Here is a 52,557-nt window from a genome sequence, read left to right on the forward strand (position 1 = left end):
ACAGTAGTTAAGCTCTCCAGCGCCTATGGTAGTTGGGGCCTTGCCCCTGCGAGAGTTGGACGTTGCCAGGCAATTATAAAGGACTTATCTTAGTTAGCATACTAGGGTAGGTCTTTTTTCTTGTTTAGGAAAATGAAAAATCGCTTGATATGGTTATACAATAACAGCTTACCAAATGTGTATAGATGGACCGAGTGAGACATAATCATTACTGAAACTGAGGTCAATCTGTAAGGTCTCACTGTTTCTATATAATACAAACATTACTATCAATAAAAAAATAATAGAAAAGAAGAATATATTTTTATAGATTGGTAATAATGAAGGTAGGAGGTGTTAGAAATGGGGAGAAATCAAACAAAAGCGAAATGTGGTATTTGTGAACAAGTTAAAGAAGATGGATACTATATTTATCATATGTATATCTGTGCAACATGTGAACAAGCGATTATTCATACTGATCCGACAGATGAATCCTATCATTTGTATGTTGATAAATTAAAAGCAATTAATCATTCACTTAATGTATGACGATATATAGATGGAAATAAATAATACGATGTACATGTGTCACTTTTATAGTGATTATTTTTTTGCCATTACCTTATAGTGATAAACATAGGTATCTTTTTTCAGATGAACATAGATAGTATATAATGAATGTGAACAAGTTTCTTTGTTTTTTAACAAAATGTTTCACGTGAAAAAAGTGTTTTTGTCGAATGGGAGTGTTTCTTTGGAGATAAATCAGGACAGATTACCATTATATGAGAAATTAATAGAACATACAAATAAAAATCCAATTTCACTTCATGTTCCAGGGCATAAAAATGGCGGGATCAAAACAATAAAGGGACATACTATCTTCGGAGAATTAATGAAATTAGATCAAACAGAGATTACAGGATTAGATGATTTACATGCTGCTGATGGAGTAATTAAGGAAGCGCAGCATTTAGCAGCAGAATGGTTTGGTGCAAAGGAAACATTTTTTTTAGTGAATGGCAGCACTGTAGGTAACTTAGCAATGATTCTTGCAACATGTAAAGAAGATGATTATGTATTAGTGCAAAGAAACTGCCATAAATCCATTATCAATGGATTGGAATTAGCAGGTGCGAAACCTATTTTTCTAGCTCCGAATTATAATAAAGCCGTAAATCGATTGGTAGAACCAACTATTGAAACTGTTCAATATGCTTGTAAGAAGTATAGCAAAGCAAAAGCCCTCATTCTGACCTATCCAGACTATTTTGGTCACACATATCATTTGAAAGACTATATTACGATTGCACATCAGTATGATATCCCAGTCCTTGTGGATGAAGCACATGGTTGCCATTATTCGATTCCTTATTTTAATAAACCATCTGCAATATCGCTAGGTGCAGATATGGTTGTTCAATCTGCACACAAAATGACACCAGCTTTAACAATGAGTGCATTTTTACATATTGGAAAAGGGAGTAGAATCAATGAGGAGGAAGTGAAGTATTACCTACAAATGCTTCAATCTAGTAGCCCGTCCTATTTAATGATGGCGAGTTTGGATATTGCGAGACATTATTTAGCGTTGTATACATATGAGAAATATAAAGACGTAACTAAATACATTCATCAAGTGAAACAACTTTTTCAAGAAATAGAGAATTGGCTAGTAGAAATAAGTGATGATCCGTTAAAAATCATACTAAAGCCTAATCATACCTCAACTAAATTGATTGCACAATTATTGGAAGAGGAACAGTTGTATCCAGAGTTGATAACAAACCAAGATATTCTACTTATATTCGGATTGGAAGAAACAGTAGCAATAAGTGAATTAGAAAAGCGATTAGATAGAATAAAACAAAAATTAAAGAGGATCAAGCGAGCGGAACAACCGCATGAGCAAATTCAAGGTCATTTGCTATATCAAACACAAGAATTGGTATTATCTTATAAAGAGATGCGTACAAAGCAAATGACGTGGGTAGATTTAGATGCTAGTATAGGGTGTGTTGCAGCTGAAGCAATCATACCATATCCACCTGGTATCCCAATTATATTAAAAGGTGAAAGAATTCATTCGATACATATAGAACAAATTAATTATTTACAAAATAATCACATCACATTTCAGCCATATAAACATATTAAAGGGTTAAATGTATTTAAAGGAGAATAAATGATGCAAGGTGCTTTTATCACATTTGAAGGTGGCGAAGGAGCAGGTAAATCTACTATTATTGAAAATATAGCTACACGTTTAATAGCAGATAATTATGATGTTATAGTAACAAGAGAACCTGGCGGAATTCCGATATCAGAAGAAATTAGAGAAATCATACTAGATAAAAAAAATACAATGATGGATGCAAGAACAGAAGCGTTATTATATGCTGCTGCAAGAAGACAACATTTAGTAGAAAAAGTAATTCCAGCATTACAAAAAGGCAAAGTGGTCTTATGTGATAGATTTATTGATAGTAGTCTTGCATATCAAGGTGTAGCAAGAGGACTTGGGATGGATCAAGTGTATCAAATCAATCAATTTGCAATAGAAGAGTATATGCCTCATTTAACATTATTACTTGATATTACTCCTGAACAAGGGTTAGCTAGAATTAAAGCAAATGGATTACGTGAAGTAAATCGGTTGGATGTAGAAGAAATGTCCTTTCATCAAAATGTGTATGAAGCATATCATCATTTATTAAAAAAGTTTCCTGAAAGAATAAAGAAGATTGATGCTAGTTCTGCTATAATAAAGGTAGAAGAACAAACATATCATGTTATTACTAACTATTTAAAAGATACAAACTAATATTTCAAGTGTCTATAGAAAAAAGGAGGCGAATATAGTGAAATTAATTTTGGCAGTGATTCAAGATAAAGATAGTAATCGGTTGATTGATGCATTAGGTGAGAGGAATTTTAAGACGACCAAATTATCTTCAACTGGGGGATTTTTGAAAGAAGGAAACACAACACTTATGATTGGGTGTGAAGATCAAGAAGTAGATGATGCGCTTCAAGTAATCCAAGATAATTGCAGTCAACGTAAACAAATGGTTTCACCTGTCTCCCCACTGGGAGGGAATGCAGATTCATATATCCCTCGGCCAATTAATGTAGAAGTTGGTGGTGCTACAGTCTTTGTTGTACCTGTAGATGCTTTCCATCAATTTTAGCATATGAGGAGGCATGTTGAATGAAAATTAGCCAAGATATGCGAACACAGTTAGAGGCTATGAAAAGAAATGAAGGCCAAAGGAAATCATCCAATCAACAATTTCAACAAATGGTTCGCTCACAAGCAAGCCAATTAAATGAAGCTGAATTGGGTAGGCTCATGTCTGAAATCACGGTACAAGGGAAGAAGATTGCAAGATTTCGTTCCTTTAAAGACCTAGCAGCATATAAACGCTTGGTTAAGCGATTCTTAAAAGAAACAGTCGATTATGGATTAGAGATAAAACAATCGCATAGTTTTCTATTGGATAGTGACCACAGGCAATTAAGTGTAGTAGAAGAAATAGATGCAAAATTAGTTGAGTTAACAGAAACCGTATTAGACCGTGAAAAAAACTCTATACAAATTCTAGACTTAATTGGTGAGATTAAAGGATTACTGATTAATTTATATACGTAAGTAGAAATAGTTTGTACAGAAAGAGGATAGATTAGCAATATGAATCTATCCTTTTTCCAACATGTATGAAGAAAGTAGGACTAATCATGAATACTAGTTGGGAAGAGATGGAACAAAGCCAACCTGTTGTTACGAAAATGGTAACAAATAGTATTGTAAAAAACAGAATATCACATGCGTATATTTGCTTTGGTGATTATGGTACACCAAAAAGAGAATTTGCCATATTATTAGCAAAAAGTATTTTTTGTAAACAAAGGATAGGAGTCGAACCATGTCAATCATGTACGGATTGCAAAAGAATTGATAGTGGAAATCACCCTGACATACATGTTATTATCCCAGATGGTGCTTCTATCAAAACAGACCAAATCGCACATTTAAAAAAAGAATTCAACTACACAGGGTTAGAATCAAATAAAAAAGTATATATAATTGAACAAGCAGATCAAATGACAGTAAATGCTGCGAATCGTTTATTAAAATTCTTAGAAGAACCTAGTCAACAAACGACTGCCATATTGTTAACAGAGAATAGCCAATCCATCATCCCTACTATTCGCTCACGTTGCCAATTACTAGCATTCCAGCCACTTAATCAAGAACAACTAGAAAATAAACTAAAGGATGCAGGTATAACAGAAGCAAATGCAAGGATCTTAGCAACATTCTCACAAAATTTTGATGAAGCAATAGAAAGAAGTAAAGATACTTGGTTTGCACAGGCAAGAAAATTAGTGGTACAATTAGTTGAACTACTTCAAAATAACAAAGACGAAGTGCCGATATTTGTGCATACACAGTGGATGCCACATTTTAAAGAAAGGAAGCAGTTACAAGAAGGATTAGATTTATTACTTGTGCTGTTCCGAGATATGGTACATTTCCAAATTGATGCGAAAGCTTCTATTGTATTTAGCCACCAATTAGATAAAATAGAACAAGCAACAATGAATTGGTCGATGGAAGATATAACGAATGATCTTACATTGATTATGGAAGCGAAAAGAAAGCTCGAACAAAATGTACATCCACAGTTAGTTATAGAACAATTAACACTTCAAATATAGAGGTGAATAGAAATGATAGAAGTAATTGGAGTTCGCTTTAAAAAAGCGGGTAAAATATATTACTTCGATCCAGGAGAGTGGAATTTTACTACAGAAGATTATGTAATTGTAGAAACTGTCCGTGGGGTCGAATTTGGTAAGGTAGTTGTTGCGAATAAATGTATAGATGAAGAAGATATTGTTCTACCATTAAAGCAAGTTATTCGTATGGCTGATGATAAAGATAAGCATATTGTGCTAGAAAATAAGGAAGTTGCCGATGAGGCTTATCAAACATGTCAAGATAAGATAAGAGAACATGAATTGGATATGAATCTAGTTGATGTGGAATATACATTTGATCGCAATAAAGTAATTTTTTATTTTACTGCAGATGGACGTGTTGATTTCCGTAATTTAGTAAAAGATTTAGCATCTGTTTTTAAGACTCGAATCGAATTAAGACAAATTGGTGTAAGAGATGAAGCGAAGTTGCTTGGAGGAATAGGGCCTTGTGGTAGAATGTTATGTTGTTCTACATTTTTAGGGGATTTTGAACCTGTGTCTATTAAAATGGCAAAAGATCAGAACTTATCCTTAAATCCATCAAAAATTTCAGGGCTATGTGGTCGACTGATGTGTTGTCTAAAATACGAAAATGATGATTACGAGACAGCAAAAAAAGAATTGCCAGATTTAGGCGAGCACATTACCACATCATACGGCAAAGGAAAAGTAGTAGGACTGAATATTTTAGAGCGTGTGATACAAGTAGAAATTCCATCTAAAGAACGTGTAATCGAATATACTTTAGATGAGTTAATAGAAGAAGGAATTATTAAAACCCAGGTTGTAGAATGATGGGGTGAATAATAAGTGAATAAAAAGGAATTATTTGAACAAGTATCAGATATGGAAGAACAAATCGGTCAATTGTATCAACAATTAGGAGATTTGAAACAACAATTACGAGACATTCTAGAAGAGAATCATCGCTTAGAAATGGAAAACCATCATTTAAGAAAACGGATGGATAATGAAGAGAGTAATGATCAAAAAGATGCGAATCAAGCAGAAACAGATATGACCGTTGGAGAAGGCTATGATAATTTAGCACGTCTATATGAAGAAGGTTTTCATATTTGTAATGTGCATTTTGGAAGTCCAAGACAAGACGGAGATTGTTTATTCTGCTTACTATTTCTTAATAAAACGAAATAAATGCTTGATAGAGGAGGCTGACGCAATTGTGTCAGCCTTTTCTAAAACACGGAAGGGAAGAAAGTTTGTGAAAGTGTGTTTGAAAGATGATGAGCGTATCGATGATTTGCTAGCAAATGAATCCATGAAGATCATTCAAAGTCCTTCTGCATTTGCTTTCTCGTTAGATGCAGTACTGCTCGCAAATTTCGCTAATATTCCTAGAAAAAAGGGGAAAATTATTGATTTATGTACAGGAAATGGTGTGATTCCACTTCTTTTATCTAAACATACGAGTGTCCCTATTGCAGGAGTGGAAATTCAAGAACGTTTATATGATATGGCATCTCGAAATGTTGCCTTAAATAACTTAGAAAATCAAATTGAAATGCTACATAAAGATATCAAGGATATGCCATCTGTTATCCAAAACAATAAATATGATTATGTGACAGTAAATCCACCATATTTTCAAACAGAGCATAAAGACCATCTGAACAAAAATGATTACCTTACGATTGCTCGACATGAAATTTATTGTACATTAGAAGATGTGGTAAGTGTGTGTAGCCATATCGTGAAATCTGGCGGAAAAGTAGCAATGGTACATAGACCTGGGCGCATTGTAGATATCCTAACATTGTTCAGAAAATATAAATTAGAACCAAAACGTCTCCAGTTCGTTTATCCGAAGTATGGAAAAGAAGCAAATATTGTATTAATTGAAGCAATTCGCGATGGAAAAAGTGATTTAAAGTTACTCGAACCATTATATGCCTTTACAGAGGATGGAAATTACACAACAGAATTAGAAGGGATATTGTATGGCAGAAAGTAAACATTATGTCTACATATTGCGATGTAAGGATGCAACTTTATACACTGGCTACACAACTAATGTCGAACGAAGAGTTAAGATGCATCAAAATGGGAATGGGGCAAAATATACAAGGGGACGTGGCCCTTTCACCGTTGTATTTCAAAAGGAATGTGAGTCAAAGTCAGAAGCATTACAATTAGAGGCAAGGATTAAGAAATTAACAAGATATCACAAAATGAAGCTCATTTTAGAAAATGAGAAAGAAAGGTTTGTCATGAATGAGAATTCAAAAGAGCTTTCAGAAGGATGATCAAAAAGGAACTTTATATATTGTACCAACACCAATTGGTAATCTAGAAGATATAACGATGAGAGCATTACGCATATTAAAAGAAGTCGAATTCATTTTAGCAGAAGATACAAGAAATACAGGGAAATTACTTCACTATTTTGAAATAAAGAAAACGATGATATCTTACCATGAACACAACAAACTATCAAGAGAAGAACAAATTATTGATAAATTGTCGAATGGTTCAGATATTGCGCTTGTAAGTGATGCTGGTATGCCTGGTATATCTGATCCTGGCTATGAGATTATACAAGCAGCAATAGAAGCAGATATTACGATTGTCGTATTACCAGGTGCAAGTGCAGCTATATGTGCATTAGTCGGGTCAGGCTTACCGACAGACCATTTTTATTTTTATGGATTTTTACCAAGAAAAAATAAAGAGCGGAAACAAGCATTATCTTATTTGCAACAACTAGAAACCACTTTTATTTTATATGAGTCACCACATCGCTTAAAAGATACATTAATGGATTTAAGAGACACGCTCGGTAATTGTAAAATAAGTATAGCAAGAGAGCTAACAAAGAAATTCGAGGAGTTTATTCGTGGGGATTTAGAGGAAATTGCACAATGGGCAAGTGACCAAACATTTAAAGGTGAACTGTGCCTCGTTATTGAAGGGAAAAAAGTAGATAAAGTCAATTGGTGGGAAGAATTATCGATTGAAGAACATATTACACTCGTTATGAAGGAAAATGAAGTTTCTAGTAAAGAGGCAATTAAACAAGTTGCAAAAGACAGAGACCTTCCAAAGCGAGAAGTATACCAAATATATCATCGATGAACCAAAAGCGAAAGCGCCCGATAAGAAACGTAGAGACTGGAACGCAACAACAGAAATAAAGGAATCACGATGAGGGACGAATCGATGATGACTTATTGATAGTTGATGCGTGAAGTCACCAAGTTTCTGGGCGATTGAGCTGGATGAACCAAAAGCGAAAGCGCCCGATAAGAAACGTAGAGACTGGAACGCAACAACAGAAATAAAGGAATCACGATGAGGGACGAATCGATGATGACTTATTGATAGTTGATGCGTGAAGTCACCAAGTTTCTGGGCGATTGAGCTGGATGAACCAAAAGCGAAAGCGCCCGATAAGAAACGTAGAGACTGGAACGAATCAACGTTAAAATTAGTCTACAAGTATTCATTTTATAAATTCCTAGCTCATAACAAAAAGCTTCAGCAGTCCACAAACTAGACGCTGAAGCTTTAAATATTACTCAAAATTGTATTATTTGTTTAATTTCTTTTGGATTTCTTCAATTAGCATATTTGCACCTTCTGGGCTTAATACTAATTTTCCATCTGCTAATGTTAAGTTATTATCAGAGATGTCACCAGTAATATGACAAGTCATATTTGCTTTATATTTTTGTAAAACGATTCTTTCATCGTCTACATAAATTTCTAAAGCGTCTTTCTCATTAATTCCTAATGTACGACGAAGTTCGATTGGAATAACTACACGACCTAACTCGTCCACCTTACGTACGATACCTGTTGATTTCATATTTATTCTCCCCTTTTAACATTTGTAATAAAATAAATTCGTCATTATTCGACACCTATAGCGTAATAATACCATTAGTTGCCATTAATGTCAAACTGAAATGTACTTATTTTTCAATTATTTATAAAAAAATGTAAGTTACGTAAAATGGGTGTATGTATTGGGGAGAATTTAGTTATATTGAGGAAAAAAGCACAATAATAATGGAAAATTACTTTAAAAATCGCTACAATAAAAAATAGACTGATTGATAGCGAAATGATTGGAAGAAATGTAAGCAGAATGAAGGAGGAAAGAAAATGTCGAATAATAATAAGAAAACATTTTATATTACGACACCTATTTATTACCCAAGTGGCAATCTACATATTGGTCATGCATACAGTACAGTGGCTGGAGATGCAATGGCGAGATATAAACGTTTACGAGGCTTTGATGTAAGGTATTTAACAGGTACAGATGAACACGGTCAAAAAATCCAGAAAAAAGCAGATGAAGCAGGTGTGACACCACAGGAATATGTCGACAATATTGTGAGTGGAATTAAAGGCTTGTGGAAGAAACTTGATATTTCTTATAGCGATTTTATTCGTACAACAGAAGAAAGACACAAAAAAGTTGTCGAAAAGATTTTTGCTCAATTATTAGAACAAGGGGATATTTATCTAGATCAGTATGAAGGAAGCTATTGTACATCATGTGAATCATTCTTTACAGAAAGACAATTAGACAATGGTCGCTGTCCAGATTGTGGAGGACCTGTCGACAATGTAAAGGAAGAATCTTATTTCTTCAAAATGAGTAAATATGTTGATCGATTATTAGCATTTTATGAAGAAAATCCAGAATTTATTTCTCCAGAGAGTCGAAAAAATGAAATGATTAACAACTTCATCAAACCAGGACTAGAGGATTTAGCTGTTTCTCGTACTACATTTGATTGGGGAATCAAAGTACCTGGTGATCCAAAACATGTAATCTATGTATGGATTGATGCTTTATCTAACTATATTACTGCATTAGGCTACGGGACAGATGATGATCATCTTTATCAGAAATATTGGCCAGCAGATGTGCATTTAATGAGTAAGGAAATTGTGCGATTCCATACTATTTATTGGCCAATTATGTTAATGGCATTAGATTTACCTTTACCGAAAAAAGTATTTGCACATGGTTGGATTTTAATGAAAGATGGAAAAATGTCTAAATCTAAAGGAAATGTTGTCAATCCAATTGATTTAACAGATCGTTATGGATTAGATGCACTACGTTACTATTTATTACGAGAAGTGCCATTTGGCTCTGATGGTGTATTTACACCAGAGGGATTTGTTGATCGTACGAATTATGACTTAGCAAATGATTTAGGGAATTTATTAAATCGAACTGTAGCTATGATTGACAAATATTTTGATGGGGTAATTCCACCATTTAAACAAGAAGAAGATACATTTGACGTAGAATTAGAACAATTAGCTAGAGAAACGATAACAGAAGTAGAAAAGGCACTAGATGAGATGAGCTTTTCTGTTGCATTAACACATATATGGAAATATATAAGCCGTACAAATAAATATATTGATCAAACAGAACCATGGGTACTTGCTAAAGATGAAAGTAAGAAAGAACGTCTTGGCAATGTTATGGCACACCTTGTTGATAGTCTACGTAGAACGGCAGTATTATTACAACCATTTTTAACAGAGACACCTGAGCGAATTTTTGAACAAATCGGTGTAACAGATTCTGCTACTAAGACATGGGATAGTTTGTCTCAATTTGGGGTAATAAGTGATGGAGCTTCTGTTGTGAAAAAGAATCCAATCTTCCCACGTTTAGATGTAGAAAAAGAAGTACAAGAAATTAAAGATTTAATGAAAGCTCCAACACCTGAGAAGAAAGAGAAAGAAACAGAAACAGAGCAAAAAGAAGAAATCACGTACGATGATTTTATGAAATTAGATTTACGAGTAGCAGAAGTGATTCAGGCAGAGAAAATGAAGAAGGCAGATAAGCTCTTGCGTATTCAATTAGATTTAGGTACAGAGAAACGTCAAGTTGTATCAGGAATTGCCAAATTCTATACACCAGAAGAGCTTGTAGGAAAAAAAGTAATCTGTGTGACGAATTTGAAACCTGTGAAGTTACGCGGAGAATTATCACAAGGGATGATTTTGTCAGGTGAAGACAGTGAAGGGAACTTATCATTAGCAACAGTCGCGTCTGATTTACCGAATGGCTCTGTTGTAAAATAAGAAAACAGTACAACGCTTATCTGAATGAGATAGGCGTTTTCCTTACTGTTTATAAATTTGTTAATGTGAGTAAAAGTAATACTATAGGAGGATGTATATGTTATTTGATACACATGTCCATTTGAATGTACATCAATTTGATGAAGATCGGAAAGAAGTCATTACACGAGCAAAAGAAGCTGGGGTTACACATATGGTAGTTGTTGGATTTGATCATGAGACAATTCCAAAAGCAATAGAACTAGCAGAGGAAAATGAGCATATGTATGCAGCAATCGGATGGCACCCAGTTGATGCAATAGATTTAACGGAGAAAGAATTAGCATGGATAGAGGAATTAGCTGAACACCCAAAAGTGGTTGCGATTGGAGAAATGGGATTAGACTATCATTGGGATAAGTCACCAAAGGATATTCAAAAAGAAGTATTTAGAAAACAAATCGCTCTAGCAAAAAGAGTAAAGTTACCGATTATTATTCACAATCGTGAGGCAACAGAGGATATTATTCGTATATTAGAAGAAGAGAATGCACATGAAGTTGGTGGCATTATGCATTGTTACAACGATTCCGTTACTTATGTCGAGAAGTGCTTGGCGATGAATTTTTATATTTCATTAGGTGGACCTGTAACATTTAAAAATGCTACATTGCCTAAAGAAGTAGCAAAAATCGTTCCTGCTGATAAGTTATTAATTGAAACAGATTGTCCCTTCTTAGCACCACACCCAAATCGTGGCAAGAGAAATGAACCGGCATATGTCTCCTTAGTAGCAGAAAAAATTGCCGAATTAAGAAATGTAAGTTATGACGAATTATGCCAACAAACTACAGAAAATGCCAAACGACTTTTCCAAATTAATGGATAGAAAAACAAGTTGTCACTATTGTTACGTGAATGTAAAGAAACTGAAATATTTCTTAAAAAAGAACAGAGAAACCATTGATACACATAGGTTTCTCTGTTCTTTTTTACCAAAAGGGTATGTTGACAGTTCAGAAAGGTCTTTATATAATACAACGGCGAGAAGAAGGAGGGGTGATTCGTTCATGAGACGAGTATTTAATTTGCAAAAACTCTTGAATAACAAGGACTTCATCTATGCATTAACTTTAATTATAGTAATTGGCACTATTAGTTTTTTATTTTATGAATTGACAAAGGTAGAAGTTACTGTTGTCCAAGAAGATGAGCAAATGGCAATCCGCACACATGCAAAGACTGTCGAAGACGTACTGAATGAACTAGCTATTGATGTACACCAATATGATGATCTTTCTCACGAATTAGATGAATTAGTGACACGAGATATGAAAATAGAACATACTATTGCTAAAAAAGTCATTGTAATGGAAGATGAACAAGAGACGACATATTATACAACAGCAGAAACAGTAGCAGATTTTTTAGAAAAAGAAGCTATTGCATTATCTGAACATGACAGTATTTCACATAATAAAGAAGAAGCAATCAAAGACAATCTAAACATACATATTGATAAAGCATTCGAAGTGACAATTAATGATGCAGGCAAGAAAGAGACAATATGGACAACTGGTGGTACGATTGCGGAATTATTAGCAAACAATGATGTGGAATTAACAGAATTAGACCGTGTGGAACCAAGTAAGGATAAGGAAGTATCTGAGTCATTAGAAATTGACGTTACAAGAGTAGAGAAGGTAACAGATATTGTAGAAGAAGAGGTTGATTTTGCTATTGTCAAAAAGAGTGATGCATCGATAAAAAAAGGAACGGAAGAAGTTGTAACAAAAGGGGAAAAGGGCACGATTGAGAAGCATTATGAAGTCGTGTTGGAAAATGGAAAAGAAGTATCCCGTGAATTGCTAAAAGAAGAAACCGTAAAAGCAGCAAAAGAGCAAGTGGTTGCAGTAGGAACGAAGGAAGAGTCAAAACCAGTTGTGACAACTACCGTTGCTAAAGCAGCAACAACGACAGAAGATGTTCAAACACTAGCATCAAGAGGGACAGAAGAAGATGGTGTGACGACGCTATATATGCATGCTACAGCATATAATTGGGATTGTGCTTCCTGTGATGGGAGAGGACTAACATCAACCGGTTATGATTTAAAAGCAAATCCGAATGGCGTAGTATCTGTTGACCCAAATGTAATCCCGCTAGGCACGAAAGTATGGATTGAAGGGTATGGCTATGCAATTGCAAGAGATACAGGTGGAAACATTAAGGGAAATCGTATTGATGTACATTTACCAACAATTCAACAAGCTCGTGATTATGGTAGTAAAACAGTCAAAGTGAAAATATATAAATAAGATGTGGAACTGATGAGGATACTCCTTATCAGTTTTTTTCTTTACAAATTCAACCTATGCTATAATAATGTAAAATCGTTCCTAGACTGGAATGGGGGATAATAGGTGAAAATAAAAGAAGTAATCGTTGTGGAAGGAAAAGACGACACAGCAAAAATTAAACAAGCATTAGATGCAGATACAATTGAAACGAATGGCTCTGCAATTAATAAAGAGATACTACAACAAATTAGCCATGCTAAAGAGAAGCGTGGTGTCATTATATTTACAGATCCAGATTATCCAGGCCAACGAATAAGACAAATTATTGAAGAACACGTTCCAGGATGTAAGCATGCATTTTTGGCAAAAGAAGAAGCACTGGCAAAGGGAAAAAGAGGTCTTGGGATAGAACACGCATCGGTCTTTGCAATACAATCGGCCCTATCTAAAGTGTATGAATTAGCGAACCCTTTAGAAAGTGACATAACAAAAAGTGACCTCATTGCATATGGATTAATTGGGTCCGCTAAGTCTAAATCAAGAAGAATCGAACTTGCTAAGCATCTACAAATTGGTTATGTAAATGGGAAGCAATTATTAAAGAGGTTGCAAATGTTCCAAATTGAAAAGAAAGAATTAGATCGCGTAATGGAAATAGTCATACAGGAGGAAATGAAATGACACAACAAAAGGCAATTGCTACACCAAAGCGTACAAAGGAAATACTAGATAAGTATGGATTTTCCTTCAAAAAAAGTTTAGGTCAAAATTTTATTATAGATGTGAATATTCTAAAAAACATGATGCAAGTTGCAGGCATTACAAAAGATGTGCATACAATTGAAATTGGACCAGGTATAGGTGCATTAACAGAGCAGTTAGCGGTTCATTCTGACAGTGTATTGGCTTTTGAGATTGATCAAAGACTATTGCCAATCCTTGAGGATACATTACAGGAGTACTCAAATATAGAAGTAATCAATCAAGATATTCTAAAAGCAGATGTGAAAAAAATCTGCCAAGACAAATGGCAAAATCAGAAAGAAATCAAAGTGGTTGCCAATTTACCTTATTACATTACTACGCCGATTTTAATGCAACTACTACTAGCTAAATTACCGATATCAAGCATTACAGTAATGATTCAAAAAGAAGTGGCTGAACGTATGGCAGCAGTTTCGAATACAAAAGAATATGGCTCCCTATCTATTGCAATACAATATTATACGAAAGCAAAAATTGGGATGATTGTACCTAAGACCGTTTTTATGCCACAACCACGTGTGGATTCTAGCGTCCTTCATTTAGAGATGAGAGAAGAGCCGCCAGTATCTGTAATCAATGAAGACTTTTTCTTTACGTTTGTACAAGCTTGTTTCCAACAACGTCGAAAAACATTACGGAATAATGTATCAAGACATTTTAAGGAATCAATGACGAAAGAAGCAATCGAACAAGTACTTGTAGATTGTCATATTGATGGTACAAGACGTGCGGAGGCACTAGTAATGGAGGAATTCGCCATGCTTGCTAACCGCTTTTATCAATGTATGCAAGAAGAAAGGTAATACTATCCGTCTATATGTTTAGATAAGGTTTAATTGGAATCTATCTACCATAAGAAATAGATCATTTACATATTTTTTGTAATTATAGCCATACTACCATTGAATTGAGCGGTGAATGAAACAGTATACTCACAATTCGAATCAAAAAATCTGATTTTTTAATTGACAGAGGTTAAATATTATTGTTATAATATTTCATTTGACTATTGGACAAGAGTGTAGTATACTAGATGTAGTGAGGTGGAGTGTATTGGCTAAAACATTGGTTGAAATCAAACAGGGTCTAGATGGAAATGTTGGTAAACGTTTAAAAATTAGAGCTAATGGTGGTAGAAAGAAGACAATCGAGCGTTACGGTACACTAGCGGAAACTTATCCTTCTGTGTTTATCGTTGAGTTAGATCAGGAGGAAAATGCATTTGATCGAGTTTCTTATAGCTATGCGGATGTTCTAACTGAAACAGTTGAACTTAACTTTATGGATGAATTAGAAGCAGTTGTAAGTGAGCAGTAAACAAACATCATTGTTTACTGTTTTTTCTTTGTCTAAAAAAGAGAGATATCTTTTCCCCATCTATATCTGTACGGTAGATATTAGCTGTATAGGCTTGTTTTGCATAGAATAGGACATGCAATCAAGGTAAAACTATAGATGTCGTAACAAGACGACAGAAAGGAAGTATCTTCTATGAGCAGAAGGCGTAGTATAATGTCTGAACAGTTTAAGGAAGAGCTTGCGAAAGAGTTAGGATTTTACGACAAAGTGAAACAACATGGTTGGGGCGAAATAACGGCAAATGAAGCAGGTAGCATGGTAAAAAGGGCTGTACAAATGGCAGAAGAGAGTCTAAGAAATCGGGACAAAACCTAAGTAAGGTTTTGTCCCTTTACATTATTTATGGTATCTTTACATAAAGAAAATGTTTGTAAGTGAATTAAAGTAGGTGACAAGAAATGTATACAGCAGAAAAAGCGCCAGCTAAAATCAATTTAACACTAGATGTGTTGTATAAACGACCTGATCAATATCATGAAATAGAAATGATTATGACAACAATTGATCTTGCTGACAGAATTGAATTATATGTGTTAAGTGATGGGAAAATAAAAGTAGAATCAGAAAGTAGATTTATTCCGAATGATGAACGTAATTTAGCATATCGTGCTGCAAAATTGCTTAAAAAGCGTTTTTTGGTAACAGATGGTGTACGTATCAAAATCGACAAACAGATACCAGTAGCAGCAGGTCTCGCAGGCGGAAGTAGTGATGCTGCAGCAACATTAAGAGGACTTAATCGGTTGTGGAAATTAAACTTATCAACAGAGCAATTAGCAGAATTAGGAGCTGAAATTGGATCGGATGTCTCCTTCTGTGTATACAACTCTACTGCATTAGCAAAAGGTAGGGGAGAAATCATTACAGAATTGCCTGCACCTCCTCCATGTTGGGTAGTGTTAGCCAAACCGGCTCAAGGTGTTTCTACACAATCAGTCTATCAATCATTAAATTTGGACAAGATTACTCATCCAGATACGAATGGTATGTTAAAAGCAATTGAAAATAGCGATTATAAAAATATATGTGCGAATCTAGGTAATGTACTAGAGACAGTAACACTACCAAAGAACCCAGAAGTAATGCAAATAAAACAACAAATGTTAAAGTCTGGTGCCGACGCTGTATTGATGAGTGGAAGTGGACCTACTGTATATGGTCTTGTGAAGCATGAATCTAGAGCAATACGTATTTATAACAGTTTACGGGGTTTTTGTGAAGAGGTACATGTGGTTAGAATGTTAGGAACTAGACAAACACTTGATTAAATCCGTATAAAATGTTATATTTACGTCATAATATTCGGATTTAGAGGTGTAGTAATGAAAAGAAGCGAACGTTTAGTCGCAATGACCAATTATTTGATAGATCATCCTATGGAGTTAATCTCCTTGCCGTTTTTCTCAGAAGTATATGGTGCAGCAAAATCGTCTATTAGTGAAGATTTAGCAATCATCAATCGTATTTTTCGAGAAGATGGTATTGGATATTTAGCATCTATCTCAGGAGCGGCTGGAGGAGTGAAATATATCCCTCATGTATCTGAGACGAAATCGACGCACATCATTGATGAACTATGTACACAATTAGAAGATCCGGCTAGGATATTACCTGGTGGATACTTATTTATGAGTGATGTTTTAGGAAACCCAAATACTGTACGTAATATTGGTCGCTTGTTTGCATCTAAATTTGCTGATTTAAATATTGATTCCATTGTCACAGTGGCAACGAAAGGAATACCGCTTGCCTATGCTGTTGCTGAGTTTTTAAATGTACCTGTCATTATCGTTAGAAGAGATCCAAAAGTGACAGAAGGATCAACAGTGAGTATTAACTATGTCTCAGGCTCATCTAAAAAAATTCAAACAATGGTTTTATCCAAACGAAGCTTAAATTCTGGAGCTAATGTTTGTATTATCGATGATTTTATGAAAGCTGGCGGCACAATTAATGGTATCAAGAATCTATTGGAAGAATTCGATGCCAATGTAAAGGCAATAGGTGTGTTGGCAGAAGCAGAAGATGAAGAAGAAGAACGTGTTGTAGATGAATACGTCTCGCTTGTACGAATCAAAAATGTAGATGATACAAAGAAACAAATCGAAGTAGTAAAAGGAAATTATTTTCAAAATTAACGATATAAAACGCTCATTTGTTCATTCATTTAGGATGAAGCAAATGAGCGTTTTTTTATAGAGAAGGGTGCATCATTTGGGATTATTTTCTAGTTAGATTACCTTAAATTCAAAAAATTCAAAAAAAATATTTTTTTTTCAAAAAAAAGAAGGAATTTACGATTTTATGTTGAATTTAAATACTAAGTTCTTAAAAAGGGAAAAGGTGGTGAAACATAGTGGAAGTAACTGACGTAAGATTACGCCGCGTGAATACCGATGGAAGAATGCGAGCAATCGCATCTATTACATTAGATCACGAATTTGTTGTACACGATATTCGTGTCATCGATGGGAATAATGGTATGTTTGTAGCAATGCCTTCTAAACGTACTCCAGATGGAGAATTTAGAGATATTGCACATCCGATTAATTCTGGAACGCGCTCTAAAATACAAGAAGCGGTTTTAGAAGAGTACCATCGTGTAGGAGAAGATGAAGAAGTTATTGAGTTTGAAGAAGCAGGTGCTTCTTAAGATGCGTAAAAGCCTAATCTAACTAGATTAGGCTTTTTTCAATTATATAATCATCTCACTGTTATTAAGTTAGAAAAAATAAGGAACTTTCATTGAAAAAAGATTGATTTTCATATATATTCATAATTGGGATTCTAATGTATTTAAACAAAAATGTTAGTAAATTATACAATAATACAGTTTGTTTGTAGAAGAAGTATAACGAAGACATTCGATGAATGAATGATTTAATGTGAAGTGATGAACGGAGGAGAATACTTTGTCAGAACGTTTTGCGATTGTATTAGCAGCAGGAAAAGGCACTAGAATGAAATCAAAGTTATATAAAGTACTACATCCAGTTCTTGGAAAGCCGATGGTACAACATGTTGTGGATCAATTAAAAGCATTGCAATTAACGAACATTACAACAGTTGTCGGATTTGGTGCAGAAAAGGTGCAAGAACAATTAGGAGAATACTCCGAATATGTTGTTCAAGAAGAACAATTAGGTACAGGTCATGCTGTATTGCAAGCAGAGAAGTATTTAAAAGGTCGTAAAGGAACTACATTAGTTGTATGTGGAGATACACCACTTTTAACAAAAGAGACGTTACAACAAGTGTTAGACTATCATGAACGTGAGCAAGCTAAAGTAACCATCTTAACTGCACATGCGGACGACCCAACTGGGTATGGCCGCGTTATTCGAAATGCTAATAATGAAGTAGAAAAGATTGTAGAACAAAAAGATGCTTCGTTAAGCGAACAAAAGGTACAAGAGATTAATACAGGAACGTATTGCTTTGATAATGAACTGTTATTTGAAGCTCTACACAATGTTTCGAATGATAATGCACAAGGCGAGTATTATTTACCAGATGTGATTCAAATTGCACAACAAAGCAATGAAAAAGTTGTAGCATTTCAAACAGAACATTTTGAAGAAACAATCGGAGTAAATGATCGTGTTGCACTTTCACAAGCGGAAAATTACATGAAACAACGAATTAATGAACAACATATGAGAAATGGTGTTTCCATCGTCGATCCTTTGAATACATACATTGGGGCAGATGTTCGTATTGCTTCAGATGTGGTGATTCATCCGGGTACAGTACTTCGTGGAGAAACAACAATTGAAGAAGGTGTAGAAATCGGACCAAACACTGAAATTGTTGATTGTCATGTTGGTGCATACACGTCTATACGACATAGTGTCGCAACATCAAGTGATATTGGCGAAAGAGTACAGATTGGACCATTTGCACATATTCGACCAGACGCAAATTTGAAAGACGATGTAAAAATCGGAAATTTCGTTGAAGTGAAAAAAGCAACGATTGAACAAGGAAGTAAAGTATCTCATTTAAGTTATATTGGAGATGCAGAAGTTGGCAGCAATGTGAATATTGGTTGTGGTACAATAACAGTAAATTATGATGGCAAAAGAAAGTTTCTAACGAAAATAGAAGATGATGCATTTATCGGATGCAATTCTAACTTGATTGCACCAGTGACTATTGGAAAGGGAGCGTTAATCGCAGCAGGTTCTACCATTTCAGAAGATGTTCCAAGCGATGCGTTGTCCATTGCTAGGTCTAAACAGGTAAATAAAGAAGGATATACAAAAAAATATAAATAAACCTTAGATGGAAACAAAATATGGAGGGTATCAAAATGTCAGAATATAAGGATTCATCCTTAAAGGTGTTTACACTAAATTCGAATCCAAAACTTGCAGAGGAGATTGCGGCAAATATTGGTGTGGAATTAGGAAAAAGCTCTGTTACCAAATTTAGTGATGGAGAAATCCAAATTAATATTGAAGAAAGTATTCGTGGTTGTGATGTATATGTTGTGCAATCAACTTGTGAGCCTGTAAACCAACATATTATGGAGCTGTTAATCATGATTGATGCATTAAAAAGAGCATCAGCAAAATCGATTAATATTGTAATGCCATATTATGGGTATGCTCGTCAAGATAGAAAAGCACGTGCGCGTGAACCAATTACAGCGAAATTAGTTGCGGATTTGTTACAAACAGCTGGTGCTTCTAGAGCAATCACACTTGATTTACATGCTCCCCAAATTCAAGGGTTCTTCAATATTCCAGTAGACCAATTAGTTGGTGTGCCAATTCTATCTAGCTATTGGAGTAAAAAAGGACTTGATGATATTGTGGTTGTTTCTCCAGACCACGGTGGGGTAACAAGAGCCCGTAATTTAGCAGATAGGTTAAAAGCACCAATAGCCATTATTGATAAGCGCAGACCTAGACCAAATGTAGCTGAAGTAATGAATATTGTAGGGAATATTGAAGGAAAAACAGCTATATTAATTGATGACATTATTGATACTGCAGGAACAATCACATTAGGTGCAAATGCATTAATAGACAGTGGTGCAAAAGCAGTCTATGCATGCTGTACACACCCTGTTTTGTCAGGACCAGCTATTGAACGTATTCAAAATTCAAAGATAGAAGAGTTAGTTGTAACAAATAGTATTCCGCTTAAAGAAGACAAAATAATCGACAAGATTACGCAACTGTCTGTTGCACCATTAATTAGTGAAGCAATTATTCGTGTACACGAGCGTCAATCTGTAAGTATTTTATTTGATTAATAGGTATCTATCGCAAAAAGATGTTTAAGCACACCTACTCTAGGGAAATATAATACTAACGTATTAAATTAACTTGGAGGGTGATTATAATGGCAACAAAATTAGTAGCGAAAAATAGAGATAACTTAACAAGTTCAAATACAAGAGAAGTACGTGCACAAGGCGATGTGCCAGCAATTGTTTATGGATACAAAGTAGAACCACAACCAATTGCAGTAAACAGTATCGAATTAGTGAAAACGGTAAGAGACGAAGGGAAAAATGCAATTATTTCATTACAAGTGGATAATAACACATATGATGTCATGTTACATGAATTTCAAGTAGATCCATTAAAAAATGAAGTAGTGCATGCAGACTTTTATGTAGTAAACATGTCTCAAGATGTAGATGTACAAGTTCCTATCGTTTTAGAAGGAGAAGCAAAAGGAGCAAGTGAAGGTGGCGTAGTTCAACAGCCACTATACGAATTGTCCTTACGTGCGAAGCCGAACAATATACCAGATCAAATTACAGTGGATATATCTGAACTAGAAGTTGGAGATAGTATTCTTGTAGAGGATTTAAAAGGTAGTTCCAAGTACGAAATTTTAGAAGATGATGCAACAGCAATTGTTTCTGTATTAGTACCAGACCAAGAACCTGAAGCAGATACAGAAGAAGATTCGATAGAGGAAGAAGAAACAATAGAACAATAAACAATGAAATGATTAATGAAAAAAGGCGCAATGCAATATATTGCGCCTTTTTGTTCTATGCAAAAAGATATGAAGAGAAATTAACTTCTACTTCACCAATAAATGAGAATATCACGTTTTTTTATAATATATGAAACGTTTTATGTTAAACTAAAAGGAGAAAATACTGTTAAAGGAAGAATAAATCATGAAATGTATTATTGGATTAGGCAATCCTGGTCGAAAATATGAAAAAACACGTCATAATGTTGGTTTTATGGTTGTTGATGAACTATTAAAACGACATGGCTGGACATTACAAAAACAAAAATTTAACGGATTATACACAATGGAAACATTACATAGTGAAAAGGTTCTTTTTGTTGAACCACAAACATATATGAATTTATCAGGTGAATGTATACAACCATTAATAGACTACTATCAAATAGATGTAGAAGACATTGTTGTAATTTACGATGACTTAGACTTACCTTTAGGAAAAGTGAGATTAAGACAAACAGGTGGACATGGTGGACATAATGGCGTACGTTCCTTAATTGATCGTTTAAATACAAAACAATTTAACCGTGTACGGTTTGGCATAGGGCGACCAATAACTCCGATACCTGTTGTAGATTATGTATTAGGTACTTTCTCTAAAGAAGAGGAAGAAGTGTTACACAACAGTATTCAACATGCAGCAGATGCGATAGAAGCATGGATGAATCAATCATTCCAACAAGTGATGAATGATTATAATCAATAATCGCGCGCATTGAATAAATATGTAGCAGAAAGGAAAAGATACTACTATATTATTTATTCAAGAGGGTGTGTACAATTATGGCATTAACCTATAAATGCAAGCATTGTAGCAAGGAAATGGGTAGTTTACAAATCGAGGAGATAGATTTAGAAAAAATAGGGTGGGAGTATTTATCAGAGCAGGAGAAGCTTCAATTACTACAGCATACTCCTGACCAAACTATTACCATTACATCGATATGTGAGAGTTGTGAACACATTATAGAGAATAATCCTTTGTATCATGAATTAGATTATTTTATACAATAAAATAACAAGTGACAAACAGTACAAGAAAACCACATTCATTTGGAACAATTAAGCTTTGGTGTCAAACCAAAGCATTTTTGCAGTTAATACTGTATGTAGGGGGAGCAAAATGCAAGAAGTAAAAAGATTTCTGCGCGAGAGGGAGGACATCTATTCCGTGATAGAAGGTGTCCAGTCAGGATTAAAAGAGCAAGTAATAGCGGGACTATCTGGAACAAGTAGAAGCGTGATTAGTACAATAATTAGTGAAGCAATTAATAAAAAAATGATATTCGTTACATATCAATTAACACATGCGCAACAATTGTATGAAGATATACTTGAATTCTCTGAAGACAATAATATATATTTGTATCCTGTTAATGAATTGTTAGTATCAGAGATTGCAGTACAAAGTCCTGAATTATTAAGTCAAAGAATAGAAGCGCTAACTAACTGGTTAAATTGTGATAATGGGATTATGATTGTCCCAATAGCTGGATTGAAGAGGATGTTACCGCCAATGGACTATTGGGAGAAATACCGATTATCCTTTCAATTAGGCGAATCCATTAGTATTGAGGATACGATCCAACTTTTAATAAATATGGGGTATGAAAGACAAGAGATGACGAGCAGCCTTGGTGAATTTAGTATTCGTGGAGGCATTATTGACATTTACCCATTAACAGAGAATCAACCGCTTCGTATAGAGCTATTTGATGATGAAATTGATTCGATTCGCTACTTCGATGCAGAATCACAAAGATCAGAAGGAAAATTGGAACAAATAACTGTTTGGCCTGCAACAGAATTTCTTGTAACAGATCATGACTTACTAACAGCGGCAGGGCGTATGGAAGACGCTTTAGAGAAGTCACTCAAGAAGATAAAAAACAAACAAGACCAACAGGCATTAACAGAAGTCATTAAGCAGGACATCGAGAGATTACGACAATGCGAGCGCTTTCAAGGTATGCGTAAATATATTTCATATTTTTATGATCAACAAAGCAGTCTATTAGATTATTTACCTCATGATGGTGTGATTATGTTAGATGAGATGAGTCGAATTCAAGAAACAGCTATTCACTTAGACGGAGAAGAGGCGGAATGGCTTAAAGATAATCTCAATCGAAACCAAGCTCTATCATCCTTAGCGTTATCTTATGATTGGCACGCTACTGTGGCAAAAATGACACATCAGAAGATTTACTTTTCTGTGTTTATGCGTCATATTGCAAATACAAATCCGTCTAATATTGTGAATATTTCTACACGAGCAATGCAACAATTTCATGGACAAATGCATTTATTACAAAATGAAATGAACAGATGGAAGAAGGCAGGGTATTCTGTCGTAATAGTCGCGCCAAGTGAAAAAAGAGTCGCGAAAATCCACTCTGTTTTAGAAGATTACCAAATGAACGCAGTGATAAGTGAAAATATGGGCCCATTACCCCTATCGCAACCAATCATAACAGTTGGTAACATTAGTGGTGGATTTGAAATCCCGATGCACAAATTAGCTTTACTTACAGAAAATGAATTGTTTAAACAAAAAAGCACAAGACCAAAGCGTAGACAGAAATTATCTAATGCAGAAAGAATTAAAAGCTACCAAGAGTTACAAATAGGTGATTACGTTGTACATACGAATCATGGTATTGGTAAATATATTGGTATTGAGACATTAGAAGTAAATGGTTTGCATAAAGACTTTATGTTATTGAAATATTCTGGAGACGATAAGCTTTTTGTTCCAATTGATCAAATTGATTTAGTTCAAAAATATGTCGGATCTGAAGGGAAAGAACCAAAGCTCTACCGCCTTGGTGGCAATGATTGGAAAAAGGTGAAGAGTAAAGTTCAATCAAAAGTAGAAGATATAGCAGATGATTTAATTAAATTGTATGCCGAAAGAGAAGCAGCAAAAGGCTATGCATTTAGTGAAGATACAGAAATGCAACGTGATTTTGAAGCAGCATTTCCATATCAAGAAACAGAAGATCAACTTAGATGTATTGCTGAAATAAAAGAAGATATGGAAAAAGAACGACCTATGGACAGGCTTTTGTGTGGAGATGTAGGATATGGTAAGACTGAAGTAGCAATTCGAGCTGCATTTAAAGCAATTGCAGACGGAAAACAAGTGGCAATTCTTGTCCCAACAACTATATTAGCTCAACAGCACTATGAGACCATTATCGAAAGATTCCAAGACTATCCAATTAATGTAAGCTTATTAAGTCGTTTTAGAACAAGAAAGCAACAACAAGAAACATTAAAAGGTTTAAAAAATGGGATGGTAGATATTGCGATTGGTACACATAGACTATTGTCTAAAGATGTGGTTTATAAAGATTTAGGATTATTAATAGTGGATGAAGAGCAGCGATTTGGTGTGAAACATAAAGAAAAAATTAAGCAACTAAAAACGAATGTGGATGTATTAACGTTAACAGCAACACCTATTCCAAGAACTTTGCATATGTCGATGTTAGGCGTAAGAGATTTATCTGTGATTGAGACACCACCAGAGAATCGTTTTCCAATTCAAACATATGTGATGGAATACAATGCACCACTAGTAAGGGAAGCCATTGAACGAGAATTAGCAAGAGGAGGGCAAGTATTCTTCTTGTATAATCGCGTAGATACGATTGAAAAAATGGCCCAAGAAATTCAGTTTTTAGTGGAAGATGCCCGTGTGGCTTTTGCGCATGGACAAATGAATGAGACAGAATTAGAGAATGTGATGTTCTCTTTCTTAGAAGGGGAAGCAGATGTTTTAGTGAGTACGACAATCATTGAAACAGGTGTAGATATTCCGAATGTGAATACATTAATCGTATATGATGCAGATAGAATGGGATTAAGTCAGTTATATCAATTAAGAGGCCGCGTTGGTAGATCTAATCGCGTTGCATATGCATACTTCACGTACCAGAAAGACAAAATTTTAACAGAAGTATCTGAAAAAAGGTTACAAGCAATTAAGGAATTTACAGAATTAGGGTCTGGATTTAAGATTGCGATGCGTGATTTGTCTATACGTGGAGCAGGAAATATATTAGGTGCGCAACAGCATGGATTCATCGACTCTGTCGGTTTTGATATGTATTCCCAAATGCTGAAAGAAGCAGTACAAGCAAAACAACAAGGTAAAACATTAGAAGAGGTAAAACCATTTGAAGTAGAATTAGATTTACAAATAGATGCATATATACCAGACAGTTATATCCAAGACGAAAAACAAAAAATTGATATGTACAAACGATTCCAAGCAATTATGTCGCAAGAAGATATTCATGATTTACGAGACGAATTAATCGATCGCTTTGGTGATTACCCAGAAGAAGTAAATAACCTTTTCCATGTTACGTCACTTAAATGGGGTGCAAAGAAAGAGCGAATTGAATCAATCTCTGAGAAGAAAAATGAGTTAGAGGTTATAGTAGAAGAAGAACGTAGTCAACAAATCGATGGTGCTAAATTGTTTGAATATGCGAATAAGCATGGACGTATGGTTCAGTTAGGAACAGAAGGTAGAAAATTAAAAGTGGTTTTCCAGTTTAATCAGGAAAATAGAATGGGAAGATACGATATGGTTATAGATTTCATTCAAATGTTAAGAGAGATGGAAAGAGAATGATACGTACCCAAATTAAAATTATAATGGAAAAATTGTATAGATTTAAGTAATCTTTATCATACTAACCTTACAATGTAATTACTTCACTATGTGTAATCATACATAGTTCATTATTCGAAAGTGAGGTCATAGATGGTATGAAAGCAACAGGAATTGTACGTCGTATTGATGATTTAGGGAGAGTAGTCATTCCAAAAGAAATTCGTCGAACATTAAGAATTCGCGAAGGTGACCCGTTAGAAATTTTTGTTGATCGTGATGGAGAAGTAATCTTAAAAAAGTATTCACCAATTAGTGAATTAGGTGATTTTGCGACAGAATATGCAGAGGCACTATATGAATCATTAAGTGTTTCCATTCTGATTAGTGATCGAGACGAATTTATTGCAGTTGCTGGAGAGTCTAAGAAAGAGTATCTCGGTAAAACCATTTCAAAAAAATTAGATCAAGTAATGGAAACACGACAGCATGCATTAGAAGAAGGCGTCTCTTCGATGGAAATTGTGGAAGGAAAAGAAGAAGAAATACAAGCACTTTTAATCTATCCTATCGTAGCAAGTGGTGACCCAATCGGATGTATTGTAGTTATCTCACGCGACAAACGTGATTTTGGTGAGGTAGAGGAGAAATCTATCTCCACAGCCGCTCACTTTTTAGCAAAACAAATGGAATAAATGGCACGTATTTCAACTAGAAACAGGACAATGAGTGAACTTTTCTGAAATCATTAGAGAAGTTCACTTTTTCATTTGTAGGTAAGAGCATTCATTGGATTAATGATAACGGTTTTAGTAAGATAGAGAAAGGGGAAAGAGGTGAGGTTGGTGCAGGATCAGATAGTTGTCAAAAAAGCATTAAATAATAATGTCCTTATTGCAACACATCCACTACATGATGAGGTTATATTAATTGGTAAAGGGATTGGCTTTGGCAAGAAAAAAGGCGATATTGTGACAGAAAGCCAAGTTGAAAAAACATTCTTACTTAAAGACGAAGAAGAACAAAGACAATACAAACAATTATTAGTATCAATAGATAAAGAATTAATAGAAATTCTAAATGATGTCATTGTTTTAATTGAGGAACGGATGGGTGAGGCATTAAATGAACACATTCATGTTGCTCTAACAGATCACTTATCTTTTGCGATTAATCGTGCCAACCAAGGTATTCAGTTCTCTAATCCTTTCTTATATGAAATAGCAACACTTTATCCAAAAGAATATCAAATCGCACAAGAAGTTGTAGCGATTTTGAAAAAGAAAATAGGTGTTACATTTCCAGAAGGTGAAATTGGCTTTATTGCACTACATATTCATAGTGCAGTAACGGATAAAACTGTACGTGATATGAATAAACACCATCATTTAATTGCTCAACTTGTTGATATTATTGAGTCTAATTTAGCGATTAAATTGGATCGCAATAATATTAATTACCATCGGCTTATTCAACATTTGCATCGAGCAATTGAAAGGGTATACCAAGAAGAAATGATAGGAGAACAAAAAAATCTTGCAAATGTCTTGAAACAAACATATCCAGTGTGCTATAATCTAGCATGGAAATTGATTAAAGTTATGCAACGACAATTAAATATGCAAGTAGATGAATCAGAAGCATTATATTTAACGATTCATTTACAACGTTTAATGCAATCATCATAAACGTGTTACTGATTCGATCAGGCATGAGTAAAAATTATGTTTTAGGTTAATCTATGGAAGGAATATAGCCCATAGAGTCTCCCTATACATTTTTTTGCTCATGTCTTTTTTGTTTTTATTTTCAGGCGTTGCATCTTGAAAAAAATCATCATAAGGAGGAAAAAAGTATGTCAAACGTATTTGGTACGTTGCAAAAAGTTGGTAAAGCACTGATGTTACCAGTTGCCTTGTTACCAGCTGCAGGTATTTTGCTTGCATTTGGTACAAGTTTTGCCCAAGAACAGTGGGTAGAGAGATTTCCGTGGTTCGGAAATGCTACTGTTCAAAAGATTTTAGAAGTAATGTCAGAAGCAGGGGGAATTATTTTTGATAATTTACCACTACTCTTTGCTGTTGGTGTTGCCATCGGTTTAGCTAAGGGTGATGGTGTTGCAGGGTTAGCGGCAATCATTGGTTATTTAATTATGAATGTAACAATGGGGGTTTTTGGCGATATTACAGCTGAAATGACTTCAGACCCTGCATATGCAAGTGTATTAGGTATACCTACATTACAGACAGGTGTTTTTGGTGGTATTATTGTCGGTATTCTCGCCGCATATATGTATAATAAATTCTTTAAAATTGAGTTACCGCAATTTTTAGGTTTCTTCGCAGGTAAGCGATTTGTTCCGATTATTACAGCATTTTCATCATTAATTTTAGGTATCATTATGTATTTAGTATGGCCATTTGCACAAGAGGGACTTAATGCAGTATCTCACTTTATGCTAGAGACTAATCGTACCATTTCTACATTCGTCTTTGGTGTGATAGAACGTGCATTAATACCATTTGGGTTACACCATATTTTCTATTCACCATTTTGGTTTGAGTTTGGTTCTTATACAAGTGCCGCTGGTGATATTATTCGTGGAGACCAAGCCATCTTCTTTGAACAGTTAAAAGATGGTGTCGACTTTACTGCAGGGAACTTTATGGCAGGGAAATTCCCATTCATGATGTTCGGATTACCTGCTGCTGCATTAGCGATTTACCATACAGCAAGACCTGAGAAAAAGAAAATTGTTGGTGGGATTATGTTCTCAGCAGCACTTACTTCTTTCTTAACAGGTATCACAGAACCTTTAGAGTTCTCATTCCTATTTGTAGCACCATTATTATTTGCGATTCATACAGTATTCGCAGGTCTGTCTTTCATGACAATGTATTTATTAGATGTCAAAATCGGTATGACATTCTCTGGGGGTCTAATTGACTTCTTACTATTTGGTGTGATGCCAAACCGTACGGACTGGTGGTGGGTGATCATTGTAGGTTTAGTACTTGCAGTCATTTACTACTTCGGATTCCGCTTTGCTATTCAGAAATTTAATTTAGCAACACCAGGTCGTGAAGATGAGGCAGAAGAAAGTGAAAATGATGGCAAAGTAGATGATCGTCCATATGAAATATTAAAAGCAATGGGTGGACAAGAAAATATTACAAACTTAGATGCATGTATTACTCGATTACGTGTAAGTGTAGACGATATTAAAAAAGTAGATAAAAACCGATTGAAAAAACTAGGTGCATCAGGAGTAATGGAAGTTGGTAATAATATTCAAGCAATCTATGGTCCTGTTTCTGATACGATTCGTGGCCAAATGCAAGATATCATTGATGGAAAAACACCTAGAAAGAAAGAAGAAAAAGTACAACAAACAACAGAAGTAAAAACAACAGGAGCATTTAACTTTACAAGCCCGATGACAGGTGAAGTATTGCCGTTATCAGAAGTGCCTGATCAAGTATTCTCACAAAAAATGATGGGTGATGGCTTTGCAATGAATCCAACAAAAGGGGAAGTTGTTTCACCTGTGAACGGAAAAATCATGAATATTTTCCCTACTAAGCACGCGATTGGTATTGTAGCGGAAGATGGTACAGAAATATTAATTCACATTGGTATAGATACAGTGAACTTAAAAGGTGAAGGATTCACAGCAAAAGCAGCAGAAGGTGACGAAATAAAACAAGGACAACTCTTAATGGAGATGGATCTTGACTATATTAAAGAAAATGCATCTTCTACGATTACACCAATTATTTTTACAAACTTACAAGAAGGGCAATCCATTGATGTTAAAGCTACAGGTGAAGTAGCAAAAGGAACAAAAGACATTATTGCTATTGTCTAATTAAACTAGTTCCATTTTATATTAGTAGAAAAGAGACCTCTTATAACGAATTCGTTCATAAGAGGTCTTTTCTGTTATACTATGTAAAAAAGTAACTTTAAATAAAGGATCGACACATAATGAAAAATAACCTGTTTAATGGTGTATTTATCTTAATGTTTGCAGGCATAATTGGTAAAGTGATTAGTGCATTTTACCGAATACCATTACAAAATTTAACTGGGGATCTAGGTTTTTATATTTATCAACAAGTGTATCCGTTTATTGGCATTGCAATTACACTTGCGTTGTATGGATTGCCATCCTCTATTGCACAATATGTGATAGAGACAAAGGAGATGGAACGTACTCGAGCAGTACAGAAACGATTATTTTTAGTTGTATTTCTCTTTTCTTTCTTTTTATTCCTTCTCTTATTCGTTACACATACATCTATTGCAACATTAATGGGAGATATGGAACTACAGAACCATCTAAGGCATGTGTCGTGGATTTTCTTATTTGTACCATTTGTTGCACTTCTAAGGGGATTAGCACAAGCAAGCAATCATTTAGCGATTATTGCACATTCGCAAATAACCGAACAACTTATTCGAGCGGGAATTATTATTACAACTGCGATTTGGATTTATCAAGGAAAGCTATCTGTCTATCAGATAGCGGATGGGGCAATAGTTGCGACAATCCTTGCATTTATCGGTGCAGGAATCGTATTATTTATTTCCTTCAAAAAAGAGTCGTTCAATGAACAGAAAGTTGACCGAAACGATTATTCTTATCGTAGGATAATAAAAGCAGTAATTATAGCTGGTGTGATTATAAGTATCAACCATATGTTATTGTTATTTATGCAATTAGCAGATGCATTTACAGTTGTTCCGCAATTAATGAAGTATCACTATACACAAACAGAAGCAATGGAATGGAAAGGGATTTTCGATAGAGGTCAACCATTACTGCAACTTGTAACAGTGATGGGTTCTTCTGTTGCAATGGCACTAGTCCCACAAGTGACAAAATTTCAATATCAAACAAATAGAATGAAGTCACGGCAACAAATCCGCTTAACACTAAAATTTTGTATCTTACTAGGTATTGGTGCAACGACAGGATTATTGTTATTAATGCCAGAGATTAACACATTATTTTATCAATCAACAGATGGCACAATGAGTATACGAACATTAACCATTGTTTTACTATTTGCACCAATGGTTGTTGTAATGGCATCGATCTTGCAAGTTTTTGGCTATATGCAATGGACTGCAGCCATTTTAATTGTATCGTTCGGTATCAAATTATTAAATAATGCGATATGGATTCCGATGTATGGCTTACAAGGGATTGCAATGAGTACAATAATAGCAATTGCTTTTATTGCAGTATGTTATTATGTTCTCTTAAGGTATTGGGTAATAAAAACGCCGATTATTTCCTTTTCTTTTCTTAATACAATCAAAGCTACATTAGCAATGGTTTTGCCATTAATTTTGCTAAAATATATATGGATTGGCATACATTCGAGAATAGGTTTATTCCTATTTGTACTTGTTGCATGTGTCATCGGACTTTCTATTTATATTCTATGTTTAACAAAGTTAAATGTAATCAAACAACGTGAGTTAGAATGCATACCACTATATAATAAGTGGAAGAAGAGGAGTGTAAAAGAATGAAACCAATTATCGAAGTAGTTGGATTAGGTGGTGGAGATGTAAATCAATTACCACTCGGAATTTATCGAAAACTAACGAATCAAGAAAATTGTATCTATGTACGTACACTGGATCATCCTGTTATACCTACTTTAGAGGAAGATGGCGTTGTATTTGAGAGTTATGATGCGGTCTACGAAAAATATGATGATTTTGATTCCGTGTATAAAGAGATTGTCTGTGAATTAGTAACAAAGGCGAAGGACAAATCTAAGATTGTATATGCAGTACCTGGTCATCCAATGCTAGCAGAGAGAACCGTACAGTTGTTATTAGAAAGAAAAGATATTGATGTGAATCTAATAGGAGGTCAAAGCTTCCTTGATGATCTATTTCTTTCTTTTCGATTTGACCCAATTGAAGGATTTCAATTCATTGACGCTACCAATATACATAGGCACCAATTGCAATATGAGCAACATCTCGTTTTTTGCCAAGTATATGACGCATTTGTAGCATCTGAAGTGAAATTGACTTTGCTTGAAGACTTGCCTGTAGAACATATGATATACATTGGTAGTGCAATCGGAAGTGAGAATGAATCAATAAAAGAAATACCACTAGTAGAATTAGACCAACAAGCAACACTAAGCAACCTAACGAGTGTATACGTCCCACCAATTGAAAAAGATAAATTAAATCATCAGCCGTTCCGTTTAAAAGAAATTGTCGAGACATTACGTGGCCCTGGTGGTTGTCCGTGGGATCAAAAGCAAACACATGCCTCATTGAAGAAATATTTAATAGAAGAAGCATATGAAGTAATTGATGCAATTGACCAAGAAGATGATGCAGCGATTGCAGAGGAATTAGGAGATGTATTACTTCAAGTATATTTACACAGTCAGATTGCAGAAGAATCAGGCTATTTTACCATTGATGACGTTATAAAAAGTATCTCTGAGAAAATGATACGAAGACACCCACATGTCTTTGGTGATGTGGAAGTAAAAGATGAGAATGACGTAAAAGCGAATTGGGATAGTATTAAAAAGCAAGAAAAAGAAGGGCAACAATCGTCTATTCTTGATAGCCTTCCAAAAAGTATGCCTGCAACATTACTAGCTGAAAAAATCCAAAAGGAAGTCGCGAAAGTAGGCTTTGATTGGGAAGTGGTGGAAGATAGTTGGAACAAGGTAGAAGAAGAACTAGTAGAGTGGAAAGAGGCAATCACAAATGGGAATCAAAATGAAATAGTAGCAGAATTTGGAGATATACTATTTGCATTGATTAACATTGCAAGATATTATAAAGTTAATCCTGAAATTGCGTTACAGACAACAAATGATAAATTTAAAAAGCGGTTTAAATTTGTAGAGAGTGAAGTATTACGCTCGAATAAAAAATGGGAAGAGTATACATTAGATGAATTAGATGTATTTTGGGAACAAGCCAAAAAATTTGAATAAGACAATTAGGAAGGGAACTATTATGCGATTAGATAAGTTTTTGAAAGTCTCGCGTTTAATTAAACGAAGGACACTAGCAAAAGAAGTGGCAGATAAGGGTCGAGTAATTGTCAATGGGAATGTGGCTAAAGCAGCTACAAATGTAGCGATAGGTGATGAACTGAAGATTCAATTTGGCCAGCGTCTATTAACCATTCAAATTGAGCAATTAAAAGAAACCGTAAAGAAAGAAGAAGCAAGCGAGCTCTATTCTATTAAACAAGAAGAGTACAAAGAGAATAACGAGAACTAGTTCTAAACTTGTCCCTTTCCACATACATTAGTGGTGGATAAAAGGAGGGATAAAGAATGAACTATTATGATAAAAAACCAATTACAGAAAAGCAAATGGATCATCATGTAAAAATGATCAATCGCCGTTTACTAGAAATTGATGGTGTGAAAGAAGTGGATAGTTTTGATAGTGAAGAATTTCTTTTGCAAACAGTAATGGGTTATCTTGTTATTCGTGGTGATAATCTTCAAATGAAGAACCTCGATGTAGAATCTGGTCATGTTTCTATTAAAGGAAAAATATACGAACTCTCCTATTTAGATGAACAACAAGGAGACAAAGCTAAAGGACTTTTTAGCAAGCTATTCAAATGACATTAGAAACTCAATTTATCACGATGTTTATGATGATCGCTTTTGGTGTATATATTGGGGGAGCTTATGTTTTTTTCAAGCGAATAGATAAGTGGTGGACAAAAAGGGTCGTATTACGTTATTTACTAGAGTTACTATTTTGGGTTGGACAAGCACTCTTATTGTTTTACATTTTGTATAAAGTGAATGAAGGAATTGTAAGATTCTATATATTTATTGCATTGTTTTGTGGGTATGCAATGTTCAAAGCGTTATTTGAATCAACATTTAAAAAATGGGTAGACGTACTGCTCGGATTTGCAGGTAAAATGATACGAGGCATTATTCGATGTATCCAGATGTTAGTTATTCAACCAATTGTATGGATTGTCTCACTTATTTTTATGCTTTTACATCGTATCTTTGTTCTTTTGTTTAAGTTGTTCTATGTTGTAGTATCGATTGTAGCTTATCCCATTCGACAAATAGGTATATTGGTTTACAAACTGTTGCCGAAAAAAGGGAAAAAAATTATATATCAAATTGGACAGTTTTCTAGTAAAATAAGAACAAAGAAGAAATAAGTGGGAGGTAGTAGTATTCGTGGCTAAATATAATAAAGTATCTAGAATAAACGAACCATATATCGAAGAGCAGAACGTGTCCCATCGTAGACAAGTCGCTAAGAAGAAAAGACTAGTAAGAAGATTATTTCTTTTTGCGCTAGTTGCCATAACTATTACTGTATTCATTACTATTTATCATATAAACCAACGAATAACCCACAAAGAAATGGTAGAACAATATGACCAAAAGACAGAGCAGCTAGTTCAATTACAAACAGAAGAAAAGCAACTCATAGAAGAAATTAATTTGTTAAATGATGAAGAGTATTTATTGCAATTAGCAAAAACAAATTATTTCTTCACAGAAGAAGGCGAAATTGTATTTAAATTGCCGGAAGATAACGCATCTTATTGACACCGTTTTTATTGCTTCGCTATAATATAGAGTGTAGTAATACTTTTTTTATAATATTTAAGGAGGAGCAATTTCTTTATGTCAATCGAAGTAGGCAGCAAGTTGCAGGGAAAGGTAACAGGTATCACTAATTTCGGAGCATTCATTGAATTACCTGATGGAAAGACAGGTCTTGTTCATATTAGTGAGGTTGCCGATAACTATGTAAAAGACATTAATGAACATTTAACTGTTGGAGATGAAGTAACAGTTAAAGTACTTAATGTAGAAGATGATGGAAAAATAGGCCTTTCTATTAAGAAGGCAAAAGACAACCCGCCACCATCTACTAATCGTCGTAAAAGTCAAAGCAGTCCGAAAAATACCCGTGAAAAACCGGAATCATTTGAACAAAAAATGAACCGTTTTTTAAAGGATTCTGAAGATCGTTTAGCAACACTTAAAAAACATACAGAATCAAAACGCGGTGGACGAGGAGCGAGAAAAGGTTAAACACTTGCTGTCTATGTGATATAGAACTAAGACGGATGTGACTCGTAATAGATATGGAAAGAAGAAAAGAACAATCCTATCATGGATTGTTCTTTTCTATGTACATATAAAAATCTCACCATTACCAAATGGAGTTATCCTCTAATACGCAAAAAATCCAAACGATTCGGTAAATAGCTTTCGAATCATTTGGATTTTTTTGGTTAAAGAAATTTTTTATCGCAATTTCTTTGTTATGATAGCGGCGGAGGGAGTCGAACCCACGACCTCACGGGTATGAACCGTACGCTCTAGCCAGCTGAGCTACACCGCCATAATGAAATGGTGTCTTAAAGGCACAAAGAATATATTACAACAGCTATGAAAGATTGTCAATATAAAATATAAACAGAATGATATACCTATTTATTTACATATAGCTAGATGATTAGTAATGATTTGACAAATTCCTTCGCTTAAACTGTCGCATATCACTTTATTTCACCATTTCCTTAGAAAAAGAGTCGAACATTTCTCTGTATTTCATTGCTTATTTTGACAAAAAAGATTGGAGGATTATGTTTTAATGTTGGATAAGGAGTGATGTGGAATGAATACATATACGGAACAGAAACCAAAAACGATGATGTGGAAAAATCGCCTTCCATATAATTGGAGCGAGAGGAATTGGATGAAGTGGTGGCAGTATTTTATGATCGAGCGTGGGTTTATGCTGGCATTACTAGGATTTCTTTTAGGACGAGCTGTCATTCTATCAACACTGTCACCATTTGCTATTGCTTTTATTGTTAGTGTCTGGTTTTTGCGACGAGATAAGTTATTCTCACTAATTATTTTTTCTATCATTGGAGCATGTACATACTCGATTATGCATGGTGTTTATTTAGTCTTATCCATTGCGGTCATGTATTTTCTTCATATAATTGTTAGCTATATACACAACAAAGAGAGAGTATTGCCTTTTGTCGCATTTATCTCCTCTTTTTTGCCTCGTTTATCTATTTATGCATGGGAGGACAATCTGACTTATGTACAATGGGCGTTAGCATTTGTTGAAGGAGTATTAGCATTTGTACTCTTACTCATCTTTATGCAAAGCCTGCCATTATTATCACCTAAAAGATACAAACCAACTTTAAAAAATGAAGAGATTGTTTGCTTCATTATTTTGCTTGCATCTGTTTTAACTGGTTTTATTGGTTTAACAATTTATGGTGCGCAATTAGAACAAGTATTAGCACGTTATCTCGTATTATTACTCGCACTTATTGGTGGCGCTGCAATCGGCTCTACTGTTGGAGTGGTAGCCGGATTAATATTAAGTTTGGCAAGTATTACTAATTTATTTCAAATGAGTTTGCTTGCATTTGCGGGATTATTAGGTGGTCTATTGAAAGAGGGGAGAAAGCTAGCAGTAAGTATTGGACTATTAATAAGTACATTACTCATTAGTTTGTATGGAAACACTACTGCAGATATTATCATTGCTTTTATGGAATCGACACTTGCTATTATCTTATTTTTGTGCACACCAAATCGATTGATTAAAAAAGTAGCAAGGTATATTCCAGGGACAATCGAATATGCACAAGAACAAGAACAATATTTACAAAAAGTGCGTAATGTTACTGCACATAGAGTGGAACGATTTTCGAACGTTTTTAAAGCGTTATCACATAGTTTTGAGGTGAATTCTAACCAACTAAAGGATGAAGATATTGAAATAGACTATTATTTAAGTAATGTGGCGGAAAAGACGTGCCAGACATGCTTTAAAAAGGAAACATGTTGGGTCAAAGACTTTGATCAAACATATGATTTGATGAAACAAGTGAAGGATGAACTGGATCAATCAGATACATTGAATAAAATTACTCAGTTTAAATTTAACGATCATTGTATCAAATCCAATCGCGTTATGGAAACAATGAAGCAGGAACTTTCCTTCTTACAAGCAAATCAACAATTACGTAGGCAAGTATTAGAAAGTAGAAGATTCGTAGCAGATCAACTAAAAGGAGTCTCTGATGTGATGACGAATTTTGCACAAGAAATATTGAAGGAAAAAGAGAACCATGAACAACAAGAAATTGAGATTGTCGCAGCACTAAAGCATGTGGGAATAGAGCTTGAGAAATTAGATGTGTATCGATTAGAAAAAGGAAATGTGGATATTGAGATGGTGATTGCATTTACACATTATCATGGCGAGGCAACGAAATTAATTGCACCAATATTATCAGATATTCTAGATGAAACAGTTGTAGTCGTAACAGAGGATATTTCTCCAATAGTAAAAGGACATAGCTTCTTTACATTTGGTTCTGCAAGAAAATATGTCGTGACAACAGGGGTTGCGCATGCTGCTAAAGGTGGTGGACTTGTATCTGGTGATTCGTACAAAGCAATGGAGCTAGGTGCTGGTCACTATGCTTTAGCAATTAGTGATGGCATGGGAAATGGAGATAGAGCTCATGAAGAAAGCACGGAGACCCTGAGGTTATTACAACAGATTTTAGAGTCTGGCTTACATGAACAAGTTGCGATTAAATCTATTAATTCGATATTGTCTTTAAGAACAAATGAAGAAATATATGCAACATTAGATTTAGCAATGATTGATTTACACCATGCTGCCGTTAGATTCTTAAAAATTGGTTCCTCACCTAGTTATATTATCCGCTCTGACGTAACGGAAAGTATTGAAGCAAGTAACCTACCAATTGGAATCATTCAAGAGTTTGAAGTGGAAGTTGTCACGACACAATTAAATCCTGGTGATTATATCGTAATGATGAGTGATGGCATCTTTGAAGGACCAAAACATATCGAAAATGTCGACTTATGGATTAAACGAAAATTACGAGAAATAGAGTCAAAGGATCCACAAGAGATTGCAGACTTAATATTAGAAGAGGTCATTCGTACGCAAGCAGGTAACATTGAGGATGATATGACAGTACTTGTTGCGCAGGTGGAAAAAAATCAGCCAAAATGGGCACCAATTAATACAAGAACGAGCTTTTGGAAGCAAAGTATTAGTTAACGTATATTTCCTCTTTAATTTGGTGAAGATGGTAAAAAAGGCTATAAAAAGTCTTCAGGTAGGAGGAAAAGAGATGAGAACTGGTACGTTAAAACAAATTTTATTAATTACAGATGGTTGTTCCAATCAAGGTGAAGACCCTGCAAGTATTGCGCGTATTATTGCTGAACAAGGTATTACTGTTAATGTGATAGGAATACTAGAGGAAACACAAACAGAGGAATCACAAGGATTAAATGAAGTGGAAGAGATAGCAAGTAATGGTCAAGGTGTGAGCCAAATTGTGTATAAACAAGCATTATCACAAACTGTACAAGCAGTAACAAAGCAAGCAATGAATGAGACATTACAAGGTGTAGTCAATAAAGAACTACAACAAATTTTAGGAAACACACGCTCCATGGATGAATTGCCTCCTGAGCAACGCGGAGAAGTAATGGAAGTAGTAGATGAATTAGGAGAGACGTGTGATTTAGAAGTATTAGTATTAGTAGATACAAGTGCTAGTATGACGAACAAACTACCAACAGTACAAGAAGCATTGATTGATTTGTCCATTAGTATGAATGCTAGAATTGGACGAAGTCGCTTTAGTATCTATCAATTTCCGGGTAGAAGAAAACCAATTCATCAATTAGTTGATTGGACAAGTAAGTTAGAGTCGATCTCTTCTATATTTGCAAAAATCTCTACTGGCGGTGTCACACCAACAGGTCCAGCATTAAAAGAAGCGATGCATCAATTTGGCAAGAAGAGTCTAAAAAGGAGACTGTTCCATAATGAATACACAGATGTTGAAGAAGCCTGATATTTCCTTCTATAAAGGACAAATTATCACAGGCAAATGGCATAAGAAGACATACCATGTTGTAAGGAAATTAGGTAGTGGTGCAATTGGAACAGTATATCTGTGTGTTTGTAATAATGTGCAAGTAGCACTTAAGGTAAGTAAACAAAGTCATTCGATTACATCAGAAGTCAATGTGCTAAAAGTGTTAAAAAAGGTTCAAGGACATCGCCTTGGGCCTTCTTTAATCGACGTGGATGATTATGTTCATAGAAACGGGTATGTGTATTCCTTTTATGTTATGGAATATATATCTGGCGAGCCATTGTCGCAGTTTGTTAATCGTCATGGTGAGGAATGGCTTTATTCCTTATTAGTAGGTTTCTTAAAAGACTTACAAGCGTTACATAATGAGGGGTATATTTTTGGTGATTTAAAAATGGAGAACTTAATTGTGTCAAGAAAGCCTGCTAGATTACGATGGGTAGATGTTGGTGGTACGACATTAGTAGGGAGGTCCATTAAGGAATATACGGAATTCTATGACCGAGCATATTGGCAAGCTGGAACAAGAAAAGCAGATCCGGGATACGATTTATTCGCTTTAGCAATGGTTGTATTAAGAATCTATTATCCGCAAGGGTTTGAACGAGGGAACAATCCAAAAAAGACATTAATGCAAAAAACATCTATGGCAATTAAACATACCGGTATTAGACAACTTATAAATAAAATGTTAAATGGAGAAATGATAGAAGCAGATATCGTGAAAAATGAATTAATTTATTATACGATGAAACAGAATCGCTCTCGTACACAACAAGTAAACACGAAACAACATACACGTCATGATAGTGTTGTATACCCAATGATGGAAGTGTTGAGTATTTTATCAATAAGCGGTTTATGCTATTTATATGTCGCAATTTTTATGTAATAAAAAGAAATAATCGGACATAGTATGGTAAAATAATGTACAAAAGTGCAGTGTGAGGTGGTGAGAACTGATTACAACTAATTTTGAAAGAAATATCATCCAATTTATTAAAAGACACCATTTATTGCATGATCATGCGAATGTGCTTGTCGGAGTATCTGGAGGTGCAGATTCTCTCGCCCTTTTATATTTTCTTAATCAACTAAAGTCTATTTATAATTTACAGCTTACAGCAATGTCTGTAGACCATATGCTACGCGGAGAAGAATCAAAAGAAGATGTCGATCATGTTCTGGAGTTATGCGAAGAATGGGAGATTCCGTTTATAAGTCAATCCGTTGATGTGAAAAAGGCCAAGCAATCCAATCATGAAGGCACACAAATCAATGCAAGAAAGTTACGTTATGAAGCATTTGAACAAGTGATGTTAGAGAGAAGTATTGACTATTTAGCATTAGGCCATCATGGAGACGACCAAATAGAGACATTTTTAATGCGTGCCGTTCAACATACAAATCCTTCATTACTAACAGCGATCCCAGTAAAACGCCCATTTAGTGTTGGACAGATTATTCGTCCATTCCTAATTACAACGAAAAAAGAAATCTATCAATATTGTCAAACGAATCAAATTAGATATCGAGAAGACCCGTCTAACCAATCGGATACCTATACTAGGAACTATTATCGTATACATGTAACGCCAATGTTAAAACAAAAAAATCCAACTGTTCATCGCACCATTCAACACTTAACAGAGCGGCTAACAGAAGATGAAGCATATTTGATGGAAGAAGCTAATGAAATGTTTCAAAAAGTAGTAACAAAAGAAACAGACAAAAAAATCCTTAAATTTAATATTCCTTCTTTTATTACATACCCGATTGCTTTACAAAGAAGAGTACTTCATCTAATATTAAACTATCTATATCAAGAAGTACCAGATAGCGTTTCATTTCAACATGAAGAAGATTTCCTTCAGTTAATAAAGCAAAAAAAGGCAAATGTAACAATTGATTTTCCACAAGCATTGCAAATAACGAGAAGTTATGAAGAGATAACTTTTCATTTCAAAGAAGACAAAGCAAATGAGTTACGTGAGAAAGTATTGGATATACATATTCCTGGAGAGACTTTATTACATAATGGAGCGAGTATACGGGCTAGCTATAGTATCGGTTCGTTGCAAGAAGGTAAAAATAACATTATTTTACCACTTGATCCTACTTTATTTCCCCTCCGCGTCCGCACGAGACAGGATGGAGATAGAATGCGAGTAAGAGGGTTAGGTGGAACAAAAAAGATAAAAGATATTTTTATTGATGAAAAGATTCCATTGCCAATGCGAAATATTTGGCCGCTTGTCGTAACAAATGATGATACCATCCTATGGATAGTCGGGTTAAAGAAAGCAGCAATAGATCTTAACAAAAGTGCGATGAACTGTTTATTACTAGAATACATGGAGACAAAATAGTAGGAGGCATCATGATGCATAATGAAATAAAAGAAATATTAATCTCTAAGGAAGAAATCCAAGCAAAGTGTCAAGAACTTGGAGCACAATTAACAAAAGAATATGATGGGAAATTCCCACTTGCTGTTGGTGTACTAAAAGGGGCTCTTCCGTTCATGTCGGATATTTTAAGAAATATGGATATCCATTTAGAAATGGATTTTATGGATGTATCTAGTTATGGAAATGGAATGAGATCATCTGGTGAAGTAAAAATTGTGAAAGATTTAGATACAAAAGTAGAAGGAAGAGATATTTTAATTATTGAAGATATTATTGATAGCGGGTTAACATTAAGCTATCTTGTAGATTTGTTTAAATATCGTAAAGCAAATTCCATTAAAATAGTTACATTATTAGATAAACCAGAAGGTCGCACAGCAAATATTAAAGCAGATTTAGTTGGTTTTAATGTACCTAATGAGTTTGTTGTAGGATACGGTTTAGATTATCAAGAGAAATATCGTAACTTACCGTATATTGGTGTACTAAAACCAGAAATTTATGGTGGCGAAGAATAGTAGCTACGTATTTTGTAACAATTTATCAAACATATTGAAATTGCTAGTGGTAATTAGTTGTAATATGCTCTTTTTGTATGATACTATTTACTATAGTTTTCTCGTTGTGGGAGGAGGTACGTGATGAATCGAATAATTCGTAATGTGATTCTATATTTTCTAATATTTTTAGTAGTAATTGGGATCATATCTGTGTTCACAGGTCAAAACAATCAGGCCGAAGAACTAAAGTCAAGTCAATTTATGCAAGCACTAGAGAATAATGAAATTAAAGAAATGGAAATGCGTCCATCAAATGGTGTGATGCGAATTGTAGGGACACTCTCTACAGAGGATCAGACATTCGTCACAAATATCCCTGATAGCTCAGGTATTATTGAGGAAGTATATAATACTGCAAGTGACCAAGGGATTTTGAAGGTAGATGAAGAGGAACAACCAAATGGATTTCTAGCTTTTCTAACAACAATGATTCCATTTGTTATTATATTCATTCTGTTTTTCTTCTTACTGAACCAAGCGCAAGGCGGCGGTAGTCGTGTGATGAATTTTGGTAAGAGTAAGGCAAAAATGTATAGTGAAGATAAGAAAAAAGTACGCTTCCGTGATGTAGCTGGTGCAGATGAGGAAAAGCAAGAGTTAGTAGAAGTGGTAGATTTCTTAAAAGATCCACGTAAATTCACTGCTATTGGTGCGAAGATTCCAAAAGGTGTGTTACTTGTTGGACCTCCAGGTACTGGTAAAACATTACTAGCACGTGCTGTTGCTGGTGAAGCTGGTGTGCCATTCTTTAGTATAAGTGGTTCAGACTTTGTGGAAATGTTCGTAGGTGTTGGGGCATCTCGTGTTCGAGACCTATTCGAAAATGCAAAGAAAAATGCACCATGTATTATATTTATCGATGAGATTGATGCAGTTGGTCGTCAGCGTGGCGCAGGTGTTGGTGGTGGACACGATGAACGTGAACAAACACTGAATCAACTACTTGTAGAGATGGATGGTTTTGGTGAGAATGAAGGAATCATCATCATTGCTGCGACAAACAGACCAGATATCCTAGACCCAGCATTATTACGTCCAGGTCGTTTTGACCGTCAAATTACTGTAGATCGCCCTGATTTAAAAGGTAGAGAAGAAGTACTTAAAGTACATGCTCGTAATAAACCTCTATCTGATGATGTGTCATTAAAAACCATTGCGATGCGCACACCTGGTTTCTCAGGTGCAGATTTAGAGAACTTATTAAATGAAGCGGCACTTGTTGCTGCAAGAACTGATAAGCAAAAAATCGATATGGAAGATGTCGATGAGGCAATTGACCGAGTAATTGCAGGACCTGCGAAGAAAAGTCGTGTCATCTCAGAGAAAGAACGTAATATTGTTGCGTACCATGAGAGTGGGCATACGGTTATTGGAATGGTATTAGATGATGCAGATATGGTACATAAAGTAACGATTGTACCTCGTGGTCAAGCAGGTGGTTATGCTGTGATGCTACCACGTGAGGATAGATACTTTATGACAAAACCTGAACTTCTTGACAAGATTACTGGTTTATTAGGTGGTCGTGTGGCAGAAGAGGTTATCTTCGGCGAAGTAAGCACAGGTGCACATAATGACTTCCAACGTGCAACAAGCATTGCTAGAAAAATGGTTATGGAATATGGTATGAGTGATAAGATTGGTCCACTTCAATTCGGAAATACGAGTGGTCAAGTTTTCTTAGGTCGTGATATGCAGTCAGAGCAAAACTATAGTGATGCAATTGCATATGAGATTGATCAAGAAATACAACAATTTATTCAGTCATGTTATGATAGAGCAAAACAAATTTTAACAGAAAATCGTGAAAAGTTAGAATTGATTGCAAAAACATTGCTAGAAATTGAAACATTAGATGCAAGACAAATCAAATCACTATTTGAAAAAGGCATCTTACCCGAACCTGAAGTAGTCTCTGTTCAAGATGGCGAAAAGGCTTCTACAGACAGCAAAGGCGAAACAAAGGTTGAAGAAAAAGAGTCGGATGTAAAAGTAAACATTCAATCAAAAGTAGATGATGTGGAAACACAACAGCCTGATACAGATAAAAAAGAGTAAAAGAAAAAACAACTGTTCTTAGTGAGCAGTTGTTTTTTCTTTAGGGGACTATAAAGTGAATTGGTGTGGAGTCACTACAGTCGCTACGTTTCTAAACGGGCATTTACGCTTTTGTGTCATCATTGGATTCTTCTTGCTTGCTAAACATAGTTTTATGGCTATACAATATGAAAATGACTAATATTAAATAATAAAGGGCTGAATCAAATGATATTTGTACTTGATGTTGGGAATACCAATACAGTATTAGGTGTATTTCAAGATAACCAATTAATCCATCATTGGCGTATGCAGACAGATCGAAATAAAACGGAAGACGAGTATGCAATGTTTGTGAAATCATTATTAGGGCATGAAGGATTAGTATTCTCTGATATGAAAGGCATCATTATTTCCTCTGTTGTACCTCCAATTTTATTTGCTTTAGAACGAATGGCAGTAAAATATTTTCACTGTAAACCGATGATTATTGGGCATGAAGATGTAAATCCATATTTAACAATTGATTACCCAAATCCAAAAGAATTAGGTGCAGATCGTATTGTAAATGCGGTTGGTGCAATTAAAGAATATGGTGCACCTTCTATTGTGATTGATTTCGGTACGGCAACAACGTATTGTTATATCAATGAAAAAGAGTCCTATGTCGGTGGTGTTATTTCCCCGGGAATTAATATTTCATTAGAAGCATTATATACCAATGCTGCTAAACTTCCAAAAATTGAGATCAACAGACCTTCAAGGATCATTGGAGATAGTACAATTGAAGCAATGCAAGCAGGTGTTTATTTTGGATATATTGGACAAGTAGATGAAGTGGTCAATCGGATTAAAAAAGAGATGCATACACAAGCCCAAGTTATCGCTACAGGTGGATTAGCTGGTTTGATTGCGAAGGATTCAAAAACAATAGATATCGTAGACCCGTATTTAACATTAAAAGGATTATATGAAATTTATTTAAAAAATCAAGAGGATTTTAAGTGTAAAGGAGCGAATAAGTAAATGAGAGATTATTTATTAAAAGCAACAGCATGTAATGGAGAAGTGAGAGCATATGCTATTCATTCTACTGCTACAGTAGAAGAGGCAAGAAGAAGACAAGATACGTGGGCAACCGCATCTGCAGCACTAGGTCGAACAATTACGATTACAGCAATGTTAGGTGCCATGTTAAAAGATGACGCGAAATTAACAGTAAAACTTGAAGGTAATGGCCCAATTGGTGCAGTAATCGCAGATGCAAATGCAAAAGGAGAAGTACGTGGTTATATTATCCATCCACATGTAGACTTTGAATCTAATGCACAAGGGAAATTAGATGTGAGACGCGCTGTTGGAACAGAAGGAACTTTGAGTGTTGTGAAAGATTTAGGTTTGAAGACGAATTTTACTGGACAAGTTCCCATTGTTTCAGGAGAAGTAAGTGAAGACTTTACGTATTATTTAGCTACATCTGAACAAGTACCTTCTGCAGTAGGTGCAGGTGTATTAGTGAATCCTGATCATAGTATTCTAGCTGCAGGAGGATTTATTTTACAAATGATGCCAGGTGCATCTGAGGAGACTATTGCAAAAATAGAGCAACAAATAGCAACAATTCCGCCTGTTTCCAAAATGATTCAAGATGGAAAGACTCCAGAAGAAATATTAGCACTGTTAATAGGTGAGTCAGAGAGTGTGAAGGTATTAGAGGAATTACCTGTCACTTTCTCATGCCCATGTTCTAAAGAAAGATTAAGTGCTGCGATAACAAGCTTAGGAAATGAAGAAATTGACGCAATGATTGAAGAAGACCATGGTGCTACAGCGAACTGTCATTTTTGTAATGAGACATATACCTTTACAATAGACGAGTTAAAAGCGTTAAAGTCTTCATAAGGAGGATTTTATTTTGCGGCTATCGAGGATTAGTTTGTGGTTATTAATTATTATTTTATTAATCACGAATATAGCCACATTGCTATGGAGCAATGTAGCAGGGGAAGATAAATACGAGGAAGTATTTAAAGAAGTCGATGCAAAAGGTATACTCGCAACAATTGAAGGAACAGAAATAAAAGAGAAACAACTAATGCAATACATGGCAGAGCGTTATGGAAAAGAAGCACTCGAAGATTTAATCAATAAAGAAGTGGTATATCAATTAGCTAAACGTAATAATTTAGTAGTGTCAGATAAAATAATAGACCGAGAACTTGCGCGTATGCTAGTCGCATCACCTAAATTAACAGACGAGGAAAAAGAGAAACAAATAAAATTGTGGAAAGAAGATATTATTTATCGGTATTACTTACAACAGCTATTAGTGAGCGATGCAGAAGTCGAGTCAACGGATTTAGAAAGTTATTATGACACATATAAAAATCAATATAACTTTGAAGAAATGATTCAACTCTCCCATATTGTTGTTACAACAGAAGCAGAAGCGGAAGAAGTGATGACAAAGTTAGATAATGGAGAGCGTTTCTCTGACCTTGCAGAACTCTATTCTATTGATGAGTCCAAGAACAGAGATGGATATATTGGTTTTTACAGTCAAACAAGTAGTTTTATTCCCGGTGAATATTTTGATTTGGCAATGGATATGGAGGTGGGTTCGTATAGTGAACCTATTTTGACTTCACAAGGATATGCAATTATATATATGCATGAACATTTGGACGCAATTGATTTCACTCTCGAAGAAGCATATGAAGAAGTAGCGATGGATTTGAAATTGGAGCAATTACCTATCTCTTTAGACGCCACAAGCCTATGGGATGAGTTAGAAGTAGAGACTATTTTCTCAAAAGAATAATTAAAGATTTCCAAGTAATGGGTTGACAAAATAATGATGGTCGTGTACATTGTATATAAAACCAATAATATTACTTGGAATTGAGGAGGAACAAAGATGAAGGTAGCTCAAAATATTGCTGAATTAATAGGAAATACACCAATAGTGAAGTTAAATCGTACAGGGGAGCCAGATGGTGCGGAGATTTATTTGAAGTTAGAATACTTTAACCCAGGTAGCTCTGTAAAAGACCGTATTGCATTAGCAATGGTAGAAGATGCAGAAGCAAAAGGTCTTTTAAAAGAAGGAGATACAATTATTGAACCAACTAGTGGAAATACTGGTATAGGTTTAGCGTTAATTGCTGCAGTAAAAGGATACAAAGCTATTCTTGTTATGCCTGATACAATGAGTACAGAGCGTCGCAATTTATTGCGTGCATATGGTGCAGAATTAATTCTTACACCAGGCGCAGAAGGAATGAAAGGTGCTATTAAAAAGGCAACAGATCTTAAAGAAGAAAATGGCTACTTCATGCCTCAACAATTCAATAACGAAGCAAATCCAGAAGTACATGCTAGAACGACTGGAAAAGAAATCGTTGAACAAATGGGCGATCAATTAGATGCATTTGTTTCAGGTATTGGTACTGGTGGAACAATTACAGGTGCTGGTAGAGTACTGAAAGAACATTATAAGGATATTAAAATTTACGCTGTAGAGCCAACAGATTCAGCTATCTTATCTGGTGGAAAACCAGGTCCACATAAAATTCAAGGTATTGGTGCAGGATTTGTACCAGAAGTATTAAATACAGAAATTTATGATGAAGTGGTTACAGTTACGAATGACCAAGCATATGAAACAGCTCGCGAAGCAGCGCGTCTAGATGGTGTGCTTGGTGGGGTATCATCAGGTGCAGCAATTTTTGCAGCGAAAGAAGTTGCGAAGAAATTAGGTAAAGGCAAAAAAGTCCTAGCTGTTCTCCCGAGTAATGGAGAACGTTACTTATCTACACCACTTTATCAATTTGATTAATAGTAAAAAACCCGAGCATACATTGTTCGGGTTTTTTTACGCACTATACAGATACATGAAAGCATAATATGTTTTTCTATTTCCATATAGGGCAATGGATATATTTATGCTATAATAAGCTTTTGTAGAATCATGTCGGATATAAAGGATGGTTGACAATGGAAAAATACTTAAAAACAAAAGTAAGAGATTTCCGATACACGGACCAGACATTAGTGATGGGAATTCTAAATGTTACACCAGATTCCTTTTCGGACGGAGGACATTTTAATACCATTGAATTAGCAATAGAACAAGCGAAAAGATTAGAAGCACAGGGAGCTCACATTATTGATGTTGGTGGTGAATCGACAAGACCTGGTCACACACCTGTATCAATAGAAGAAGAGTTAGAGCGTGTTATACCTATAATTGAAGCGATATCGCAACATATAACCATACCTATCTCCATAGATACGTACAAAGCTATTGTAGCAGAAAAGGCAATTCAAGCAGGTGCCTCTATTATTAATGATATTTGGGGAGCGAAGCGCGAACCGAAAATTGCAGAGGTTGCAGCAAGATACGATGTACCTATTATTTTAATGCACAATCGAGAGCAAGCTTCATATACCAATTTTTTAGATGACATGGTTTCAGATGTCAAAGAAAGTATACAAATTGCGCTAGATAGCGGTGTGAAAAAATCCAATATTATAATAGATCCAGGTGTAGGCTTCGCAAAAAGTTATGAACAAAACCTGCTTGCAATTCGACATGTCGATAAGCTAAAGCAACTTGGTTACCCAATTCTTTTAGCAACGTCAAGAAAGTCAGTAATTGGTGAAACACTCGGTTTACCAGTGGACAATCGAGATGAAGGAACAGGGGCGACTGTTTGTTATGGCATTGAGAAAGGTGTAGAATTAGTGAGAGTGCATAATGTTGAAATGACCGTTCGCATGACGAAAATGATGGATGCCTTAATTGGAAAGGGAGTGATGTAATTTGGATAAAATTCATCTAAATGAAATGACTTTTTATGGTTATCATGGGCTGTTTCCAGAAGAAAAAAAGTTAGGTCAACGTTTTATGGTAGATTTAGTCCTTGAGTTGGATTTAAAAAAAGCAGGGGAAAGCGATGAGATGTCTTATTCGATTGACTATGGTGCTGTCTACCAAGAAGTAAAGGGAATAGTAGAAGGCATTGCAGTGAATTTAGTTGAAACGGTAGCGGAAAGAATTGCACAACAATTGCTAGCATCTTTCTCCTTACTTCAAGCATGCCATGTAAAAGTGTATAAACCAGATCCTCCTATTCCAGGTTATTATAAATCTGTAGCTGTTGAAATTTACCGGGAGCGGGTATCATGAATCAAGTAATTCTGGCACTAGGATCAAATATTGAACCAAGACAAGCCTATATGGAACGAGCAGAGTCCATGTTACAAGAACATACAGCAATTGATGTTGTTCACACATCTTCTATTTATGAAACAGCACCAGTTGGTTATATGGACCAAGGACCTTTCCTGAATAAAGTGGTCAAAATTCAAACAACCTTACATCCATTGAGCTTGTTGGATTATTGCCAATCAATTGAGAAAGAATTAGGTAGGAAAAGAGAGATTAGATGGGGTCCTCGTACGATAGATGTAGATATATTATTCTATAATCAAGAAAGTATGGATACAGAGCGCCTTATTTTGCCACATCCAAGAATTACAGAAAGAGCATTTGTACTCATACCTTTACAGGAAGTCTGTCCTCGTTTACTTTTGAAAAATGGGGAAAAGTATATTGAAGAAATCATTCAAGAATTACCACCTACAGAGAAAGAAGGAGTAGTTGCATGGCAACAAACAAATGGGGGAGAAGAATCAAAGCTTTTAGAAAATTAAAAGGATATACGCAAATAGATTTTGCAAAGAAAATTGGCATGTCTGTTTCGCAATTAGGAGATATCGAACGCGGCCATAAAGTACCTAGTGACGAGACATTAGCGCATATAGCGAACCATTTAGGTATTTCAGTGGAGGAATTAGCGCCAAAGAGTGAAGCGTAGGAGTGTATGACGATGAAATGGAAAATAGGGGATGTCGAAATCCCTAATCAAGTTGTATTGGCACCAATGGCAGGAGTGAGTAATTGGGCTTTTCGTCTGACAGTAAAAGAATTCGGTGCAGGGTTAGTATGTGCAGAAATGGTAAGTGATAAAGGTATTGTTAGTAAGAATAAACGAACAATGAACATGCTTTATATTGATGAAGAAGAGAAACCGATGAGCTTACAAATATTCGGCGGACATCGAGATACTTTAGTAGAAGCGGCTCGATTTGTAGACAAAAATACGAATGCAGATATTATTGATATAAATATGGGTTGTCCTGTACCAAAGATAACGAAATGTGATGCTGGTTCAAGATGGTTATTGCAACCAGACAAAATTTATGAAATGGTATCTGAAGTAGTACAAGCAGTCGAAAAACCTGTAACGGTAAAAATGAGATCAGGCTGGGATCAGGATAGTGTATATGCGATAGAGAATGCACAGGCTCTACAAGAAGCAGGCGCTAAAGCTGTTGCTTTACATGGGAGAACGAGAGAACAATTGTATGAAGGAGTAGCAGATTGGGATATAGTTAGAAGAGTAAAGGAATCAGTATCCATCCCTGTCATTGGTAATGGCGATATTGACTCACCTCAAACTGCTAAGCGACGATTAGAGGAGACGGGCGTTGATGCCATCATGATAGGGAGAGCGGCATTAGGAAATCCGTGGATTATGTACCAAACAGTGAAGTATCTAGAAAACAATATGTTAGCAGAAGAACCATTACCATCAGAGAAAATGAAAGTATGTCTCTTACATGCAGCTAGACTTGTAAAGCTAAAAGGTGAGAAAGTTGCGATGATGGAAATGAGAAAACATGCCGCTTGGTATCTTAAAGGTTTAGATGGAAATGGTAAGATACGTAGTCAAATCAATCAAATTGATACAAAAGTGGAGTTAGAAGCGCTATTATATGAATATGTAGAAAAATTAGAAGCGCAAGAACGAGTTTCTTAACAAGTATCAAAATTATAATAGAGGTGAAGATAATGAGTGAAGAAATAAGTGAGCAAATGCAAGTGAGATTAGATAAACTAGCAGCGTATAAAGAAAAGGGATTAGATCCGTTTGGGGATAAGTTTATTCGTACGCATTTGGCGAATGAATTGCGAGAGCAGTATGATCAATTCTCTAAAGAAGAACTAGAAGAGAAAGCAATAGACACGACAATTGCTGGACGTATTATGACAAAGCGTGGAAAAGGGAAAGCTGGATTCTCGCATATTCAAGATGTCAGTGGACAAATTCAGTTATATGTAAGAAAAGACGCAATCGGTGAAGAGGCTTATGAAATTTTTAAAACTGCGGATTTAGGCGATATTGTTGGTGTATCAGGTACGATTTTTAAAACAAATGTTGGAGAGCTTTCTGTTAAAGTGAATGCATTTACTTTACTAACGAAATCACTACGTCCATTACCAGAGAAATTCCACGGTTTAAAAGATGTCGAACAAAGATACCGCCAACGTTACTTAGATCTGATTACGAATTTAGATAGTAAAGATACGTTTATGATGAGAAGTAAAATCATTCAATCAATGAGACGTTATCTAGATGATAGAGGATTCCTAGAAGTAGAAACGCCAATGATGCATAGTATTGCTGGTGGTGCATCTGCACGTCCGTTTATTACGCACCACAATGCATTAGATATTCCTTTGTATATGCGTATTGCCATTGAACTACATTTAAAACGACTTATTGTTGGTGGTATGGAGAAAGTATATGAAATAGGACGCGTATTCCGTAATGAAGGTGTGTCAACAAGACATAACCCTGAATTTACGATGATTGAATTATATGAAGCATATGCGGATTACAACGATATAATGGAACTAGTTGAGAATATGGTCGCACATATAGCGAGAGAAGTAATTGGTACGACAACAATACCTTACGGAGAACATGAAGTGAATCTTGAGCCGAAATGGACAAGACTACACATGGTAGATGCCGTGAAAGAACACACTGGTGTAGATTTTTGGCAAGAGATGACAGATGAAGAAGCAAAAGCATTAGCAAAGGAACATGGAATCGAGATTACAAACAATATGACATATGGACATATTGTAAATGAATTCTTCGAGCAACGTGTAGAAGAGAAACTAATTCAACCAACATTCATTTATGGACATCCTGTTGCAATCTCTCCTTTAGCGAAAAAGAATAAAGAAGACGAACGCTTCACAGATCGTTTTGAACTATTTATAGTAGGTAGAGAACATGCAAATGCATTTTCTGAATTAAATGACCCAATTGACCAAAGAGAGAGATTTGAAGCACAAGTGAAAGAAAAAGAACAAGGTAACGATGAAGCGCATGAAATGGATGAAGATTTCTTAGAAGCGTTAGAATATGGAATGCCGCCAACAGGTGGATTAGGAATAGGAATTGATAGATTGGTAATGCTGTTAACAAATGCACCATCTATTAGAGATGTTCTATTATTCCCTCAAATGAGAAATAAATAATCCTTTATATAATATGTACCTCTACATCATAACAGAATGTAGAGGTACATATTATTATATTAATTTCAAAAAAGTGTTGACTTATATATAAGATACATGCTATATTATTAAATGTCGCTAAAACGACATGCACTTCAAATCAAATAGATAACTTCTTATCACATAAAAAGTTGTTGACAAATGATTTTGAAGTTGATATAATATAAAAGCTGTCGAAACAGCTCTTGATCATTGAAAACTGAACAAAACAACCAGTATGATATATAGTAAGAAATGCTAGCTTTTAGAAGCGAGCTTAAAGTCAACTTTATT

At 35.1% G+C, this 52,557-nt stretch carries 54 protein-coding genes and 1 tRNA gene; 53 read left to right on the forward strand and 2 right to left on the reverse strand.

Translation table 11 applies throughout. The features are described from left to right. Window positions 1-342: 342 nt before the first annotated feature. The 11 genes from ACFOZ1_RS16015 (at window position 343) to rsmI (ending at window position 7,842) form a co-directional block, all read left to right on the forward strand. Entirely contained in the window at window positions 343-531 is a 189-nt protein-coding gene (locus ACFOZ1_RS16015) for a sigma factor G inhibitor Gin (RefSeq protein WP_390200894.1), read from the forward strand. Between the two features lie 205 nt (window positions 532-736). Then, entirely contained in the window at window positions 737-2,167 is a 1,431-nt protein-coding gene (locus ACFOZ1_RS16020; RefSeq protein WP_390200896.1) for an aminotransferase class I/II-fold pyridoxal phosphate-dependent enzyme, read from the forward strand. Between the two features lie 3 nt (window positions 2,168-2,170). Next, complete coding sequence (tmk, locus tag ACFOZ1_RS16025) at window positions 2,171-2,806, forward strand: dTMP kinase (protein ID WP_390200898.1); 636 nt, start codon at window positions 2,171-2,173, stop codon at window positions 2,804-2,806. A 37-nt stretch (window positions 2,807-2,843) separates the two neighbouring features. After that, the gene (locus tag ACFOZ1_RS16030) at window positions 2,844-3,173 is read left to right on the forward strand and encodes a cyclic-di-AMP receptor (protein WP_390200899.1); all 330 of its coding nucleotides are present in this window, start codon (window positions 2,844-2,846) and stop codon (window positions 3,171-3,173) included. A gap of 20 nt (window positions 3,174-3,193) precedes the next feature. Then, on the forward strand, window positions 3,194-3,634 hold the full coding sequence (locus tag ACFOZ1_RS16035) for a YaaR family protein (protein ID WP_390200900.1): 441 nt from the start codon (window positions 3,194-3,196) through the stop codon (window positions 3,632-3,634). A gap of 86 nt (window positions 3,635-3,720) precedes the next feature. Next, complete coding sequence (gene holB / locus ACFOZ1_RS16040; protein WP_390200902.1) at window positions 3,721-4,704, forward strand: DNA polymerase III subunit delta'; 984 nt, start codon at window positions 3,721-3,723, stop codon at window positions 4,702-4,704. 12 nt (window positions 4,705-4,716) lie between these two features. Continuing rightward, window positions 4,717-5,544: a PSP1 domain-containing protein gene (locus tag ACFOZ1_RS16045; protein ID WP_390200904.1), complete on the forward strand. Its 828-nt coding sequence runs from the start codon at window positions 4,717-4,719 to the stop codon at window positions 5,542-5,544. Window positions 5,545-5,559: 15 nt separating this feature from the next. Beyond that, window positions 5,560-5,904, forward strand: coding sequence for a DNA replication initiation control protein YabA (gene yabA, locus ACFOZ1_RS16050; RefSeq protein WP_390200906.1), 345 nt, complete (start codon window positions 5,560-5,562; stop codon window positions 5,902-5,904). A gap of 124 nt (window positions 5,905-6,028) precedes the next feature. After that, window positions 6,029-6,721: a tRNA1(Val) (adenine(37)-N6)-methyltransferase gene (locus tag ACFOZ1_RS16055; protein WP_390200988.1), complete on the forward strand. Its 693-nt coding sequence runs from the start codon at window positions 6,029-6,031 to the stop codon at window positions 6,719-6,721. Further along, window positions 6,708-7,013 carry a GIY-YIG nuclease family protein gene (locus ACFOZ1_RS16060; protein ID WP_390200908.1) on the forward strand — a complete coding sequence of 102 codons (306 nt, stop codon included), beginning with the start codon at window positions 6,708-6,710 and terminating at the stop codon, window positions 7,011-7,013. The genes ACFOZ1_RS16055 and ACFOZ1_RS16060 overlap by 14 nt, the downstream gene beginning before the upstream one ends. After that, complete coding sequence (rsmI, locus tag ACFOZ1_RS16065) at window positions 6,982-7,842, forward strand: 16S rRNA (cytidine(1402)-2'-O)-methyltransferase (protein ID WP_390200909.1); 861 nt, start codon at window positions 6,982-6,984, stop codon at window positions 7,840-7,842. Before ACFOZ1_RS16060 ends, rsmI begins: the two co-directional genes overlap by 32 nt. Window positions 7,843-8,296: 454 nt before the next feature. Here the strand turns inward: rsmI and ACFOZ1_RS16070 are convergent, their stop codons facing one another. Then, the gene (locus ACFOZ1_RS16070; RefSeq protein WP_390200910.1) at window positions 8,297-8,575 is read right to left on the reverse strand and encodes an AbrB/MazE/SpoVT family DNA-binding domain-containing protein; all 279 of its coding nucleotides are present in this window, start codon (window positions 8,573-8,575) and stop codon (window positions 8,297-8,299) included. Between the two features lie 299 nt (window positions 8,576-8,874). Here ACFOZ1_RS16070 and metG point away from each other — a divergent pair, with 299 nt between their 5' ends. The 26 genes from metG to ACFOZ1_RS16200 all read left to right on the forward strand — a co-directional run bounded on the left by metG (window position 8,875) and on the right by ACFOZ1_RS16200 (window position 34,958). Then, the gene (gene metG / locus ACFOZ1_RS16075; protein WP_390200912.1) at window positions 8,875-10,833 is read left to right on the forward strand and encodes a methionine--tRNA ligase; all 1,959 of its coding nucleotides are present in this window, start codon (window positions 8,875-8,877) and stop codon (window positions 10,831-10,833) included. A 97-nt stretch (window positions 10,834-10,930) separates the two neighbouring features. Then, entirely contained in the window at window positions 10,931-11,701 is a 771-nt protein-coding gene (locus tag ACFOZ1_RS16080; protein ID WP_390200913.1) for a TatD family hydrolase, read from the forward strand. Window positions 11,702-11,882: 181 nt separating this feature from the next. Further along, the gene (locus ACFOZ1_RS16085; protein WP_390200914.1) at window positions 11,883-13,130 is read left to right on the forward strand and encodes a ubiquitin-like domain-containing protein; all 1,248 of its coding nucleotides are present in this window, start codon (window positions 11,883-11,885) and stop codon (window positions 13,128-13,130) included. A gap of 105 nt (window positions 13,131-13,235) precedes the next feature. Next, window positions 13,236-13,793: a ribonuclease M5 gene (gene rnmV, locus ACFOZ1_RS16090; RefSeq protein WP_390200916.1), complete on the forward strand. Its 558-nt coding sequence runs from the start codon at window positions 13,236-13,238 to the stop codon at window positions 13,791-13,793. Next, on the forward strand, window positions 13,790-14,680 hold the full coding sequence (rsmA, locus tag ACFOZ1_RS16095) for a 16S rRNA (adenine(1518)-N(6)/adenine(1519)-N(6))-dimethyltransferase RsmA (RefSeq protein WP_390200918.1): 891 nt from the start codon (window positions 13,790-13,792) through the stop codon (window positions 14,678-14,680). The genes rnmV and rsmA overlap by 4 nt, the downstream gene beginning before the upstream one ends. 250 nt (window positions 14,681-14,930) lie before the next feature. Then, on the forward strand, window positions 14,931-15,194 hold the full coding sequence (gene veg / locus ACFOZ1_RS16100) for a biofilm formation stimulator Veg (protein WP_390200920.1): 264 nt from the start codon (window positions 14,931-14,933) through the stop codon (window positions 15,192-15,194). A 174-nt stretch (window positions 15,195-15,368) separates the two neighbouring features. Next, a complete protein-coding gene (locus ACFOZ1_RS16105) occupies window positions 15,369-15,551 on the forward strand; it encodes a small, acid-soluble spore protein, alpha/beta type (RefSeq protein WP_390200922.1) in 183 nt (60 codons plus the stop codon). 83 nt (window positions 15,552-15,634) lie between these two features. Continuing rightward, on the forward strand, window positions 15,635-16,504 hold the full coding sequence (ispE, locus tag ACFOZ1_RS16110) for a 4-(cytidine 5'-diphospho)-2-C-methyl-D-erythritol kinase (protein ID WP_390200924.1): 870 nt from the start codon (window positions 15,635-15,637) through the stop codon (window positions 16,502-16,504). 54 nt (window positions 16,505-16,558) lie between these two features. Further along, complete coding sequence (gene purR / locus ACFOZ1_RS16115) at window positions 16,559-17,374, forward strand: pur operon repressor (protein ID WP_390200926.1); 816 nt, start codon at window positions 16,559-16,561, stop codon at window positions 17,372-17,374. A gap of 218 nt (window positions 17,375-17,592) precedes the next feature. Then, window positions 17,593-17,889 (forward strand): septation regulator SpoVG, encoded by a 297-nt coding sequence (spoVG, locus tag ACFOZ1_RS16120; protein ID WP_390200928.1) that lies wholly within the window; start codon window positions 17,593-17,595, stop codon window positions 17,887-17,889. Between the two features lie 259 nt (window positions 17,890-18,148). Beyond that, window positions 18,149-19,513 carry a bifunctional UDP-N-acetylglucosamine diphosphorylase/glucosamine-1-phosphate N-acetyltransferase GlmU gene (gene glmU / locus ACFOZ1_RS16125; protein ID WP_390200930.1) on the forward strand — a complete coding sequence of 455 codons (1,365 nt, stop codon included), beginning with the start codon at window positions 18,149-18,151 and terminating at the stop codon, window positions 19,511-19,513. A gap of 35 nt (window positions 19,514-19,548) precedes the next feature. Further along, entirely contained in the window at window positions 19,549-20,499 is a 951-nt protein-coding gene (locus ACFOZ1_RS16130; protein ID WP_390200932.1) for a ribose-phosphate diphosphokinase, read from the forward strand. Window positions 20,500-20,588: 89 nt separating this feature from the next. Further along, on the forward strand, window positions 20,589-21,197 hold the full coding sequence (locus tag ACFOZ1_RS16135) for a 50S ribosomal protein L25/general stress protein Ctc (protein ID WP_390200934.1): 609 nt from the start codon (window positions 20,589-20,591) through the stop codon (window positions 21,195-21,197). 187 nt (window positions 21,198-21,384) lie between these two features. Next, complete coding sequence (gene pth / locus ACFOZ1_RS16140) at window positions 21,385-21,945, forward strand: aminoacyl-tRNA hydrolase (RefSeq protein WP_390200936.1); 561 nt, start codon at window positions 21,385-21,387, stop codon at window positions 21,943-21,945. A 77-nt stretch (window positions 21,946-22,022) separates the two neighbouring features. Then, window positions 22,023-22,253, forward strand: coding sequence for an anti-sigma-F factor Fin (locus ACFOZ1_RS16145; RefSeq protein ID WP_390200937.1), 231 nt, complete (start codon window positions 22,023-22,025; stop codon window positions 22,251-22,253). A 109-nt stretch (window positions 22,254-22,362) separates the two neighbouring features. After that, window positions 22,363-25,887: a transcription-repair coupling factor gene (gene mfd / locus ACFOZ1_RS16150; RefSeq protein ID WP_390200939.1), complete on the forward strand. Its 3,525-nt coding sequence runs from the start codon at window positions 22,363-22,365 to the stop codon at window positions 25,885-25,887. A gap of 137 nt (window positions 25,888-26,024) precedes the next feature. Further along, window positions 26,025-26,561 carry a stage V sporulation protein T gene (gene spoVT / locus ACFOZ1_RS16155; RefSeq protein WP_390200940.1) on the forward strand — a complete coding sequence of 179 codons (537 nt, stop codon included), beginning with the start codon at window positions 26,025-26,027 and terminating at the stop codon, window positions 26,559-26,561. Window positions 26,562-26,711: 150 nt separating this feature from the next. After that, entirely contained in the window at window positions 26,712-27,554 is an 843-nt protein-coding gene (gene glcT, locus ACFOZ1_RS16160) for a glucose PTS transporter transcription antiterminator GlcT (protein WP_390200942.1), read from the forward strand. Window positions 27,555-27,721: 167 nt separating this feature from the next. Beyond that, window positions 27,722-29,734, forward strand: coding sequence for a glucose-specific PTS transporter subunit IIBC (ptsG, locus tag ACFOZ1_RS16165; protein ID WP_390200944.1), 2,013 nt, complete (start codon window positions 27,722-27,724; stop codon window positions 29,732-29,734). 119 nt (window positions 29,735-29,853) lie between these two features. Next, complete coding sequence (locus ACFOZ1_RS16170) at window positions 29,854-31,410, forward strand: oligosaccharide flippase family protein (protein WP_390200946.1); 1,557 nt, start codon at window positions 29,854-29,856, stop codon at window positions 31,408-31,410. Next, complete coding sequence (yabN, locus tag ACFOZ1_RS16175) at window positions 31,407-32,858, forward strand: bifunctional methyltransferase/pyrophosphohydrolase YabN (protein WP_390200948.1); 1,452 nt, start codon at window positions 31,407-31,409, stop codon at window positions 32,856-32,858. Before ACFOZ1_RS16170 ends, yabN begins: the two co-directional genes overlap by 4 nt. Window positions 32,859-32,880: 22 nt before the next feature. Next, window positions 32,881-33,150, forward strand: a complete 270-nt coding sequence (locus ACFOZ1_RS16180) for an RNA-binding S4 domain-containing protein (protein ID WP_390200950.1) — start codon at window positions 32,881-32,883, stop codon at window positions 33,148-33,150. Window positions 33,151-33,206: 56 nt separating this feature from the next. Beyond that, a complete protein-coding gene (gene yabP, locus ACFOZ1_RS16185; protein ID WP_390200951.1) occupies window positions 33,207-33,506 on the forward strand; it encodes a sporulation protein YabP in 300 nt (99 codons plus the stop codon). Next, window positions 33,503-34,069, forward strand: coding sequence for a spore cortex biosynthesis protein YabQ (gene yabQ, locus ACFOZ1_RS16190; protein ID WP_390200953.1), 567 nt, complete (start codon window positions 33,503-33,505; stop codon window positions 34,067-34,069). Before yabP ends, yabQ begins: the two co-directional genes overlap by 4 nt. Before the next feature lie 19 nt (window positions 34,070-34,088). Next, window positions 34,089-34,466: an FtsB family cell division protein gene (locus tag ACFOZ1_RS16195; protein WP_390200955.1), complete on the forward strand. Its 378-nt coding sequence runs from the start codon at window positions 34,089-34,091 to the stop codon at window positions 34,464-34,466. Window positions 34,467-34,544: 78 nt separating this feature from the next. Further along, a complete protein-coding gene (locus tag ACFOZ1_RS16200) occupies window positions 34,545-34,958 on the forward strand; it encodes a S1 domain-containing RNA-binding protein (RefSeq protein WP_390200956.1) in 414 nt (137 codons plus the stop codon). Window positions 34,959-35,197: 239 nt separating this feature from the next. Here the strand turns inward: ACFOZ1_RS16200 and ACFOZ1_RS16205 are convergent. Beyond that, a tRNA-Met gene (locus ACFOZ1_RS16205) sits at window positions 35,198-35,271 on the reverse strand. Between the two features lie 276 nt (window positions 35,272-35,547). On the opposite strand from ACFOZ1_RS16205, the gene spoIIE reads away from it, so the two are divergent. From spoIIE to lysS, 16 genes are all read left to right on the forward strand, one after another. Continuing rightward, complete coding sequence (gene spoIIE, locus ACFOZ1_RS16210; protein ID WP_390200958.1) at window positions 35,548-38,004, forward strand: stage II sporulation protein E; 2,457 nt, start codon at window positions 35,548-35,550, stop codon at window positions 38,002-38,004. Between the two features lie 28 nt (window positions 38,005-38,032). Next, window positions 38,033-38,812, forward strand: a complete 780-nt coding sequence (locus ACFOZ1_RS16215) for a vWA domain-containing protein (protein WP_390200960.1) — start codon at window positions 38,033-38,035, stop codon at window positions 38,810-38,812. Then, entirely contained in the window at window positions 38,784-39,728 is a 945-nt protein-coding gene (locus ACFOZ1_RS16220) for a serine/threonine protein kinase (RefSeq protein ID WP_390200962.1), read from the forward strand. The genes ACFOZ1_RS16215 and ACFOZ1_RS16220 overlap by 29 nt, the downstream gene beginning before the upstream one ends. A gap of 124 nt (window positions 39,729-39,852) precedes the next feature. After that, window positions 39,853-41,205: a tRNA lysidine(34) synthetase TilS gene (gene tilS / locus ACFOZ1_RS16225; protein WP_390200964.1), complete on the forward strand. Its 1,353-nt coding sequence runs from the start codon at window positions 39,853-39,855 to the stop codon at window positions 41,203-41,205. 14 nt (window positions 41,206-41,219) lie between these two features. Continuing rightward, window positions 41,220-41,765: a hypoxanthine phosphoribosyltransferase gene (gene hpt / locus ACFOZ1_RS16230; protein WP_390200966.1), complete on the forward strand. Its 546-nt coding sequence runs from the start codon at window positions 41,220-41,222 to the stop codon at window positions 41,763-41,765. 123 nt (window positions 41,766-41,888) lie between these two features. Next, on the forward strand, window positions 41,889-43,865 hold the full coding sequence (gene ftsH, locus ACFOZ1_RS16235; protein ID WP_390200967.1) for an ATP-dependent zinc metalloprotease FtsH: 1,977 nt from the start codon (window positions 41,889-41,891) through the stop codon (window positions 43,863-43,865). Window positions 43,866-44,072: 207 nt separating this feature from the next. Then, window positions 44,073-44,870 carry a type III pantothenate kinase gene (locus tag ACFOZ1_RS16240; protein ID WP_390200969.1) on the forward strand — a complete coding sequence of 266 codons (798 nt, stop codon included), beginning with the start codon at window positions 44,073-44,075 and terminating at the stop codon, window positions 44,868-44,870. Beyond that, the gene (gene hslO / locus ACFOZ1_RS16245; protein ID WP_390200971.1) at window positions 44,871-45,746 is read left to right on the forward strand and encodes an Hsp33 family molecular chaperone HslO; all 876 of its coding nucleotides are present in this window, start codon (window positions 44,871-44,873) and stop codon (window positions 45,744-45,746) included. 13 nt (window positions 45,747-45,759) lie between these two features. Further along, window positions 45,760-46,665, forward strand: coding sequence for a peptidylprolyl isomerase (locus tag ACFOZ1_RS16250; protein ID WP_390200973.1), 906 nt, complete (start codon window positions 45,760-45,762; stop codon window positions 46,663-46,665). Between the two features lie 96 nt (window positions 46,666-46,761). Further along, on the forward strand, window positions 46,762-47,682 hold the full coding sequence (cysK, locus tag ACFOZ1_RS16255; RefSeq protein ID WP_390200975.1) for a cysteine synthase A: 921 nt from the start codon (window positions 46,762-46,764) through the stop codon (window positions 47,680-47,682). 158 nt (window positions 47,683-47,840) lie between these two features. Continuing rightward, a complete protein-coding gene (gene folP / locus ACFOZ1_RS16260) occupies window positions 47,841-48,668 on the forward strand; it encodes a dihydropteroate synthase (protein WP_390200977.1) in 828 nt (275 codons plus the stop codon). A gap of 1 nt (window position 48,669) precedes the next feature. Then, window positions 48,670-49,035, forward strand: coding sequence for a dihydroneopterin aldolase (folB, locus tag ACFOZ1_RS16265; RefSeq protein WP_390200979.1), 366 nt, complete (start codon window positions 48,670-48,672; stop codon window positions 49,033-49,035). Further along, window positions 49,032-49,562 (forward strand): 2-amino-4-hydroxy-6-hydroxymethyldihydropteridine diphosphokinase, encoded by a 531-nt coding sequence (gene folK, locus ACFOZ1_RS16270; RefSeq protein ID WP_390200981.1) that lies wholly within the window; start codon window positions 49,032-49,034, stop codon window positions 49,560-49,562. The genes folB and folK overlap by 4 nt, the downstream gene beginning before the upstream one ends. Further along, a complete protein-coding gene (locus ACFOZ1_RS16275) occupies window positions 49,514-49,726 on the forward strand; it encodes a helix-turn-helix domain-containing protein (protein WP_390200982.1) in 213 nt (70 codons plus the stop codon). Before folK ends, ACFOZ1_RS16275 begins: the two co-directional genes overlap by 49 nt. Before the next feature lie 12 nt (window positions 49,727-49,738). Next, window positions 49,739-50,731 carry a tRNA dihydrouridine synthase DusB gene (gene dusB / locus ACFOZ1_RS16280; protein WP_390200984.1) on the forward strand — a complete coding sequence of 331 codons (993 nt, stop codon included), beginning with the start codon at window positions 49,739-49,741 and terminating at the stop codon, window positions 50,729-50,731. 32 nt (window positions 50,732-50,763) lie between these two features. Continuing rightward, complete coding sequence (gene lysS, locus ACFOZ1_RS16285) at window positions 50,764-52,245, forward strand: lysine--tRNA ligase (protein ID WP_390200986.1); 1,482 nt, start codon at window positions 50,764-50,766, stop codon at window positions 52,243-52,245. Window positions 52,246-52,557: the final 312 nt, after the last annotated feature.

Source organism: Gracilibacillus marinus (assembly GCF_042651725.1).
Classification (GTDB): domain Bacteria; phylum Bacillota; class Bacilli; order Bacillales; family Amphibacillaceae; genus Gracilibacillus; species Gracilibacillus marinus.

Coding starts and splice junctions, on each gene's coding strand:
- ACFOZ1_RS16060 (WP_390200908.1), top strand. CDS start 6,708: ATGGCAGAAAGTAAACATTATGTCTACATATTGCGATGTAAGGATGCA.
- spoVT (WP_390200940.1), top strand. CDS start 26,025: ATGAAAGCAACAGGAATTGTACGTCGTATTGATGATTTAGGGAGAGTA.
- rsmA (WP_390200918.1), top strand. CDS start 13,790: ATGACACAACAAAAGGCAATTGCTACACCAAAGCGTACAAAGGAAATA.
- ACFOZ1_RS16145 (WP_390200937.1), top strand. CDS start 22,023: ATGGCATTAACCTATAAATGCAAGCATTGTAGCAAGGAAATGGGTAGT.
- yabQ (WP_390200953.1), top strand. CDS start 33,503: ATGACATTAGAAACTCAATTTATCACGATGTTTATGATGATCGCTTTT.
- rsmI (WP_390200909.1), top strand. CDS start 6,982: ATGAGAATTCAAAAGAGCTTTCAGAAGGATGATCAAAAAGGAACTTTA.
- ACFOZ1_RS16070 (WP_390200910.1), bottom strand. CDS start 8,575: ATGAAATCAACAGGTATCGTACGTAAGGTGGACGAGTTAGGTCGTGTA.
- tmk (WP_390200898.1), top strand. CDS start 2,171: ATGCAAGGTGCTTTTATCACATTTGAAGGTGGCGAAGGAGCAGGTAAA.
- ACFOZ1_RS16275 (WP_390200982.1), top strand. CDS start 49,514: ATGGCAACAAACAAATGGGGGAGAAGAATCAAAGCTTTTAGAAAATTA.
- ACFOZ1_RS16135 (WP_390200934.1), top strand. CDS start 20,589: ATGGCAACAAAATTAGTAGCGAAAAATAGAGATAACTTAACAAGTTCA.
- lysS (WP_390200986.1), top strand. CDS start 50,764: ATGAGTGAAGAAATAAGTGAGCAAATGCAAGTGAGATTAGATAAACTA.
- ACFOZ1_RS16080 (WP_390200913.1), top strand. CDS start 10,931: ATGTTATTTGATACACATGTCCATTTGAATGTACATCAATTTGATGAA.
- ACFOZ1_RS16130 (WP_390200932.1), top strand. CDS start 19,549: ATGTCAGAATATAAGGATTCATCCTTAAAGGTGTTTACACTAAATTCG.
- folK (WP_390200981.1), top strand. CDS start 49,032: ATGAATCAAGTAATTCTGGCACTAGGATCAAATATTGAACCAAGACAA.
- ACFOZ1_RS16220 (WP_390200962.1), top strand. CDS start 38,784: ATGAATACACAGATGTTGAAGAAGCCTGATATTTCCTTCTATAAAGGA.
- yabN (WP_390200948.1), top strand. CDS start 31,407: ATGAAACCAATTATCGAAGTAGTTGGATTAGGTGGTGGAGATGTAAAT.
- ACFOZ1_RS16180 (WP_390200950.1), top strand. CDS start 32,881: ATGCGATTAGATAAGTTTTTGAAAGTCTCGCGTTTAATTAAACGAAGG.
- dusB (WP_390200984.1), top strand. CDS start 49,739: ATGAAATGGAAAATAGGGGATGTCGAAATCCCTAATCAAGTTGTATTG.
- mfd (WP_390200939.1), top strand. CDS start 22,363: ATGCAAGAAGTAAAAAGATTTCTGCGCGAGAGGGAGGACATCTATTCC.
- ACFOZ1_RS16085 (WP_390200914.1), top strand. CDS start 11,883: ATGAGACGAGTATTTAATTTGCAAAAACTCTTGAATAACAAGGACTTC.
- spoIIE (WP_390200958.1), top strand. CDS start 35,548: ATGAATACATATACGGAACAGAAACCAAAAACGATGATGTGGAAAAAT.
- ACFOZ1_RS16045 (WP_390200904.1), top strand. CDS start 4,717: ATGATAGAAGTAATTGGAGTTCGCTTTAAAAAAGCGGGTAAAATATAT.
- ACFOZ1_RS16035 (WP_390200900.1), top strand. CDS start 3,194: ATGAAAATTAGCCAAGATATGCGAACACAGTTAGAGGCTATGAAAAGA.
- holB (WP_390200902.1), top strand. CDS start 3,721: ATGAATACTAGTTGGGAAGAGATGGAACAAAGCCAACCTGTTGTTACG.
- ptsG (WP_390200944.1), top strand. CDS start 27,722: ATGTCAAACGTATTTGGTACGTTGCAAAAAGTTGGTAAAGCACTGATG.
- ACFOZ1_RS16215 (WP_390200960.1), top strand. CDS start 38,033: ATGGTAAAAAAGGCTATAAAAAGTCTTCAGGTAGGAGGAAAAGAGATG.
- folP (WP_390200977.1), top strand. CDS start 47,841: ATGGAAAAATACTTAAAAACAAAAGTAAGAGATTTCCGATACACGGAC.
- ACFOZ1_RS16200 (WP_390200956.1), top strand. CDS start 34,545: ATGTCAATCGAAGTAGGCAGCAAGTTGCAGGGAAAGGTAACAGGTATC.
- ACFOZ1_RS16240 (WP_390200969.1), top strand. CDS start 44,073: ATGATATTTGTACTTGATGTTGGGAATACCAATACAGTATTAGGTGTA.
- ACFOZ1_RS16015 (WP_390200894.1), top strand. CDS start 343: ATGGGGAGAAATCAAACAAAAGCGAAATGTGGTATTTGTGAACAAGTT.
- ACFOZ1_RS16170 (WP_390200946.1), top strand. CDS start 29,854: ATGAAAAATAACCTGTTTAATGGTGTATTTATCTTAATGTTTGCAGGC.
- pth (WP_390200936.1), top strand. CDS start 21,385: ATGAAATGTATTATTGGATTAGGCAATCCTGGTCGAAAATATGAAAAA.
- cysK (WP_390200975.1), top strand. CDS start 46,762: ATGAAGGTAGCTCAAAATATTGCTGAATTAATAGGAAATACACCAATA.
- ACFOZ1_RS16105 (WP_390200922.1), top strand. CDS start 15,369: ATGAGCAGAAGGCGTAGTATAATGTCTGAACAGTTTAAGGAAGAGCTT.
- yabP (WP_390200951.1), top strand. CDS start 33,207: ATGAACTATTATGATAAAAAACCAATTACAGAAAAGCAAATGGATCAT.
- ispE (WP_390200924.1), top strand. CDS start 15,635: ATGTATACAGCAGAAAAAGCGCCAGCTAAAATCAATTTAACACTAGAT.
- purR (WP_390200926.1), top strand. CDS start 16,559: ATGAAAAGAAGCGAACGTTTAGTCGCAATGACCAATTATTTGATAGAT.
- ACFOZ1_RS16055 (WP_390200988.1), top strand. CDS start 6,029: ATGAAGATCATTCAAAGTCCTTCTGCATTTGCTTTCTCGTTAGATGCA.
- hpt (WP_390200966.1), top strand. CDS start 41,220: ATGCATAATGAAATAAAAGAAATATTAATCTCTAAGGAAGAAATCCAA.
- ftsH (WP_390200967.1), top strand. CDS start 41,889: ATGAATCGAATAATTCGTAATGTGATTCTATATTTTCTAATATTTTTA.
- hslO (WP_390200971.1), top strand. CDS start 44,871: ATGAGAGATTATTTATTAAAAGCAACAGCATGTAATGGAGAAGTGAGA.
- metG (WP_390200912.1), top strand. CDS start 8,875: ATGTCGAATAATAATAAGAAAACATTTTATATTACGACACCTATTTAT.